This is a genomic window from Klebsiella sp. 141153 (assembly GCF_032601995.1).
Taxonomy (GTDB): Bacteria; Pseudomonadota; Gammaproteobacteria; order Enterobacterales; family Enterobacteriaceae; genus Klebsiella; species Klebsiella aerogenes.
Window position 1 is genome coordinate 113,700 of sequence record NZ_JAQIRJ010000009.1, and the last position, 57,671, is coordinate 171,370.

Sequence of the window (57,671 nt, forward strand, 5' to 3'; positions counted from 1 at the left end):
CGGCGAGCTCCGTCAGCTACTGGTTGACCGCATTGACGGTCAGCAGCCCTGTTTTGACAGCTTTCAGGCACTTTCCGGTCTGCCACGGACGCTTGAGCTGATGCAGGGTTGCGAAGCCGGGCGCGAGATAGAGCAACTGCGGCGCATCGCCTGTACCCGCCAGCCCTCGGCGGACGAAGGGGCCGCGGCGCACCGCTGGTTTAGTCTGCAAACTGAACGGATTGAGCAGATGCGCGGTCTGGAGGAGGCGTTGATTGCCGATCTGCTCAGCGCGACCCGGCAGTTGCTAGAACGTGGAGAAGACGATATGCCGCCGCTGCAATGGCCTGAAGAAGAGTGCGGCGATAGCCTGACTTTGCGCCTGGATAAGCAGCTTCTGCCGCTGGTCCGCCAGCAGGCGTGGGAACTTGAGCAACTTTCCGGCCAACTGGCTTCACTGAAAGCGACGCTTGAGGAGCGCAAGATTATTGATAAGGCGAAAGCGCTGCTGATAAGCCATCAAGGGATGCAAGAAGAACAAGCCTGGCAGGCGCTGCGTAAAATGGCGATGGATAAGAACCAGCGGATGGTTGAAATCGCTCGCGCGTTGCTGACGGTGAAAGCTCTGCTGCCGGACTCATCGTCAAATTGAATGCACAATCAGCGAGCAGGGTTGCCTGACGATGGTGCAATAGTTTACGCGGCGGAGCGGTAAAACGACGCCTGGCGGGCAATGATAAATTGGCATCTGCTTTGCATTACTGAACTTGAGTGAATCAACAATTTGAGATAACGGGCCAACGGCGGTCTGAAGATCTCTGGATAAAGGCGTCCTGCGGTGCGAAAGCACTGCCGGGCGCTTTTTTTTGCGCGTTCTGGAGCGGCTATGGGCGATAAAGTTTTCATTTCACGACGGCGTTTTTTGCAGGTCGGGGCAGCGCTGAGCGGCGCTATGCTGCTGCCCGGCGTGATGCAGGCGGCGTGGGCGGCGGGTTCCGATAAACCGGAGTTGGCCACCGTGCGGGTCGGATTCATCCCGCTAACCGACTGCGCGCCGCTGGCGATTGCGGCATTGAAAGGATTCGATAAAAAGTATGGCATCAGCCTGCAGCCAAGTAAGGAGGCCAGTTGGGCGGCGGTGCGCGATAAGCTGGTTGCCGGCGAACTCGATGCGGCGCATATCCTCTACGGCATGCTGTATGGCCTTGAGCTTGGTATTGCCGGCAAACCGCAGCAGATGGCCAACCTGATGACCCTGAACCGCAACGGTCAGGCGATCACCCTCTCAAGTGACCTGCAGGCGCAAGGCGTTAGCGATAGTCATGGGCTCAAGCGGCTGATCGGCCAAAAAGCGCCGGGCAGCTACACCTTCGCCCACACCTTTCCTACCGGCACCCATGCGATGTGGCTCTATTACTGGCTGGCCAATGCCGGTATCGATCCTTTCGCCGATGTGCGCATGGTGGTCGTGCCGCCGCCGCAAATGGTAATGAACATGCGCATCGGCAATATGGTTGGCTTCTGCGTTGGCGAACCGTGGAACGCGCGTGCGATCAACGATCGCATTGGTTTTACGGCGGCAACCAGCCAGCAAATCTGGCCAGATCATCCAGAAAAAATTCTCGGCGCGCGCAGCGATTGGGTGGCGCGCTACCCAAATACCGCAAGGGCGCTGGTGGCGGCGCTGCTGGAGGCACAGCGCTGGATTGAAGCGTCTGCCGACAACACCCGCGAAACCGCGCGGATCCTCGCCAGACGCGCGTGGCTCAACACGAAAGAACAGTACCTTAGCGGTCGAATGCTTGGCGAATACGACAACGGCATCGGCAAACGCTGGCGCGACGATCACCCCATGCGCTTCTTCCAGCAGGGCGAAGCCAGTTATCCGTGGCTTTCAGACGGCATGTGGTTCTTAACCCAATTCCGCCGCTGGGGCCTGCTGAAAAGCGCGCCTGATTATCAGGCGGTAGCGCAGCGTATCAACCGCATCGACCTGTGGAAAGAGGCGGCGCAGGCCGTGGGCGGTATCACTGCGCCAACGCAAACGCTACGCAGCAGCACGCTGCTGGACGGCAAAGTGTGGAACGGCATCGACCCGGAAGGGTACGCCGCCAGTTTCGCCATTCAACATAAGGGGACATGAGATGAAACCAGCCATTAACACGCAGCCGCGCGCGCAGACGTCAACCGCGCCGGGCGAAATCATTGTCCTGCCGCCGCTGCAGGTGCGCAAAGCTACACCGTTCGCCAGGCGCTGGCTTAATGCCGCGCTGCAGCGTCTGCTGCCACCGCTGCTGGGCCTGGGTCTGCTGCTGCTCGGCTGGCAGCTGGCGGCGATTGGTACGAAAGGCTTCCCGACGCCGCTGAGCACCCTGGATTCGGCGCTGACGCTGTTTTCCGACCCGTTCTACCGCGACGGACCGAACGATATGGGCATCGGCTGGAACGTGCTGGCTTCGCTGCAACGGGTTGCGGTGGGCTTTGGTTTGGCGGCGCTGGCCGGTATTCCGCTGGGCTTTCTTATCGGCCGCTCGCTGTTCTTTGCGCGAATGTTTAATCCGCTCATCGCGCTGCTGCGCCCGGTGAGTCCGCTGGCGTGGTTACCGATTGGCCTGCTGTTGTTCCAGAAGGCGGAACCGGCTTCCAGCTGGACCATTTTTATCTGCTCTATCTGGCCGATGGTCATTAACACCGCGGAAGGCGTCAGGCGTATCCCGCAGGACTATCTCAATGTGGCTCGCGTGCTGCAGCTGTCGGAATGGACGGTGATGCGCAAAATCCTCTTTCCGGCAGTGCTGCCTGCGGTATTAACCGGCGTGCGGCTATCGATAGGCATTGCCTGGCTGGTGATCGTCGCCGCCGAGATGCTGACCGGCGGGTTGGGTATCGGGTTTTGGATCTGGAATGAATGGAACAACCTCAATGTGGAAAACATCATCATCGCCATCGTCATTATCGGCGTTGTCGGCCTGCTGCTAGAACAGGGGCTCATATTGCTCGCCCGCCGCTTCAGCTGGCAGGAAAAATAAGGAGTCGCTATGAAACCATTAATTCAGGTACAGGCCGTCAGTCAACGCTTTAACACCGCCAGCGGCGAGTTCCTGGCGCTGCAAAACGTCTCTTTTGATATTCACGAAGGGGAAACCATTAGCCTGATTGGCCACTCCGGATGCGGAAAATCCACGCTATTGAACCTGATCGCCGGGATTACCCAGCCTACTGAGGGCGGACTGTTATGCGATAACCGTGAAATTTCCGGGCCGGGGCCTGAACGGGCTGTGGTGTTTCAGAACCATTCGCTGCTGCCATGGCTGAGCTGTTTTGACAACGTGGCGCTGGCGGTGGATCAGGTGTTTCGCCGCACCATGAGCAAGGCAGAGCGCCGGGAGTGGATCGAACACAATTTACAGCGAGTACAGATGGGGCACGCGCTGCACAAACGGCCGGGAGAGATCTCCGGCGGTATGAAGCAACGCGTTGGCATCGCGCGCGCGCTGGCGATGAAGCCAAAAGTGTTACTGCTTGATGAGCCTTTTGGCGCGCTGGACGCGCTCACCCGAGCCCATCTGCAGGACGCGGTAATGCACATCCAGCAGGAACTGAACACCACCATTGTCGTGATCACCCACGACGTCGATGAAGCGGTGCTGCTTTCCGACCGGGTGTTAATGATGACCAATGGCCCGGCCGCGACGATCGGCGAGATCCTTGACGTTAATCTGCCGCGTCCGCGTAGCCGGGTCCAACTGGCGGAAGATAACCGCTACCACCACCTGCGTCAGCAGATCCTCCATTTCCTCTACGAAAAGCAGCCGAAAGCGGCGTAAGGCGGAATGATGCGGCGACTGGTGATTATCGGCAACGGTATGGCGGCAACCCGGCTGGCTGAGAAGCTGGCGGCGCGCGCGCAGGGGCGTTTCATCATCACGCTAATCGGCGATGAACCACAGCCGGCCTACAACCGCATTCAGCTCTCGCCGGTACTCGGCGGGGAAAAAACGGCGGCGCAAATCCAACTGCTGCCGACGGAGTGGTACGCACAGCATGGTGTCCGCGTGCGGCTTGGCGAAGCGGTCAGCGAAGTGGATGTCGCGGGGCGGAGGCTGCGCGTCGGCGGCGACTGGCTGGGATGGGATGAACTGGTGTTCGCCACCGGATCGCAGCCATTTATCCCGTCGCTGCCGGGCATTGAGCGCCCGCAGGTATTCGCCTTTCGCACCCAGGCGGATGTCGAAGGCATCCTGGCAATCCCCGGCCCGGCGGTGGTAATCGGCGGTGGCGTACTGGGCGTGGAGGTCGCGGCGGCGCTGCGCCGTCACGGTGGGGAAGTGACGCTACTCCATCGCGGTAGCGGTTTGATGGAGCCGCTTACCGATGCTTTTGCCGCGGAACAGTTAAAACAACAGCTTGAGGCACGCGGCATCCACTGCGAGCTGGAGAGCCGAATTGCCGCTATTGACGAGCAGCATGTGCGGCTGGAGGACGGGCGCGCTTTTGCCGCCAGCCGGGTGGTGTTAGCCACCGGTGTACGGCCGGATATCCGTCTGGCGGCGCGCAGCGGCGTAGCCTGCCAGCGGGGGATTATCGTCGACCGCCGGATGGCGACCTCGCTGCCGGGGATCAGCGCTATCGGCGAGTGTTGTGAGATTGACGGCCAAACCTGGGGGCTGGTGGCTCCCTGCTTGCGCCAGGCCGATGTGTTAGTTGAACGCCTGTGCGGGGCTCCCGGCGAAGAATTAAGCTGGCAGGACGGCGGCACCCGGCTGAAGGTCTCCGGTATCGAGTTTTTTAGCGCCGGCGAACAGCGGGCCGGCGAGCAGGACCAGATCTACAGCAGTTGGGACCCCATCGATCGCCACTACCGTCGCCTGTTGGTCCGCGATGGCCGGCTGCACGGCGTGCTGCTGCTGGGCGACTGTCAGCATGCGGCGCCGCTTACCGCGCTGCTCGGCAGCGATAAGTCGCCTTCGGCGGAGTGGCTTTTTGACCCTTCTATAACGCAGCCGCGAGCTGCAGGAAAAATGACGATGACTAAACCTGTATTAGTGCTGGTCGGACACGGCATGGTCGGCCACCATTTTCTTGAGCAATGCGTGAGCCGGAACCTGCACCAGCAGTACCGTATCGTGGTTTTTGGCGAAGAGCGCTATGCCGCCTATGACCGGGTTCATCTCTCGGAATATTTCGCCGGGCGCAGCGCAGAGTCGCTATCGCTGGTAGAGGGAGACTTTTTTAGCCAGTACGGGATTGAGCTGCGGCTAGGAGAGACGATCGCGGAAATCGATCGTCCGGCGCGAATCGTGCGCGATGCCCACGGCCATGAAACCCATTGGGATAAGCTGGTGCTGGCGACCGGCTCCTATCCCTTTGTGCCGCCAATCCCCGGTAACGATGAAGAAGGCTGCTTCGTCTATCGTACGCTTGACGATCTTGACCGCATTGCCGACCGCGCCGCCACTGCGCAGAGCGGGGTGGTCATCGGAGGCGGGCTGTTGGGGCTGGAAGCCGCCAACGCGTTAAAACAGTTGGGGCTTAAGACCCATGTGGTGGAGTTCGCCGCCAACCTGATGGCGGTGCAGTTGGATAACGGCGGCGCGGCGATGCTACGGGAGAAAATTCTCGATCTGGAGGTTGGCGTGCATACCAGCAAAGCGACGACCTCGATAGTGCGCACCGCCGACGGGCTGCAGCTTAACTTTGCCGATGGCGGCACGCTGCAGACCGATATGGTGGTCTTTTCCGCCGGGATCCGCCCGCAGGATGCGCTGGCGCGCGGCGCAGGCCTGGCAATCGGCGAACGCGGCGGTATCGGTATCGATGACCACTGCCGGACCTCGGACGCAGATATATTGGCGATTGGCGAATGCGCGCTGTGGAACAACAAAATTTATGGCCTGGTGGCGCCGGGCTACCACATGGCGCGCACCGCAGCGGCGCAGTTGACTGGCGAAGCGGCCCGTTTTAGCGGCGCCGATATGAGCACCAAACTCAAACTGCTCGGCGTGGATGTGGCGTCGTTTGGCGATGCTCACGGACGTACAGCTGGTTGCCAGAGCTATCAATGGACCGATGGTCCGCGGCAGATCTACAAAAAGATCGTTGTCAGCGCTGATGGCAAAATGCTGCTGGGCGGCGTATTGGTGGGCGATGCCGGTGACTACGCGACGCTGTTGCAGATGATGCTGAACGGCATGGCGCTACCGTCTCGTCCGGAAAGTCTGATCCTCCCGGCCATGGATGGGGCCACGACGAAAGCGCTGGGGGTGTCGGCGCTGCCGGATAGCGCGCAGATTTGCTCTTGCCATAACGTCAGTAAGGGAGACATTTGCCAGGCGGTCAGCGCCGGAGCGGGCGATATGGCGGCAATCAAAAGCTGTACTAAAGCAGCGACCGGCTGCGGCGGCTGTAGCGCGCTGGTCAAACAGGTGATGGAACACCAGCTTGCCGGGCAGGGCGTCGAGGTTAAAAAAGATATCTGCGAGCATTTTCCGTGGTCGCGGCAGGAGATCTATCATCTGGTACGAGTTAACCACATCCATACCTTCGATCAGCTCATTAGCCGTTACGGGCAGGGCCACGGCTGTGAAGTGTGTAAACCGTTGGTGGCGTCGGTACTGGCCTCCTGCTGGAATGAGTATCTGCTGAAACCGGCGCATCTGCCGCTGCAGGACACCAACGATCGCTACTTCGCCAATATTCAGAAAGACGGCACTTACTCGGTGGTGCCGCGGATGGCCGCAGGCGAAGTGACACCGGATGGGCTTATCGCTATCGGCCATATCGCCAAACGTTACCAACTGTACAGTAAAGTGACAGGAGGGCAGCGTATCGACCTGTTTGGCGCGCGGTTGGAGCAACTGCCGGACATCTGGCGTGAACTGGCGGCGGCGGGATTTGAAACCGGACACGCCTACGGCAAATCATTACGCACGGTAAAATCCTGCGTCGGCTCGACCTGGTGCCGCTATGGGGTTCAGGATTCAACGGGGCTGGCGGTAAGGCTTGAACATCGTTACAAGGGGCTGCGCGCGCCGCACAAAATCAAAATGGCGGTCTCGGGCTGTACCCGCGAATGTGCCGAAGCGCAAGGTAAAGACATCGGGGTTATTGCGACTGAAAAGGGCTGGAATCTTTACGTCTGCGGCAACGGCGGGATGAAACCGCGCCATGCGGACCTCTTTGCGAGTGACCTTGATGACGCCACCCTAATTCGTACTGTCGATCGGTTGTTGATGTTTTATATTCGCACCGCCGACCGCCTGCAGCGCACCAGTAGCTGGATGGATAACCTTGAAGGCGGCGTGGCGTATCTACGCGAGGTGATCTTGCACGATAGTCTCGGTATCGGCGATGAGCTGGAGCAGGAGATGGCGCGGGTGGTGGATAGCTACCAGTGTGAATGGCAGACCACCCTGAACGACCCACAGAGGCTGGCGCTATTCCGTTCCTACGTTAACAGCGATGAGGCCGATGAGGCGGTGCAGCGGCAAATCCTGCGCGGTCAGCCGCAGCTGGTGGCGCCTCAAGGGCTTGGGCAACCGGCCCTGCCGTCGCGGCCGTGGCAGGCGATCTGCGACCTGGACACGATTCCGCCGCAGGCGGGGATCGGCGCGCGCCTCGGCGAACGGCAGATTGCGCTGTTCCGCTTCGGCGAGCAAGTTTATGCGCTGGATAACCAGGAACCCGGCAGCGAGGCCAACGTGTTATCGCGCGGCATTTTAGGCGACGCGGGCGGCGAGCCGATCGTCATTTCGCCACTCTATAAACAGCGGATTCGCTTGCGAGACGGTCGCTTGTACGACAGCGGCGAGCCGTCGGTGCGCGCGTGGCCGGTGAAGATCGAACAGGGCAAAGTGTGGGTCGGCAACCAGGTATTACTGCTGCGCGCGGAGGCTAGCTGATGAGCGAAACCCGAACCACCTGTCCATACTGCGGCGTCGGTTGCGGAGTTATCGCCCGCGTTGAACCAGGCGGAACCGTCACGGTTCGCGGCGATGAAAACCACCCCGCTAACTTTGGCCGCTTGTGCGTAAAAGGGGCTGCGCTTGGGGAAACGACCTCGCTTACCGGGCGGTTATTACACCCTGAAGTCGATGGCCGGGCGGTCGGCTGGCCGCAGGCGCTGGCGGAGGCGGGTTCACGTCTGCGCGACATTATTGAGCGCTACGGCCCGCAGGCGGTCGCGTTTTACGCTTCCGGTCAGCTGTTAACTGAGGATTATTACGCCGCCAACAAGTTGATGAAGGGCTTTATCGGCGCCGCCAATATTGATACGAATTCGCGGTTATGTATGTCATCGGCGGTCACCGGCTATAAACGGGCGCTCGGCGCGGACGTCGTGCCGTGCAGCTATGAAGATGTCGAGCAAAGCGATCTGGTGGTGCTGGTGGGCTCCAACGCCGCCTGGGCGCATCCGGTTCTCTATCAGCGGTTGGCGCAGGCGAAACGCGATAATCCGCGGTTGCGGATCGTGGTGGTGGATCCGCGACGCACCGCGACCTGCGATATTGCCGACGATCATCTGGCCTTGGCGCCCGGTAGCGATGGCGGGCTATTTGTCGGCCTGCTTAATGCCATTGCCGCCAGCGGCGAAATGGCGGCGGGTTTTCGCGACCAGCGGCAGGCGCTGACTATCGCCGCGGAATGGAGCGTGGAAAAAGCGGCCGCATTCTGCGGCCTGGCGCCGGAGCAGGTGGCCCGCTTTTATCGTGATTTTATCGCTGCACCGCGCGCCATCACGCTGTACACCATGGGAATTAATCAGTCCGCCAGCGGCAGCGATAAGTGCAACGCGATTATCAATGTCCATCTTGCCAGCGGGAAATTTGCCCGCCGCGGCTGCGGGCCGTTTTCGCTGACCGGTCAACCTAACGCCATGGGCGGGCGTGAAGTGGGGGGACTGGCGACGATGCTGGCGGCGCATATGAATTTTGAGCCGCAGGACCTGCAGCGATTAGCGCGTTTTTGGGGCAGCGAGCGACTGGCGCAGACGCCGGGACTAACCGCCGTCGAACTATTCGCCGCGATTGGACGCGGTGAGGTCAAAGCGGTGTGGATTATGGGGACCAATCCGGTGGTCTCACTGCCCGATAGCCACGCGGTGAGTCAGGCGCTGTCCAGGTGTCCGCTGGTGATGGTCTCCGATGTCGCCGCCAATACTGATACGGGTCGCTTTGCCCATATCCGCTTTCCGGCGCTGGCATGGGGCGAAAAAAACGGTACCGTGACCAACTCGGAGCGGCGAATTTCGCGTCAACGGGCTTTTTTGCCGCCGCCGGGGGAGGCGAAAGCCGACTGGTGGATCATTTCCCGTCTCGCCGCCGAATTAGGTTATGCCCGGGCTTTTTCATGGCAACATCCGCATGAGGTGTTTTGTGAACACGCGGCGCTCTCAGGATTTGAAAATGACGGTCAGCGGGCGTTTGATATCGGGGGGCTGGCGGACCTCAGCCGGGAGTCGTGGGATGCCCTGGCGCCGGTGCGCTGGCCGGTGAGCCGCAGCGCCGCGCCCTGGCGGTTAACGGAGGGCTGGCACGTCGACGGCAGGTTGCGGATGGTGCCGGTGTCGCCGCAGCCGACCCGGGCGCAGACCGAGGCATTTTATCCATTGATCCTCAATAGCGGACGTATTCGCGATCAGTGGCATACCATGACCCGCACCGGCGACATACCGCGGTTGATGCAGCATATTGCCGAACCGGTCGTCGAGGTGGCACCTGCTGACGCTCGTCGTTTTGAATTACGAGAGGGAGAACTGGCTCGCGTCTGGTCGCGCCACGGCGTGATGATTGCGAAGGTGATAGTCAGCGAAGGGCAGCGCGGCGGTTCACTCTTTGTGCCGATGCACTGGAATAATCAGTTTGCCCGCCAGGGGCGGGTCAATAACTTACTGGCGGCGGTCACCGATCCGCATTCGGGGCAGCCGGAGAGCAAGCAGTCGGCGGTAGCGATAGCGCCGTGGCGGCCAGCGTGGCAAGGGGAGCTATTATCTCGCGAGCCCTTGCCGTTGCCTTCCTCGCTGCACTGGCGGCGGCGGGCGGCGGTAGAGCTCAGCCATTTGTCGCTAGCCGCGGACACCGGCCCGCAAAGCTGGCTGACCGAGTGGTGTCGCAAGCAGGGATGGCAGTTGCAAATTGCCGAGGGCGGTGGGCTGTGGAACCTACTGGCCTGGCACGACGGACAATTGATGCTCGGCTGCTGGAGCGATATTAAGCCGCCGCAAATCGATGCTGAATGGCTGTATACGGCGTTCCGGACGCCGCCGCAGACCGCCGGGCTACGCCATGCGCTGCTCAGCGGCCGTAAGGGCGGCGACAGCATGCCGCGTGGGCAGACTATTTGCAGTTGCTTTAGTATCGGTGAGCGGCAGATCGGCGAGGCTATTGCCGGCGGTTGCGTCAGCGTAGAGGCGCTTGGCGCGAAGCTCAAGTGCGGCACCAACTGTGGTTCCTGTATTCCGGAACTCAAAGCGCTGCTGGCGGCAAATCAAACCCGAACGCTGGTTTGATGATAGGGGAAAACAAACGCCAACCGGTTTCAGTTTATTCCTGGAATGGCCCGCAGGGCTGCGGGGAAGGGCAAAAAACGATAAACTAACAAGATGTTGTTTTTCTGCGTGAGCTTACGTTAATCCGTTTGATGCCTTTGCCGTACCGCTTAACCCCATCACTGACGCTTCTCCTGCTGCTGACAGGCGCTCCCGCCTGGGCGCTGATTACCAACGATACCAGTATGCCGCCGCAAACTACGCTGCCCGATTTAGGAATAGCGCCGCAGGTTGACGACGATGCCAAACATTTCGCCGAGATGGCAAAAAAATTCGGCGAAGCCAGCATGAGCGATAACGGACTGACCACCGGCGAGCAGGCGCGGATGTTCGCCATCAGCAAAATCGGCAATGAGTTCAGCCATCAGCTGGAAAACTGGCTGTCGCCGTGGGGTAATGCCAATATCGACCTGTTGGTGGATAAAGAGGGTAACTTCACCGGCAGCAAGGGTAGCTGGTTTGTGCCGCTGCAGGACAATGAGCGTTACCTCACCTGGAATCAATATTCGGTTACCCGGCGCGAGAACGATCTGGTGGGCAATATTGGGCTCGGTCAGCGCTGGCGTGTCGGTAGCTGGCTGTTGGGTTATAACTCGTTTTACGACAAAGTGCTCAGCGAGAGCCTGGCGCGCGGCAGCATCGGCGCGGAAGCCTGGGGCGAGTACTTGCGCTTATCGGCCAACTATTACCACCCACTCGGCGATTGGCAGTTGCGGGAAAATCAGACCCAGGAGCAGCGGATGGCCGTTGGCTATGACGTGACTGCCCAGGCGCGATTGCCGTTTTATCAGCACATTAATACCAGCGTCAGCGTTGAACAGTACTTCGGCGATAGCGTCGATCTGTTTCATTCCGGTACCGGATACCACAATCCGGTAGCGGTTTCGGTGGGACTGAATTACACCCCGGTACCGTTGGTGACGGTCACCGCAAAACACAAACAGGGTGAAAATGGCGTCAGCCAGAATAATGTCGGCCTGAAGCTGAATTATCGTTTTGGGGTACCGCTGAAACAGCAACTGGCGGCGGATGAAGTGGCTATCAGCAACTCGCTACGCGGCAGCCGATACGATAGCCCGGAACGCGATAATCTGCCGGTAGTGGAGTATCGCCAGCGTAAGAATCTGACGGTCTATCTGGCGACGCCGCCGTGGGATCTGCACTCCGGCGAAACGGTACAGCTGAAGCTGCAAATTAATAGCCTGCACGGTATTAAATCGCTGCACTGGCAGGGGGATACTCAGGCGCTAAGCCTGACGCCGCCGGTTAATGCCAACAGTGCGGATGGCTGGAGCATCATTATGCCGGTATGGAACAGCGAGCCGGGCGCGGTGAATCGCTGGCGTCTGTCGGTGGTGGTTGAAGACAAATCGGGTCAGCGCGTCTCGTCCAATGAGATCGCACTGGCGCTGACCGAGCCGCTGGTGACGTTTACGGCTCCCGACGTTTCCTGGATGGAATCGCCTTAGAAGATCCGTTCCTGGTGAACCCAGACGGCGGCTTCAACGCGTGATTTCAGCTTCATTTTCTTCAGCATATGCTTCACATGCACTTTAACCGTACTTTCGGTGATATCCAGGCGGCGGGCGATCATTTTGTTCGGCAGGCCCTGGGCAATCAGCTTCAGGATATCGCGCTCGCGCGGGGTCAGCTGGCTGATGTCGCGGTCGGACGTGGCGCGATTAGCGCGCAGGCTGGCGGCCAGTACCGGGGTTAACGCTTCGCTTAATACCATTTCGCCCGCAGCGGCCTGCTGCAGCGCTTTCAGCAAATCTTCCGGTTCCATATCTTTCAGCAGGTAGCCGTCGGCGCCGCGTTTCAGGGCGGTCACCACGTCCTCTTCATGATTGGAGACGCTGAATACGACCACGCGGCCGGAGAGCGATTTTTCCCGCAGCTTGTCAAGGGTTTCGAGGCCGTTCATCCCCGGCATATTAAGGTCCAGCAGAATAAGATCCGGATCCAGCGATTCCGCCAGTTCAATACCTTGTTCGCCATTGCTGGCTTCGCCGATAACCTGAATGTCCGGCGCCATGCTAATCAGTTGCTTAACGCCAGTGCGCAGCATGGGATGATCATCAATGAGAAGGATGGTTGCCCGTTCCTGTTGACTCATAGGGGTCTCCTTATTGGATTGAGAAGGCTTTTTCCGGGATAAATGTCACCACGACTTCGGTACCGCCGGTCTCCCGGCGGCGGACCTGACAGTCGCCGCGCAAGCTTTGCGCGCGATCCCGCATAATAATTAAACCGTAATGGTTACTTCGCTCCGCGTTTTCCGGTACGCCGCGGCCGTTATCGGCAACGACTAAACGTACCTGATTATCGCGTTGTGACACGGTCACGGTGACTTCCGTCGCGTTGGCGTGCTTCAACGCATTGCTTAACGCCTCGCGGGCGATCTGCAACAGGTGAATCGCCTGATGCGACGGGACAAATCGCGGCGGCAACTGGTAATCGAGTTGCACCGTGAAACCAAAATGGGCGCTGTACTCCTGACAGCTGGCCTCCAGCGCCGGACGCAGTCCTGCTTCGGTAAGCTGCAGACGGAAGGTGGTTAATAACTCCCTCAACTGCGCCCACGAAGTATTCAGTTCGTTGCGTATTTGCCCCAGCAGCAGGCGGCTTTCATCCGGCAGGCTGTCGCCCTGCATCTGCAGACAGCTGACCTGCATCTTCATGCACGAAAGCGACTGGGCGATTGAGTCATGCAGCTCGCGGGCAATGGTGGCGCGCTCTTCCATCACAATAAGCTGCTGCTGCTTCTCCTGATGGCGGTCCAGCGCGAGCGTGCTGGTCAGCTGTTCCACCAGCGTATCCACCAGTTGCTGTTGATCGTGGCTCAGATGGCGGCCAACCGGCAGCGTGGCCAGCAGGATGCCATACTGGTTATGCGCGTCCGATAGCCGCCATTTCAGCGTCGTACCGCCATCCGGCAGCGGGGGAAGATCGCGCGGACACAGATAACAGCCTTTATCATCGCATTCGATATCGGAGTGGCAGGCAAATTCCTGATGATTGTCTTCATCCTCGAGATCATATACCCGCACTTCAATATCACGCAGCAGCGTCAGCCCCTGCAGGCCATTCAACACCGGTGAAATGCGCTCGCACAGCGGGGCGCTGGAGTGTAGCCGACGGTTGGCCTGCCATAAAAAGGCCAGAATCTCGTTTTTCTGCTCGAGGCCGGCGGTCTTTTCCTGTACTCGCCGTTCAAGCACGGCGTAGCTTTCCGCCAGCTCTTCCGACATATTATTCAACGCCATACCGAGCGTCGCCATTTCGTTACGCCCGCTAATGTGCGCGCGCTGGGTAAAATCGCGCTGGCTGACCGCCCGCGCCATACCCAGTAACTGTTTCCATGGCCGTAGCAGACGCGCACGCAGCCAGATGATGGTAAAGATCAGCAGCACCGCCATGCCGATGGCGAGAATGCGATGGATCCAGACCACGCGCTCGATACGCTGTTCTGTCGTGTGGTCGAAAGCGGTAACCAACCGGTCAATACGGTCGACAAAATCGGCGACATCTTGCGCCACGTCGCTTTGCCTGACCGCCTGTTTCATGCCCGGTCCCAGCGACAACTGCCAATATTGCTGCAGCGCTTTCAGCTGTACTTCCTGGCCGTCACGACGCGCGGAGTATTGCAACTCCGGGCTAAATACGGTTGCAGTCATATCGTTAAACAACTTTTGATCGTTGTCCGTCAGCGGAATAGCCGCCAGCAGGCGATAGCTCTGCATACGCAGCGAGCCGGCCTTGTTAATGGCGTGGGCGCTGCCCTGCACCCCATGCACCAGGCGGGCGGATATCGCCATGCCGGCCACGCCGATGATGGTGGCGAGCAGTACGATTAACGCAAGCTGATTAACCAACGTCAGCGGCGTAAAAAGACGTTTTAACATGGAATGGGTGGCTCCTGATGGGTCATCTCTCCGGGAGTGGCGCTTATTCTCGGCTATCCCCTGGAGTATACCCATACCCCTAAGGTATTACTCCTTAATTGTCGGTGGTAGGCGCCGTGGTGGGAGGGATAACCAGAAACCCGGCAGTCGCGTGAAAAACCACACTTTTTCTCTCACAATTATCTACTCACTTCGGAGTATGATTTATTTTTGTACAAAATGGCCCGCGCTTTTCCTTTGATTTATATCAACTTACAGCCTTGAGCAACCCCTAAGGTAGCATCAGGAAATATGAATAATCAGAGGTATCTATGAGTCACTCTTCAATCCCGGAGAAGGCTAACAGCTCAGTCATCACCGACTGGCGTCCTGAAGATCCTGAGTTTTGGCAACAGCGCGGCCATCGTGTGGCGAGCCGTAATTTGTGGATCTCCGTTCCCTGCCTTTTACTGGCGTTCTGCGTCTGGATGTTGTTCAGCGCCGTCGCCGTGAACCTTAATAAAGTTGGCTTTCAGTTTACTACCGATCAGCTGTTTATGCTGACCGCCCTCCCGGCGCTTTCCGGCGCATTATTACGCGTACCTTATGCCTTTATGGTTCCGCTGTTCGGCGGCCGCCGCTGGACGGCGTTCAGTACCGGTATCATGATTATTCCGTGCGTATGGCTGGGCTTCGCGGTACAGGATACCTCCACGCCGTTTAGCGTGTTCGTGATTATCTCTCTGCTGTGCGGCTTTGCCGGCGCTAACTTTGCATCCAGCATGGCGAACATCAGCTTCTTCTTCCCGAAAGAGAAACAGGGCGGGGCGCTAGGGGTTAACGGCGGTCTGGGTAACATGGGCGTTAGCGTAATGCAGCTGGTTGCGCCGCTGGTGGTCTCGCTCTCTATCTTTGCCGTGTTCGGCGGTAGCGGTAGCGAGCAGCCGGATGGCTCGATGCTGTATCTGGAAAACGCCGCGTGGATCTGGGTGCCTTTCCTGATTATCTTTACCCTGGCCGCGTGGTTCTTTATGAACGACCTGTCGGCCTCAAAAGCGTCGCTGAGCGAACAGTTACCGGTACTTAAACGCCTGCATCTGTGGATCATGGCGCTGCTGTATCTCGCGACCTTCGGCTCTTTCATCGGTTTCTCCGCCGGGTTTGCGATGCTGTCAAAAACCCAGTTCCCGGACGTGCAGATCCTGCACTATGCCTTCTTCGGTCCGTTTATTGGCGCGCTGGCGCGCTCAATGGGCGGCGCGATTTCCGACCGACTCGGCGGGACCCGCGTGACGCTGGTCAACTTCGTGGTGATGGCTATTTTCTGCGCGTTACTGTTCCTGACTCTGCCGACCAATGGTCAGGGCGGCAACTTCATTGCCTTCTTCGCGGTATTTATGGTGCTGTTCCTGACCGCGGGATTGGGCAGCGCCTCCACCTTCCAGATGATTTCCGTTATCTTCCGTAAGCTTACGATGGATCGCGTCAAAGCGCAGGGCGGCAGTGAAGCGCAGGCGATGCGTGAAGCGGCGACGGATACCGCCGCGGCGCTGGGCTTTATTTCGGCGATTGGCGCGATCGGTGGTTTCTTTATTCCGAAAGCGTTCGGTATTTCGCTGGATCTGACCGGATCGCCGGCCGGAGCAATGAAAGTCTTCCTCGTGTTCTATATTGCCTGCGTGGTGATCACCTGGGCGGTATACGGCCGTAAACAGAAATAAGTCTTTTCTTAACGGTAAGTGACAGGGCGCGCCACAGGGTGCGCCTTTTTTATGAGTGGCTATTAGTTACAACATACTTTTGATCTGCGCAAGGTGGTTAAATTCAGGGAGATAACGCTGGTAAGCCATCTACCACTTAATACCTAAGCGTGGCATAAATCCCGGTTAACATTCTGTCATATTTAAAATAATCCTTATAAAACAAAGTGATAATCAATGAATATTGTTACTACTTTGGTGGTAATTGTGGTTTGAGGGCGGATTTATAAGGTATTTCGCATTGATCGTCATCAATTCTCCTCCTTCGGCATGGCGCTATTTTCGCTGCAAATCCAGCAATGTCGATTTATCAGAGAGCCGTCAGGCTCCATATCAGGAGAAACCCGATGAGTAAATTTCTGGACCGGTTTCGCTACTTCAAACAGAAGGGTGAAACCTTTGCCGATGGGCACGGCCAGCTTCTTAAAACCAACCGGGATTGGGAGGATGGATACCGCCAGCGTTGGCAGCATGACAAAATCGTGCGTTCCACTCACGGTGTGAACTGCACCGGCTCATGCAGCTGGAAAATTTATGTCAAAAATGGTCTGGTCACCTGGGAAACCCAGCAGACCGATTACCCGCGCACCCGCCCCGATCTGCCGAACCATGAGCCACGCGGCTGTCCGCGCGGCGCCAGCTACTCCTGGTATCTGTACAGCGCTAACCGCCTGAAATATCCGCTGATGCGTAAACGTCTGATGAAAATGTGGCGTGAAGCGAAAGTTCAGCATAGCGATCCGGTTGAGGCATGGGCTTCAATTATTGAAGATGCCGATAAAGCGAAAAGCTTTAAACAGGCCCGCGGCCGCGGCGGTTTTGTTCGTTCTTCATGGAAAGAAGTGAACGAACTGATTGCCGCCTCAAACGTTTACACCGTCAAAACTTATGGTCCAGACCGCGTGGCAGGCTTCTCGCCAATCCCGGCGATGTCGATGGTTTCCTACGCGTCCGGCGCCCGTTACCTGTCGCTGATTGGCGGTACCTGCCTGAGCTTCTACGACTGGTACTGTGACCTGCCGCCGGCCTCGCCGATGACCTGGGGCGAACAGACCGACGTGCCGGAATCTGCCGACTGGTATAACTCCAGCTATATCATCGCCTGGGGCTCCAACGTCCCGCAGACCCGTACCCCGGACGCGCACTTCTTTACCGAAGTTCGCTATAAAGGGACCAAAACCGTGGCAATTACTCCGGACTATGCCGAAATCGCCAAGCTCTGCGATCTGTGGCTGGCGCCGAAGCAGGGTACCGATGCCGCGATGGCGCTGGCGATGGGCCACGTCATGCTGCGTGAGTTCCACCTCGATAAACCGAGCCAGTACTTCACCGATTACGTACGTCGCTACACCGACATGCCGATGCTGGTTATGCTCGAAGAGCGCGATGGCTACTATGCCGCTGGCCGTATGTTGCGCGCTGCCGACCTGGTTGACTCCCTGGGCCAGGAGCAGAATCCGGAATGGAAAACCGTCGCCTTTGACGAGAAGGGCGAAATGACCGTACCTAACGGTTCTCTGGGCTTCCGCTGGGGCGACAAAGGCAAGTGGAACCTCGAGCAGCGCGATGGTAAAACCGGCGAAGAGATTGAACTGCGTCTGAGCCTGCTTGGCAGCCACGACGATATCGCCAACGTCGGCTTCCCATACTTTGGCGGTGAAGGTTCCGAGCATTTCAACAAAGTCGACCTCGAAAACATTCTGTTGCACAAACTGCCGGTGAAACGCCTGCAGATGGCCGACGGCTCCACCGCGCTGGTGACCACCGTTTATGACCTGACCATGGCTAACTATGGCCTGGAACGTGGGCTGAACGATGAAAACTGCGCGACCAGCTACGATAACGTCAAAGCGTACACTCCGGCCTGGGCTGAAAAAATTACCGGCGTATCCCGCGCGCACATCATCCGTACCGCCCGCGAATTTGCCGATAACGCCGATAAGACCCACGGCCGTTCGATGATTATCGTCGGCGCGGGCCTGAACCACTGGTTCCATCTGGACATGAACTACCGCGGACTGATCAACATGCTGATCTTCTGCGGCTGCGTTGGCCAGAGCGGCGGCGGTTGGGCGCACTACGTTGGTCAGGAAAAACTGCGTCCGCAGACTGGCTGGCAGCCGCTGGCGTTCGCCCTTGACTGGCAGCGTCCGGCACGCCACATGAACAGTACATCGTACTTCTATAACCACTCCAGCCAGTGGCGCTATGAAACGGTCACCGCGCAGGAACTGCTGTCGCCGATGGCGGATAAATCCCGCTACAGCGGACATCTGATCGACTTCAACGTGCGCGCTGAGCGTATGGGCTGGCTGCCGTCGGCGCCACAGCTGGGCGTGAACCCGCTGCGTATTGCTGACGAAGCGAAGAAAGCCGGCATGACGCCGGTCGATTACACCGTGAAATCGCTGAAAGAGGGGGCTATTCGCTTTGCGGCCGAACAGCCGGAGAACGGTAAAAACCATCCGCGTAACCTGTTTATCTGGCGTTCCAACCTGCTGGGTTCCTCCGGTAAAGGTCATGAATACATGCTCAAGTACCTGCTGGGTACCGAGAATGGCATTCAGGGCAAAGACCTTGGCAAGCAGGGCGGCGTGAAGCCGGAAGAAGTCGAGTGGCGGGATAACGGCCTCGACGGCAAACTGGATCTGGTCGTCACGCTCGACTTCCGTCTGTCGAGCACCTGTCTCTATTCCGACATCGTACTGCCGACCGCAACCTGGTACGAAAAAGACGACATGAATACTTCGGATATGCATCCGTTTATTCACCCGCTGTCGGCCGCCGTTGACCCGGCCTGGGAATCGAAGAGCGACTGGGATATCTATAAAGGTATCGCTAAGAAATTCTCTGAAGTGTGCGTGGGTCACCTCGGAAAAGAAACTGACGTAGTGACGCTGCCGATTCAGCACGATTCCGCCGCGGAAATGGCGCAGCCGTTTGACGTTAAAGACTGGAAAAAAGGCGAATGTGACCTGATTCCAGGGAAAACCGCGCCGCATATTATTCCGGTCGAGCGCGATTATCCGGCGACCTACGAGCGCTTCACCTCTATCGGCCCGCTGCTGGAAACCATCGGCAACGGCGGTAAAGGGATCGCCTGGAATACCCAGAGCGAGATGGATCTGCTGCGTAAGCTCAACTACACCAAGGCGGAAGGCCCGGCGAAAGGCCAGCCGAAGCTGGAGACCGCTATCGACGCCGCTGAAATGATCCTCACTCTGGCGCCGGAAACCAACGGTCAGGTGGCCGTGAAGGCGTGGAAAGCGCTGAGCGAATTTACCGGCCGCGAGCATGCGCACCTGGCGCTGAATAAAGAAGACGAGAAGATCCGCTTCCGCGATATTCAGGCGCAGCCGCGTAAGATCATCTCCAGCCCGACCTGGTCTGGCCTGGAAGACGAACATGTCTCCTATAACGCTGGCTATACCAACGTTCACGAGCTCATCCCTTGGCGTACGCTGTCCGGCCGTCAGTCGCTGTATCAGGATCACCAGTGGATGCGCGACTTTGGCGAAAGCCTGCTGGTCTATCGTCCGCCGATCGACACCCGTTCGGTGAAAGCGGTGATGGGCGAGAAGTCCAACGGCAATCCAGAGAAGGCCCTTAACTTCCTGACGCCGCACCAGAAGTGGGGGATTCACTCCACTTACAGCGATAACCTGCTGATGCTGACCCTGTCGCGCGGCGGGCCGATCGTCTGGATGAGCGAAGCGGATGCGAAAGATCTCGGTATCGAAGATAACGACTGGATCGAAGTATTTAACGCCAACGGAGCCCTGACGGCGCGTGCGGTAGTGAGCCAGCGCGTACCGGCCGGAATGACCATGATGTATCACGCGCAGGAACGTATCGTGAACCTGCCAGGCTCTGAAGTTACCGGTCAGCGCGGCGGGATCCACAACTCGGTCACCCGTATTACGCCAAAACCGACCCATATGATCGGCGGCTACGGCCACCTGGCATACGGCTTTAACTACTATGGCACCGTCGGTTCCAACCGCGATGAGTTTGTTGTGGTACGTAAGATGAAGAACATTAACTGGTTAGACGGCGAAGGTAATGACCAGGTACAGGAGAGCGTAAAATGAAAATTCGTTCACAAGTCGGCATGGTGCTGAATCTCGATAAATGCATCGGCTGCCACACCTGCTCCGTAACCTGCAAAAATGTCTGGACCAGTCGTGAAGGGATGGAGTACGCCTGGTTCAACAACGTAGAAAGTAAGCCAGGCGTCGGTTTCCCCAACGACTGGGAAAACCAGGAAAAATGGAAAGGCGGCTGGATCCGCAAAATCAACGGTAAGCTGCAGCCGCGCATGGGCAACCGCGCGATGCTGCTGGGTAAAATCTTCGCCAACCCGCATCTGCCGGGGATCGATGATTACTACGAGCCGTTTGATTATGACTACCAGAATCTGCATAACGCGCCGGAAAGTAAACATCAGCCGATCGCCCGTCCGCGCTCGCTGATTACCGGCCAGCGGATGGACAAAATTACCAGCGGCCCGAACTGGGAAGAGATCCTCGGCGGCGAGTTTGAAAAACGCGCCAAAGACCAGAACTTCGAAAACATGCAGAAGGCGATGTACGGCCAGTTCGAAAACACCTTCATGATGTATCTGCCGCGCTTGTGCGAGCACTGCCTGAACCCGGCGTGCGTCGCGACCTGCCCGAGCGGCGCCATCTATAAGCGTGAAGAGGACGGTATCGTCCTGATCGACCAGGATAAGTGCCGCGGCTGGCGGATGTGTATCACCGGCTGCCCGTACAAGAAGATCTACTTCAACTGGAAGAGCGGGAAATCCGAGAAATGCATCTTCTGCTACCCGCGTATTGAATCCGGGATGCCGACGGTGTGTTCCGAAACCTGTGTGGGCCGTATCCGCTACCTTGGCGTACTGCTGTATGACGCGGACGCAATTGAAAACGCCGCCAGCACCGAGAACGAGAAAGATCTGTATCAGCGCCAGCTGGACGTCTTCCTCGATCCAAACGATCCAAAAGTGATTGAGCAGGCGCTAAAAGATGGCGTACCGCAGGGCGTAATTGAAGCCGCGCAGCAGTCTCCGGTATACAAAATGGCGATGGACTGGAAGCTGGCGCTGCCGCTGCACCCGGAATATCGTACCCTGCCAATGGTCTGGTACGTGCCGCCTCTGTCGCCGATTCAGTCCGCCGCCGATGCGGGTGAACTGGGTAGTAACGGGATCCTGCCTGACGTAGAAAGCCTGCGAATTCCGGTCCAGTATCTGGCGAATCTGCTAACCGCGGGCGATACCCAGCCGGTACTGCTGGCGCTGAAACGTATGCTGGCGATGCGCCACTTCAAACGAGCGGAAACCGTCGACGGCGTCGTCGATACCCGCGCGCTGGAAGAGGTGGGGCTGAGCGAAGCGCAGGCGCAGGAAATGTATCGCTATCTGGCCATCGCCAACTACGAAGATCGTTTCGTGGTACCGAGCAGCCATCGCGAACAGGCCCGCGATGCCTTCCCGGAGAAGAGCGGTTGCGGCTTTACCTTCGGCGATGGTTGTCACGGTTCTGACAGCGAATTCAACCTGTTCAACAGCCGTCGCATCGACGCCATTGACGTTACCAGCAAAACGGAGCCGCACTCATGATTGAACTCGTGATTGTGTCGCGTCTGCTCGAATACCCTGACGCTGCCTTGTGGCAGCATCAGCAGGAGATGTTCGAGGCTCTCGCGTCATCGGAAAAACTCGCCAAAGAAGATGCCCATGCGCTGGGCGTTTTCCTGCGCGATTTGGTGGCTCAGGATCCGCTGGACGCCCAGTCGGCGTACAGCGAGCTGTTCGACCGCGGCCGCGCCACCTCGCTGCTGCTATTTGAACATGTTCACGGCGAATCCCGCGATCGCGGGCAGGCGATGGTCGACCTGATGGCGCAGTACGAGCGCCATGGTCTACTGCTTGATAGCCATGAGCTGCCGGATCACCTACCGCTGTATCTGGAGTATCTGGCGCAGTTGCCGGAAGAGGAAGCGCTTGGCGGCCTGCGGGACGTTGCGCCGATCCTCGGCCTGCTCAGCGCGCGTCTGCAACAGCGCGAAAGCCGCTATGCGGTGCTGTTCGAGCTACTGTTGAAGCTGGCCAATACTCAGGTCGATAGCCAGAAAGTGGCGGAGAAGATCGCCGACGAGGCCCGCGACGATACGCCGCAGGCGCTGGATGCCGTCTGGGAAGAAGAGCAGGTCAAATTCTTTGCCGACCAGGGCTGCGGCGAGTCGGAGATTTCCGCTCACCAGCGTCGTTTTGCCGGAGCCGTGGCCCCGCAATATTTGAATATCTCTAACGGAGGACAGCACTAATGCACTTCCTGAATATGTTCTTCTTTGACATTTATCCGTACATTGCGGGTTCGGTGTTCCTTATTGGCAGCTGGCTGCGCTACGACTACGGTCAGTACACCTGGCGCGCCGCCTCCAGTCAGATGCTGGATCGTAAAGGGATGAACCTGGCGTCAAACCTGTTCCATATCGGGATCCTGGGTATTTTCGCCGGCCATTTCCTCGGCATGCTGACTCCGCACTGGATGTATGAATCCTTCCTGCCGATCGACGTGAAGCAGAAAATGGCGATGTTCGCCGGCGGCGCGTGCGGCGTGATGACGTTGGTGGGCGGTTTACTGCTGCTTAAGCGCCGTCTGCTGAGCCCACGCGTTCGCGCTACCACCACGACAGCGGATATTCTGATCCTCTCGTTACTGATGGTGCAATGCGCGCTGGGACTGCTGACCATTCCATTCTCCGCCCAGCATATGGACGGTAGCGAAATGATGAAACTGGTCGGCTGGGCGCAGTCGGTGGTGACCTTCCACGGCGGCGCTTCGCAGCATCTTGATGGCGTGGCGTTTGTCTTCCGCGTGCACCTGGTGCTGGGGATGACGCTGTTCCTGTTGTTCCCGTTCTCACGTCTGGTTCATATCTGGAGCGCGCCGGTCGAATACCTGACGCGCAAATACCAGATTGTACGCGCACGTCGCTAGTTCATCCGCGACGGCTGACTCACCCCGCCATGGCGGGGTTTTTTTTCGCCCCAACCAAGGTTGTTGCCCGCAGCGGCAAGCAAAATCAGCACCCCTCCTGCCAACTGCAGCGGCGCAAGCGCATGATGGAAAACCAGATAGTCCACCAGAATAGCCACCAGCGGATAGATAAACGACAGCGAACCGGTGACCGGCGTCGGTAGCTTTTGAATCGCACTATATAAAAGCTGGTACATAATCCCGGTATGGACAACGCCGAGGATTAACAAATAGTGCCAGGGAAAATGGCTGTTAAACTCAGGAGCATGAACCAGCGGCAAAAGCATTACCGTACCGACGATAACCTGAATAAAAGCGATATGCTGCGCCGGGAGCGGCTGCAGTTTGCGGGCAATAATGGCGGTCAGGGCATAAAAAAATGCCGCGCCTAATGCCAGGATAATACCGGTGACGAGATTATCGCTGTGGGCGGGAGTCAGCTCGCTCGACAGCAGAATCACCACGCCGCTAAAGGCCAGGAGTAACCATGCCCATTTTACCGCGCTTACCTTTTCACCCAGCATCATGCTCAGTAATACCAGCATAAAAGGCTGGGTATTGTAGACCACGGTGGCCATCCCAATAGAAACGCGTGAGTAGGCGGCAAAAAGCAGCAGCCAGTTAATGACCAGCGCGACGCCGCCAAGGATTGCCAGCGCCAGGGTGAGACGCGTCAGGCGGCTGAAGGGCTGTCGGCTTAACAAAATAAACAGCAATAATGTGACTGCGCCGATAAGACAGCGCCAGAAAACCACGTCGATTACCGGCAACCCTGAGAGCAGCACGAACGCGCCAATCGAGCCGGAAATTATCATCGCCAGACTCATTTGCCAGACTCCACGAGAAAGCTGCATATTTCACCTCCAGAAGTTTTCCATTATTGTCGTGAAAAGCCTGACAGCTTGATATATCTGAATTAAGGTAAAACAGATAAATACCTTTATTAATTAGGTGAAATAAATGGAATACATTATTGATGAAATAGACCGGGCGATTCTGGCCTGCCTGACGCAAGATGCCAGAGTTTCGCTTAAGGTATTGAGTGCGCAGGTGGGATTGACCTCCCCGAGTACCGCCGAGCGGGTAAAACGCCTTGAGGAAAAAGGAGTGATTCAGGGTTATAGCGCACGGGTTAATCTGGCGGCATTGGGATATAGCCTGCAGGCATTAGTACGGGTGAGGCCGCTACCGGGATTGCTGCAAAAAGTGGATAAATATATTCAGGCTATACCGGAGTGTATTGAAAGCGACAAGGTCACCGGAGAGGATTGTTTTGTTATGCGTCTCGTGGTGCGCGATATTGCGCAGCTGGATACGATATTGGATGGTCTGGCAGAATATGCGCAATGCAATACGTCGGTGGTGAAAAGCTCGCCGGTAAAAAGGCGCTTGCCCCCGCTGTGAGTTTTCCCGGAGGCGGTGCTGCGCACCTGTCCGGGCTACCAGACGTCACCACCTGTAGCCTCGCTAAGCGAAGCGCGAGCGAGGGGATAGCAGAACAGGTGGCTGAGAGAGTGTAAGAGTATGTAGCCTCGCTAAGCGAAGCGCGAGCGAGGAGATAGCAGAACCGGTGGCTGAAGGGAGATGGTGGTGGGGGAAGGATTACTCGGCGCTAAAGCGCCTCGCCCTTCGGGCCGTTGCCTGCGGCAACGTGCTCTCGCTGACGCTCGAGTCGAACCTTAGTCGAAGCTTCTCATCCTTCCCCATTGGGCAGAATATAGAATATCGCAGGTAGATTAAGCTGGGTATGACTTGGGGAGATGGTGGTGGGGGAAGGATTCGAACCTTCGAAGTCGATGACGGCAGATTTACAGTCTGCTCCCTTTGGCCGCTCGGGAACCCCACCAGGGGTAAAATCAAATTGTAGGCTATTCAGCAAAATGAATGGTGGTGGGGAAAGGATAACTTGTCGCTATCGCTCCTCGCCCTTCGGGCCGTTGCCTATGGCAACGTTCTCTCGCTGGCGCTCGAGTCGAACCTTAGTCGAAGGTTCTTACCCTTCCCGCTAAGTGCAAACATCGTTTACGCTTGTCGGGGAAACCATATCACTGTAGTGAATAATGGTGGTGGGGGAAGGATTCGAACCTTCGAAGTCGATGACGGCAGATTTACAGTCTGCTCCCTTTGGCCGCTCGGGAACCCCACCACGGGGTAATGCTTTGTACTGGCCTGCTCCCTTCTCGGGAAGCGGGGCGCATCATACCAAATGACGCGCCCCTGTAAAGCATTCCTTTGACAAAATTAAACTGGTTGCCTGATTTTTACGCGTAACGCCGTAAAGCTAACCAATTCATTTCGCTGTCGATTAAAGAATAATCGTCCGGTTACCGTAAACAAAGACGCGCTGCGCCAGCACCTGATAAAGCGCTCGGCTTAAGACGTTTTTTTCAACGTCGCGCCCCGCGCGCATCATATCTTCGGCGGTATAGGTATGATCGACGTGAATCACGTCCTGCATGATGATTGGGCCTTCATCCAGATTATCATTCACGTAGTGGGCGGTGGCGCCGATGATCTTCACCCCGCGCTCATAGGCCTGATGATACGGACGCGCACCGATAAACGCCGGCAGGAACGAGTGGTGAATATTAATGATTTTGTTCGGGAAACGAGCAACAAACGCCGGAGTTAGCACGCGCATGTACTTTGCCAGTACCACGTAGTCCGGATCGTGGGCGGCTATCGCATCGCCCATTCGCTGGTCGTGCTCTTCACGGCTCAGTCCTTCATGGCTCACCAGCTCAAAAGGAATACCGAAACGTTCCACCAGCGTGCGCAGCGTTTCATGGTTGCCGATTACCGCGGCGATGTCGACATCCAGTCCGCCGTAGTTGGCTTTCATCAGTAGATCGCCGAGACAGTGCGCTTCTTTGGTGACCAGAATCACCACCCGGCGACGGCCGGCCGGGTTGAGTTCGCGAATTGAACCTTCCGGCAGCGCGCTATCGAGGTCGGCCAGCAGTGTGGCGTCGTTAAAAATACCTTCGAGCTCGGTACGCATGAAGAAGCGACCGGTACGGTGGTCGACAAACTCATTGTTCTGCACGATGTTTAACTCGTGCTTGTAGCAGATATTCGTGATACGCGCGATGAGGCCTTTCTGATCAGGGCAAATGGTGCGTAGTACTTTACGTTGTAATGAATGCATCGCGGGGGAAATCCTGTTGTGTTTGCAATTGCTGATGCCGGGCCTTACTGGCCGCAGCATTTTTTAAATTTTTTACCTGAACCGCAAGGGCAGGGGTCATTACGACCAATTAATGGCCGGGTGCCGTCAATATAGTACCACTGTCCGTTTTCTTTTAAGAATCTGGAACGTTCAATAATCGCGCCGGGGCGGTTATCTTCAGTAAAACGTGCGATAAAACTGACGAAGCCTTCGTCGGGATTACGTCCGTTATCGGTGGCGAAAACGGTTAAGCCGAGCCATTGCGTATTGGCAAAGCCTTTTTCAATATCGGTGCGAAAACGTGACGCTTCACAGGTCGGATGCCAGGTTTTGATTAAATAATCGACATCTTTCATCACGAATGCGCTATAGCGGGAACGCATCAGCTGTGACGGGCTCGGCGCTAGCTGACCGCCGTCCAGATATCGCTGGCAACATGAGCTATACTCGAGAGCGCTGCCACAGGGGCATAATTGCGACAAAATCGCCTCCATGGAAAAGAATGACGGCGCCTGAGCGCCAACCTGCATTATGTTAACTGAGCGATGGCGCTGATGTCATGCTCGGAGTGGAAGGATATGTATCAGTACTAATGAGAAAGTTGAAGATTGGTTTAGCGCTAGGGGCTGGCGCCGCGCGCGGTTGGTCGCATATCGGCGTGATAAAAGCGCTGCATCGGGCGGGAATTGATGTCGATGTAGTGGCGGGATGTTCTATTGGTGCCTTAGTCGGTGCGGCTTACGCCTGCAATCGTCTCCCTGCGTTGGAAAAGTGGGTTAGCTCCTTTAGCAACTGGGATGTGCTGCGCTTGATGGATCTCTCCTGGCGGCGCGGCGGTTTGTTACGCGGCGAGCGGGTGTTCAATCAATACCGGCAAATTATGCCTGTTGCGCAAATCGAAGAGTGCGAACGTCGTTTTGCCGCCGTGGCGACTAACCTGAGTACCGGGCGTGAATTATGGTTTACGGAAGGTGACCTGCACATGGCGGTCCGCGCTTCTTGTAGTATGCCGGGCCTGATGTCGCCGGTGATGCATAACGGCTACTGGCTGGTAGATGGTGCGGTGGTCAATCCGGTGCCGGTCTCGCTAACGCGAGCCTTGGGGGCGGATATTGTGATTGCCGTTGACCTCCAGCATGACGCCCATCTTATGCAGCAGGACCTATTATCAATCGAATCGCCGCGTCCGGAGCCGATAGAAGAGCTAAGTTGGCATTCCCGCCTGCGATCCCGGTTGGGGAGAATGAGCTCTCGTCGTGCGACAATAACCCCCACGGCGATGGAGATTATGTCCACCTCGATTCAGGTGCTGGAAAACCGCCTGAAACGTAATCGTATGGCAGGCGATCCGCCAGATATCCTGCTACAGCCGTTTTGTCCGCAAATCTCCACTCTCGATTTTCATCGTGCTGGCGAAGCGATGGCCGCAGGACAGCTGGCCGTTGAGAAAAAAATGGATGAATTATTACCCTTGGTGCGCACTTCCGCGTAGCGCACTTGTCCAACACTTAAGTAAATTCTGACAGGCGATAGCGTGAATAGCGTGCCACTATTTAATTATCGTCAGCCAGGGGAGAGAACATGACGCAGCCATTGGCGGGAAAACAGATTCTGATAGTTGAAGACGAACCCGTTTTCCGCTCTCTTCTGGATAGCTGGCTCACTTCACTGGGGGCGACCATCCGCCAGGCGGAAGACGGCATTGAGGCGCTGCAGCAAATCGCGATTTCGAAACCGGATCTGATGATTTGTGATATCTCGATGCCGAGAATGAACGGCCTGGAGCTGGTTGAACAGGTTCGCAACCAGGGTGAACAACTTCCTATTTTGATGATTTCCGCGACCGAAAACATGGCGGACATTGCCAAAGCGCTGCGTCTTGGCGTGCAGGATGTCTTACTGAAGCCGGTAAAAGATTTTAATCGCCTGCGTGAAACGGTGTATGCATGTCTCTACCCGACAATGTTTAGTTCTCGAGTAGAAGAGGAAGAGCGATTATTTGAAGACTGGGATGCGTTAGTTAGCGATCCTCTGGCCGCGTCAAGGTTATTGCAGGAGCTTCAGCCGCCAGTACAGCAGGAGATATCTCATTGTCGCATTCATTACCGTCAGCTTATCTCTGCGGATAAACCGGGGCTGGTGCTGGATATTGCGCCGTTATCAGAAAACGATCTGGCGTTTTATTGCCTGGATGTTACCCGTGCCGGTGATAATGGCGTTCTGGCCGCATTATTATTACGCGCTTTGTTTAATGGTTTGTTGCAAGAACAGCTTGCTCATCAGGGGCAGCGACTGCCGGAAATGGGCGCATTGTTAAAACAAGTTAACCAATTACTCCGCCAGGCCAATTTACCAGGCCAATTCCCATTGTTGGTTGGTTATTATCACAGCGGATTAAAAAATTTGATTCTGGTTTCTGCTGGCCTTAACGGCACGCTGAATACCGGAGAGCATAAAATTCAAATTAGTAACGGCGTTCCGTTAGGAACGTTGGGCAACGCATACCTCAACCAAATTAGCCAGCGCTGCACATCATGGCAGTGTCAAATTTGGGGAGCAGGGGGACGTTTACGCCTGATGTTGTCTGCAGATTGAACAATTCTATCTATTTTTAGTAGGTGGGATTACCGGGCCTACATTTCCGGTGGTACTATCACTGCGTTTTATGCGTAAAAGTCCTAATTCGAGGGTATCCAAACCTTTTCAGACCAGGTTTATCTGATCAGACTGATATACTCGATGCGTTATTTATTGACGATTAAGTTCAAAAAACGAACAGTCCAGGAGATTTCAATGGCTGCCCTTAATTCTAAAGTAAGAAAAGCTGTTATCCCGGTAGCGGGATTAGGCACCAGGATGCTACCCGCCACCAAGGCTATTCCGAAAGAAATGCTGCCACTGGTAGATAAACCATTAATCCAATATGTTGTTAACGAATGTATCGCCGCTGGGATTACTGAAATTGTTCTGGTGACACACTCTTCGAAAAACTCTATTGAAAACCATTTCGATACCAGCTTCGAACTCGAAGCGATGCTGGAAAAACGTGTAAAACGTCAGCTTCTGGAAGAAGTTCAGTCTATTTGTCCGCCGCACGTCACCATCATGCAGGTACGTCAGGGGCTGGCTAAAGGTCTGGGCCACGCGGTGCTGTGCGCGCATCCGGTTGTCGGCGACGAACCGGTTGCGGTTATTCTGCCGGACGTGATTCTGGACGAATATGAATCCGATCTGACCCGCGATAACCTGGCGGAAATGATTGCTCGCTTTGACGAAACGGGCGCCAGCCAGATCATGGTTGAGCCGGTTGATGACGTTACGGCCTATGGTGTTGTTGACTGCAAAGGCGAAAGCCTGCAGCCTGGCGAAAGCGTGCCGATGGTTGGCGTTGTTGAGAAACCGAAGGCAGACGTCGCGCCGTCTAATCTGGCGGTAGTCGGTCGTTATGTGCTGAGCGCCGATATTTGGCCGCTGCTGGCGAAAACCCCTCCGGGAGCTGGCGATGAAATTCAGCTGACTGATGCTATTGATATGCTGATCGAGAAAGAAACCGTTGAAGCCTACCACATGAAAGGCAAAAGCCATGACTGCGGTAATAAGCTCGGTTATATGCAGGCCTTCGTAGAATATGGCGTTCGCCATAAAACTCTGGGCGAAGACTTTAAAGCCTGGCTTGAGCAGGCTGTCGCGAAGTAATATTCGCCAGCAGAACAACCGGATCGTCTGATGATGATCCGGTTTTTTTATGCCTGTTACTTTAAGCGTGTAGCGATAAAAAAAATCCCGCCGAAGCGGGATTTTTATATCAAGCATAAAGCTAATTAGAGCAGGAAATCGTCCAGTGTTTTACCTTGCTCGTCCATTGCTTTCTTGATGACTGCCGGAGTACGACCCTGGCCAGTCCAGGTTTTAGTTTCGCCGTTTTCATCAACGTAGCTGTATTTAGCCGGACGTGCAGCACGTTTAGTTTTGGTGCCAGCTTTAACTGCCGCCATGGTGCTCAGCAGTTCATTCGGATCAATACCGTCAGCGATCAGCATTTCGCGGTACTGTTGCAGTTTACGAGTGCGCTCTTCAATTTCTGCAGCAGCGGCGCTTTCTTCTTCGCGACGTTCGTTAACGACAACTTCTAATTTTTCCAGCATCTCTTCAAGCGTTTCAAGGGTGCATTCTCTTGCCTGCGCACGAAGAGTACGGATGTTGTTCAAAATTTTAAGTGCTTCGCTCATTGTAGTAATCTCAAACTTATATTGTGGGGTGGTTTGTTGAAGTAATAATAGAGCGATAAAATCAGATGTGCAATAGGGGAGAATGTAAGGAATTCAAAATTACTTGTTATTTGTCTGGTTGATTAAATAATTTAAGTTAAATTTTCGCGCGACTTCACATCTTCTCGCTTATAGCTTAAGCATACGCACAGGCGCTAAAACCATGAGTCAGGATGGTTTTCCTGCGTTTCGAGAGTAAATTTATACTTTACGTGGATAAATATCACTCTTCAGTTTTAGCGCATTAGTTACGGTGATGCTTAATATAAATTGGCGGCCAAAACCCATTATAGTTGTCCGGAGAATGGAGGTTTAAGCACAAAACGACAATGATTTGTATCTGCTGGCGCGGCAACGGTCTTGCCTGAAGCTATTCATTCACCGTCCGTTTCATTTTTTGTAAAGCATTATCGTTAAGTCGGCAATACCCCCTGTGAAAGCACGGTCGGCTCGGTAATATATGATACAATTGCGCAGTAAAACACATTGATTGGGGTTACGCAGCCGATGGCACAACTTTATTTTTACTATTCTGCAATGAATGCCGGTAAGTCTACCGCACTGTTGCAGTCTTCGTACAATTACCAGGAACGAGGGATGCGTACCGTCGTTTATACCGCTGAAATTGACGACCGCTTTGGTTCTGGCAAAGTGAGCTCGCGAATCGGGCTGTCTTCTCCGGCGCGGCTGTATAATCCTCAGACGTCGTTATATGCCGATATAGCGTCAGAGCATGCCCGCCAGCCTATTCATTGCGTGCTGGTGGACGAAAGCCAGTTCCTGACCCGTGAACAGGTCCACGAGCTCTCAGAAGTGGTGGATGAGCTCGATATCCCTGTATTGTGCTACGGCTTGCGTACGGACTTTCGCGGTGAGTTATTTAGCGGTAGCCAGTATTTGTTGGCATGGTCGGATAAGCTGGTTGAATTAAAAACTATTTGCTTCTGTGGGCGAAAGGCAAGCATGGTTTTGCGTCTTGACCAGGAGGGGCGACCGTACAATGAGGGCGAGCAGGTGGTGATTGGCGGTAATGAGCGCTACGTTTCCGTATGCCGTAAGCATTATAAAGAGGCGTTGAATATCGGTTCGTTAACCCAGGTGCAAAGTAAGCTGCGCCACTGCGAATAATTCTTTAATTTCATTATCTTCAGGCGCCTGTATGGCGCCTGTTGTCTTTTATGGAATCGGTTCCTGTATTCAGATATTACCCAGTGTATTGCTTCTTGTACTTCTGTATGTGAACACTAATAAAGTACGAATATAAAAAAAGCCCCATCAATAGATGGGGCTTCGTTCATATCAATGCCGTGAATTAAGCGGATTTTTTCGCTTTTTTCTCAGCTTTGACTGGAGCCGCTTCTTTTTTCACAGCCGCTGCTTCGCCTTCGACAAAGTCACGACCGTAGTAGGTGTCCAGCAGAATCTGTTTCAGCTCGGCGATCAGCGGGTAGCGCGGGTTAGCGCCGGTGCACTGGTCATCGAAGGCGTCTTCAGACAGCTTATCAACGTGAGCCAGGAAATCAGCTTCCTGAACACCGGCTTCACGGATAGATTTCGGAATACCCAGCTCCGCTTTGAGGCTTTCCAGCCATGCCAGCAGTTTCTCGATTTTCGCAGCAGTGCGGTCGCCCGGAGCGCTCAGACCCAGGTGGTCTGCGATCTCGGCGTAACGACGGCGTGCCTGCGGACGGTCATACTGACTGAATGCGGTCTGCTTGGTCGGGTTGTCATTCGCGTTATAGCGGATAACGTTGCAGATCAGCAGGGCGTTCGCCAGACCGTGAGGAATGTGGAACTGTGAGCCCAGTTTGTGCGCCATAGAGTGGCACACGCCCAGGAAGGCGTTAGCAAACGCGATACCGGCGATAGTGGCGGCACTGTGCACACGTTCGCGGGCTACCGGGTTCTTAGAACCTTCGTGGTAAGAGGCCGGCAGATACTCTTTCAGCAGTTTCAGCGCCTGCAGAGCCTGACCATCGGAGAACTCGGAAGCCAGTACGGAGACGTAAGCTTCCAGGGCATGAGTCACAGCGTCCAGACCACCGAAGGCGCACAGGGACTTCGGCATATCCATGACCAGGTTGGCATCGACAATCGCCATATCCGGAGTCAGCGCGTAATCGGCCAGCGGATATTTCTGTCCAGTTGCATCGTCGGTTACCACGGCGAACGGAGTCACTTCAGAGCCGGTACCGGAAGTCGTGGTGATGGCAACCATCTTCGCTTTAACGCCCATTTTCGGGAACTTGTAGATACGTTTACGGATATCCATAAAGCGCAGCGCCAGTTCTTCGAAGTGGGTTTCCGGATGCTCATACATAACCCACATGATTTTGGCTGCATCCATCGGGGAACCGCCGCCCAGCGCAATGATTACGTCTGGTTTGAAGGAGTTGGCCAGATCCGCGCCTTTACGCACGATGGTCAGAGTTGGGTCAGCTTCAACTTCAAAGAACACTTCGGTTTCTACGCCAGCCGCTTTCAGTACGGAAGTGATCTGGTCTGCATAACCGTTGTTGAACAGGAAGCGGTCAGTCACAATCAGCGCGCGTTTGTGACCATCAGTAATCACTTCATCCAGTGCGATTGGCAGAGAGCCACGACGGAAGTAGATAGATTTCGGAAGTTTATGCCACAACATGTTTTCAGCTCGCTTAGCAACGGTTTTCTTGTTGATCAGGTGTTTCGGACCAACGTTTTCAGAGATGGAGTTACCACCCCAGGAACCACAACCCAGAGTCAGGGAAGGTGCGAGTTTGAAGTTATACAGGTCGCCGATACCACCCTGAGAAGCCGGGGTGTTGATCAGGATACGCGCGGTTTTCATCATCTGGCCGAAGTAGGCCACGCGAGCCGGCTGGTTGTCCTGGTCGGTGTACAGGCAAGAGGTGTGACCGATACCGCCCATGGCGACCAGTTTTTCTGCTTTATCGACCGCGTCTTCGAAATCTTTCGCCCGGTACATTGCCAGCGTCGGGGACAGTTTTTCGTGAGCGAACGGTTCGCTTTCGTCAACGTCGGTAACTTCGCCGATCAGAATCTTAGTGGTGGCCGGCACGGTGAAGCCTGCCAGTTCAGCGATTTTTGCCGCCGGTTGACCAACGATCGCCGCATTCAGCGCGCCATTTTTCAGGATGATGTCCTGAACGGCTTTCAATTCTTTGCCCTGCAGCAGGTAGCCGCCGTGGCTGGCAAAACGTTCGCGAACGGCATCGTAGACCGAGTCGACAACAACAACAGACTGTTCAGAAGCACAGATAACGCCGTTATCGAAGGTTTTTGACATCAGTACGGACGCTACTGCGCGTTTAATATCGGCAGTTTCATCGATAACAACCGGCGTGTTACCTGCACCAACGCCGATAGCTGGTTTACCAGAACTGTAAGCAGCTTTAACCATACCTGGGCCACCGGTGGCGAGGATCAGGTTGATGTCAGGGTGGTGCATCAGCGCATTAGACAGTTCTACTGAAGGTTGGTCGATCCAACCAATCAGATCTTTCGGCGCACCGGCAGCAATCGCCGCCTGCAATACGATGTCAGCCGCTTTGTTGGTAGCGTCTTTAGCACGCGGGTGCGGGGAGAAGATAATGGCGTTACGCGTCTTCAGGCTGATCAGCGATTTGAAGATAGCCGTTGAGGTCGGGTTGGTAGTCGGAACGATACCGCAAATAATACCGATTGGTTCAGCAATGGTGATGGTACCGAAAGTGTCGTCTTCAGACAGGACGCCACAGGTTTTTTCATCTTTATAGGCGTTGTAGATATATTCGGAGGCGAAGTGGTTTTTGATCACTTTATCTTCAATAATACCCATGCCGGATTCGGCAACGGCCATTTTTGCGAGAGGGATTCGAGCATCTGCAGCGGCCAGAGCGGCGGCACGGAAGATCTTATCAACTTGTTCTTGAGTGAAACTGGCATATTCACGCTGGGCTTTTTTTACGCGCTCTACAAGTGCGTTAAGTTCAGCGACATTAGTAACAGCCATAATGCTCTCCTGATAATGTTAAACTTTTTTAGTAAAACAGTAGCTCGATTCGACATTATAGACAGGCTGTTAACAGCTTGCATGTAAATGTTAACGTAAAGATTTCTAACGCTTTGAACACACTGATTTACTAAAAAAGCTTTGTCTCACTACGCACTCAGGTACTTCGGCCTTTCACTCTCTTGATGTAGCCAAGATTACTCACTTCTGAGTATGAATTACGTGATTTAGATCAATATTTGGCGATGCTGATACCTTTCAGCAGGGCAATAATTGACCAGTTAGATGATGGGGAGTGATAATGTATGCATATTTAATGAATAAAGCCCATCCGCTAAACAAATATATAACAAATAAAAGCAAACAGCCGCGGCTGCATATTTGAGATGAATTGTGGCTATGAAAAGGGTATCTTCTGCCAAATTAATTTGTACTGACACTGTCAACAGCCTTTTTTAATGGTGCTGCGGAGTTCACTGTGACCCTACCGTTGTTTGATTTCGCTGTTTATTTTAAATTTTTTATCGGCCTTTTCGCGCTGGTCAACCCGGTCGGCATCATCCCGGTTTTCATTAGCATGACCAGCTACCAGACGGCGCTGGTGCGGAATAAGACGAATCTGACGGCTAATCTGTCGGTGGCTATCATTCTCCTTACCTCGCTCTTCCTTGGCGATGGCATCTTGCAAATTTTCGGCATCTCTATTGATTCTTTCCGTATTGCGGGTGGGATCCTGGTGGTGACTATCGCCATGTCGATGATTAGCGGCAAACTCGGTGAAGATAAACAAAACAAACAGGAGAAGTCGGAGACGGCTATTCGTGAAAGTATCGGTGTCGTACCGTTAGCGTTACCTTTAATGGCGGGGCCAGGGGCGATAAGCTCCACGATCGTTTGGGGGACTCGCTATCACTCCATTGCCCACCTGATCGGTTTTTCAATCGCCATTGCGCTGTTTGCCGCCTGTTGTTGGGGAATTTTCCGCATGGCGCCATGGTTGGTCAGATTGTTAGGGCAGACCGGGATTAACGTCATTACTCGTATCATGGGTCTGTTGCTGATGGCTTTAGGGATTGAGTTTATCGTCACCGGGATTAAAGCGCTGTTTCCTGGATTGACAGGGTAACTTACTTGGCAGGCGCGGGGCGCGTGGCCTCGCGTTTGAAAGATTATTAGCAAAACTTATTTCTGCAACTGATATAAAAGACAAACTATAACTTTTACTAATAATGATTTAATTTTATATTTATCATATGGTTAGTTGTTTTTATTCTATCTCGCCGTACTGTCTTTCTCCCCCCATCACTGTTATTTTCGTCACATCATTCTCTGGCGCTTGCTGTCGGATCATTGAAATGATATTAGTAATTTCTGCGAGACAGCAGATTAATGTGCTAAAAATTAGACAATTGTTAAATTATTGTGCAAAAAAGCAACTTTGCGCGCAGAGCGGGAACGCAAAATGACAGGGTGTTCCTATCTTGCTGATTAAAAGCAATATTTTTGCTTTTTTAACATGATAAGTCTTACGTTAAGTGCGGCTAAAAAAACAATAAAAGAGAATCCGGTAACATATTTGCAAATTGCATTGGCGGACATGAAACCGTTTTGGTACTTTCCGGCCTGATCGCTAACTAAATAATGTGCACAAATGAGAATTATTATTACATAACTCATTGTGCCGGAATTCCCCTCTGGACAGGGGGATAAAGAATCGACGTCAAGGCTGCCGTTTGAGCGGTCGTAATAAATAAGTCGGTGATAGCAAGCAGTAGAATCTGACAGCGGCAAAGACTCCTGCACTGTACAGAATCCCTTTAAGGGAAAAATAACAGGCTGGTTAAATAACCAGTAATTATAATGAGTGGAGTAACAACACATGACCATCATCACTAAAAAAAGTCTGGTAGCGGCGGGAATTTTATCTGCGCTAATCACCGCAAATGTTGCTATGGCAGCAGATGTTCCTGCCGGGGTGCAACTGGCGGATAAACAAACGCTGGTGCGTAATAACGGGGCAGAGGTGCAATCTCTGGATCCGCATAAAATTGAAGGTGTCCCGGAGTCCAACGTTAACCGCGATCTGTTTGAAGGGTTAGTGATTGGCGATCTTAACGGCCATCCTGTGCCGGGCGTTGCCGAATCGTGGGATAACAAGGATTTTAAAGTCTGGACCTTCCATATCCGCAAGGATGCCAAATGGTCCGACGGTTCACCGGTTACCGCGCAAGATTTCGTTTATAGCTGGCAGCGTCTGGCCGATCCGAAAACGGCATCTCCTTACGCCAGCTATCTCCAGTACGGCCATGTCGCTAACGTCGATGAGATTATCGCTGGCAAAAAACCTGCAACAGACCTTGGCGTCAAAGCGATTGACGACAAAACGTTTGAAGTCACGCTGAGCGAACCGGTTCCTTATTTCTATAAACTCCTCGTCCATCCATCCGTTTCTCCAGTACCAAAAGCCGCCATTGAAAAATATGGTGAGAAATGGACTCAGCCGGCGAATATTGTCACCAACGGCGCTTATAAATTAAAAGACTGGGTGGTCAACGAGCGTATTGTGCTCGAGCGTAATACGAATTACTGGGACAACGCCAAAACCGTTATTAACCAGGTAACTTACCTGCCAATTTCTTCTGAAGTTACCGATGTGAACCGCTACCGCAGCGGCGAAATCGACATGACCTATAACAACATGCCGATTGAACTGTTCCAGAAGCTGAAAAAAGAGATCCCGAAAGAAGTTCACGTCGATCCTTATCTGTGTACTTATTATTACGAAATCAATAACCAGAAAGCGCCATTTACCGACGTACGCGTCCGTACCGCGCTCAAGCTGGCGCTGGATCGCGATATTATCGTCAATAAAGTGAAAAACCAGGGCGATCTGCCGGCTTACAGTTATACCCCGCCATACACCGACGGCATGAAACTCGTTGAACCGGAGTGGTTCAAATGGTCTCAGGACAAGCGTAATGAAGAAGCGAAAAAATTACTGGCGGAAGCCGGCTATACCGCTGATAAGCCGCTGACCTTTAATCTGCTCTACAACACTTCCGATTTACATAAAAAACTGGCTATCGCCGTGGCGTCCATCTGGAAGAAAAACCTTGGCGCTAACGTTAAGCTGGAAAATCAGGAGTGGAAAACCTTCCTCGATAGCCGTCATCAGGGCACCTTCGATGTCGCTCGCGCCGGCTGGTGCGCTGATTACAACGAGCCGACATCGTTCCTGAACACCATGCTCAGCGACAGCTCTAACAACACGGCGCATTATAAGAGCCCGGCATTCGATAAGATCATCGGCGATACCCTGCAGGTCACCGATGAAGCGAAACGCGCCGAGCTGTACGCGCAGTCGGAACAACAGCTGGATAAAGATTCCGCGATTGTGCCTGTTTACTACTATGTGAACGCGCGCCTGGTTAAACCGTGGGTTGGCGGTTATACCGGTAAAGACCCGTTGGATAATATTTACGTGAAGAACCTTTATATTATCAAACATTAATGGCAAGACGTGGGGCAGGCTGAGCTTGCCCCACCGTGTCTGAATTCATCGCACTCGATAGGCACAGGCCAGAAGGTACGGGCAATGTTAAAATTCATATTACGTCGCTGTCTGGAAGCGATTCCGACGCTATTCATTCTTATTACTATCTCTTTCTTCATGATGCGCCTCGCGCCGGGCAGTCCTTTTACCGGTGAACGCACGCTGCCGCCGGAAGTCATGGCGAATATTGAAGCGAAATATCATTTAAACGACCCCATCATGACCCAGTACTTCAATTATCTGAAGCAACTGGCGCACGGTGATTTCGGTCCTTCCTTCAAATATAAAGATTATTCGGTCAACGATCTGGTCGCATCAAGCTTCCCGGTTTCCGCCAAATTGGGCCTTGCAGCCTTCTTGTTAGCCGTGATTCTTGGCGTCAGCGCCGGGGTTATTGCCGCGTTAAAACAGAATACCAAATGGGACTACGCGGTGATGGGGGTGGCAATGACCGGCGTCGTCATACCGAGTTTCGTAGTGGCGCCGCTGCTGGTGATGATTTTCGCCATCACGCTGCACTGGCTGCCTGGCGGTGGCTGGAACGGCGGGGCGCTGAAATTTATGATCCTGCCGATGGTGGCGTTATCGCTGGCCTATATTGCCAGTATCGCCCGTATCACCCGCGGTTCGATGATTGAAGTTTTGCACTCTAACTTCATTCGCACCGCAAGGGCGAAAGGTCTGCCGATGCGCAGAATTATCTTCCGCCACGCGCTGAAGCCTGCGCTGCTGCCGGTGCTTTCCTATATGGGGCCGGCGTTCGTCGGCATTATCACCGGCTCAATGGTTATCGAAACGATTTACGGCCTGCCAGGTATTGGCCAGTTATTCGTCAACGGCGCGCTTAACCGCGACTACTCGCTGGTGCTTAGCCTGACGATTCTCGTCGGCGCGCTGACCATTCTGTTTAACGCGATCGTCGACGTGCTGTACGCCGTTATCGATCCGAAAATTCGCTACTGAAGCCGGAGTTCGCCATGATGTTAAGTAAGAAAAACAGCGAGGCGCTGGAGCACTTCAGTGAGAAGCTGGAGGTTGAGGGCCGTAGCCTGTGGCAGGATGCGCGTCGCCGCTTTATGCATAACCGCGCGGCGGTAGCCAGCCTGATTGTGCTGGTGATTATTGCGCTGTTTGTGACTATCGCTCCAATGTTGTCGCAGTTCTCCTATTTCGATACCGACTGGGGGATGATGTCCAACGCTCCGGATATGGAGTCTGGTCACTATTTTGGTACCGATTCATCCGGTCGCGACCTGCTGGTGCGCGTAGCGATTGGCGGACGTATTTCGCTGATGGTTGGCGTGGCCGCAGCGCTGGTGGCGGTGATCCTCGGCACCCTCTATGGTTCACTTTCCGGTTATCTCGGCGGCAAAGTGGACTCGGTGATGATGCGTTTGCTGGAAATCCTCAACTCCTTCCCGTTCATGTTCTTCGTGATCCTGCTGGTTACCTTCTTTGGTCAGAACATCCTGCTGATCTTTGTGGCGATCGGGATGGTATCTTGGCTGGATATGGCGCGTATCGTACGCGGTCAGACCCTGAGTCTGAAACGTAAAGAGTTCATCGAAGCCGCGCAGGTCGGCGGGGTCTCCACCGCGAATATCGTTATTCGTCATATCGTGCCGAACGTCCTGGGCGTGGTGGTGGTTTACGCTTCACTGCTGGTACCCAGCATGATTCTGTTCGAATCCTTCCTGAGCTTCCTCGGCCTTGGTACCCAGGAGCCGCTGAGCAGTTGGGGCGCGTTACTCAGTGATGGCGCCAACTCAATGGAAGTCTCGCCGTGGCTGTTATTGTTCCCTGCCGGGTTCCTGGTGGTAACGCTGTTCTGTTTCAACTTTATCGGCGATGGCCTGCGTGATGCCCTCGACCCGAAAGACCGCTAAGGAGCGCCGTCATGAGCACAATTGAAATGACTAAAGCGCCGCAGGCCGCGCAGCAAAGCGGTCTGCTGCTGGATGTGAAGGATCTTCGGGTGACGTTTAAAACGCCGGATGGCGATGTCACCGCGGTTAACGATCTGAATTTTAACCTGCGGGCTGGTGAAACCTTAGGTATCGTCGGTGAGTCAGGTTCCGGTAAATCGCAAACGGCATTCGCTTTAATGGGGCTGCTGGCGGCGAATGGCCATATCGGTGGTTCCGCCACTTTTAACGGTCGTGAAATCCTCAATTTGCCGGAGCGCGATCTGAATAAGCTGCGTGCCGAACAGATTTCGATGATTTTCCAGGATCCGATGACGTCGTTGAACCCTTATATGCGGGTCGGCGAGCAGCTGATGGAAGTGCTGATGCTGCATAAAGGGCTGAGCAAAGCCGCGGCTTTTGAAGAGTCGGTACGGATGCTCGATGCGGTGAAGATGCCGGAAGCGCGTAAGCGCATGAAGATGTTCCCGCACGAGTTCTCCGGCGGAATGCGCCAGCGCGTGATGATCGCCATGGCGCTGTTATGTCGGCCAAAACTGCTGATTGCCGATGAACCGACCACCGCGTTGGACGTCACCGTGCAGGCGCAGATCATGACCCTGCTTAACGAGCTGAAGCGCGAGTTTAACACCGCGATTATTATGATTACCCACGACCTCGGCGTGGTGGCGGGGATCTGCGATAAGGTACTGGTGATGTATGCCGGGCGTACCATGGAATACGGTCAGGCGCGCGATGTGTTCTACCAACCGTCGCACCCGTACTCGATCGGTTTGCTCAATGCGGTACCGCGTCTCGATGGCGAAGGCGATTCCTTGCTGACGATTCCCGGCAACCCGCCGAACCTGCTGCGTCTGCCGAAAGGATGTCCGTTCCAGCCGCGCTGTCCGCATGCTATGGAAATCTGTAATAGCGCTCCGCCTCTGGAGTCGTTTGCGCCAGGTCGCCTGCGCGCCTGCTTTAAACCGGTAGGGGATCTGCTATGAACGCCGTGATCGAACAAAGAAAAGTGTTGCTCGAAATTGCTGACCTGAAAGTACATTTTGATATTAAAGATGGTAAGCAATGGTTCTGGCAGCCGTCAAAAACGCTCAAAGCGGTGGATGGCGTTACGCTGCGCCTGTATGAAGGCGAAACGCTCGGGGTGGTTGGTGAATCCGGCTGCGGTAAATCGACCTTCGCCCGCGCCATCATCGGCCTGGTGAAAGCTACCGACGGTAAAGTGGCCTGGCTTGGAAAAGATCTGTTAGGCATGAAGCCGGAAGAGTGGCGCGACGTGCGCAGCGATATCCAGATGATCTTCCAGGATCCTTTAGCATCGCTGAATCCGCGTATGACCATTGGCGAAATCATCGCTGAACCGCTGCGGACCTATCACCCGAAGATGCCACGTCAGGAAGTGCGCGATCGCGTGAAGGCGATGATGATGAAGGTCGGACTGCTGCCGAACCTGATTAACCGCTATCCGCACGAATTCTCCGGCGGCCAGTGTCAGCGCATTGGTATCGCTCGCGCGCTGATCCTTGAGCCTAAGTTGATTATTTGCGATGAGCCGGTATCGGCGCTGGATGTTTCCATTCAGGCGCAGGTGGTGAACTTACTACAACAACTGCAGCGGGAGATGGGGCTGTCGTTGATTTTTATTGCCCATGACCTGGCGGTAGTAAAACATATTTCCGACCGCGTGCTGGTCATGTATTTGGGTCATGCGGTGGAGTTAGGTACCTATGATGAGGTGTACCATAATCCGCTGCATCCTTATACCAAAGCGCTGATGTCGGCCGTACCGGTGCCGGATCCTGATCTTGAGAAGAATAAAACCATCCAACTGCTGGAAGGGGAGTTGCCTTCGCCGATTAATCCGCCTTCGGGTTGCGTGTTCCGCACCCGATGTCCATTGGCCGGGCCCGAATGCGCCAAAACGCGTCCGGTGCTGGAAGGCAGTTTCCGCCATGCGGTTTCCTGCCTGAAGGTAGACCCGTTATAATCACTTGGGCTGACTGATGTCAGCCCTTTTTTATTGTGAGGTTAACGTGGCAGTTTCGCTTTCCGCCGCCCGTTTGCGGCTTTACCATTTACTTTTCGATCAAACTCGTCGCTCCGGCCGCCGTTTTGAAGGGCTTTGCGGTTTATTCGCCCTGTTGAGCGTGGTCATTATTTTTGTTGAGTCCGGACTCGGTTCGCAGTATCACCTGTCGCTAGATGAATGGCATATTTTTGTCTGGCTGGAGTTGGGGGTCACCGCGGTCTTCACCGCGGAATATATTTTACGTGTTATCAGCTGGCCGAATCCGCTGCGCTATATCTTCAGCTTCTGGGGATTTATCGATCTGGCGACCGTTTTGCCGTTGTATGTGATGTGGTTATGGCCGGAAATGAGCCTCGAGTATGTTTTTGCCTGGCGGGCCATGCGGGTTATCCGCGCGCTGCGTATTCTTAAACTGCTGCGCTTTATGCCGTCGCTGAATATTTTTTGGCGGGCTATCGTCAGCGCCCGTCATCAGCTCATTCTGTTCTACTCGTTTATTGCTATTGTGATGGTGATTTTCGGCTCGCTGATGTATTTAATTGAAGGGCCGCAATACGGGTTTACCACCTTAAATGCTTCGGTCTATTGGGCAATCGTCACCATTACTACCGTGGGATACGGCGACATTACGCCGCATACTCCATTAGGGCGGATACTCGCCTCTGTACTTATTCTCATCGGTTATTCTATCATCGCCATTCCAACCGGGCTGATAACGACCCATATGACTACGGCGCTGCAAAACCGACGCGCCCGCCGCGTTTGCCCAAACTGCAATAACGCCGAGCATGATAAAAACGCCCGTTTCTGCCACGCCTGCGGAACAGAATTACCGCAATAACGTATAAAACAAAAAGCCTGCCGATGTTACCGTCGGCAGGCTTTTTTACAGGCGCATTAGCTTAATGCTTATTCACGCCACAGAATGTGGCACAGCTTGTGATCTTTTTCGCGGCACAGCAGAACGCGAGCGAAGATATCGTTGATCTCGCCGCCATCGGTATCGGCCAGGCCAATGACAACTTCGGCGAAGAAATCTGGATTGAGGTCGTAATCGACATGCTCCTGCCAGTCTTCCGCCGGGTCAAACAGCTCGGCGCCGCCGCGCTCTTCAAACTGCAGATTGAAAAGAATGATATCCGCTGGGTCTAGGTTATCTGCCGCCAGCTCAAGAAAGATATCGTAGGCCTGTTCGAGCGTTTCGTCTTCGGTCAGGCGATTGTTTAAATCCATATCCATGATTGCTACCCGCTAAGCATCTGATGGGCACGTTTTACAGCAACGGGCTGAAGAAGTAAAACAGTCGCTCTGCGATCCGCTGCCATAGCGGACGTTTGGCCCACAGTTTTGCATCCAGCAGGCGCGATCGGGAGATGTAATCGTCCTGTACCGCCGCCAGGTCTCCGCCGAAGCCCACGTCGTCGATCGCCAGCGTGATCTCGAAATTAAGCCACAGGCTGCGCATATCGAGATTAACGGTACCGACCAGGCTCAATTCGCCATCCACCAGCACGCTTTTGGTATGTAGCAGACCGCCTTCGAATTGGTAAATTTTCACGCCAGCGGCAAGCAGTTCGGTGAAGAAGGCGCGACTGGCCCAGCCTACCAGCAAGGAGTCGTTTTTACGCGGCATGATAATACTCACCTCGACACCGCGTTGGGCGGCGGTACAGATGGCGTGCAGCAGGTCATCGCTGGGGACGAAGTAGGGGGTGGTCATGATCAGATGTTCTTTCGCCGCATAGGCTGCGGTTAACAACGCCTGATGAATCAAATCTTCCGGGAAGCCGGGACCAGAAGCAATGGTATGGATGGTATGGCCATTGGCTTCCTCAAACGGCATGATGTTGACGTCCGGCGGCGGCGGCAAAATTCGCTTGCCGGTCTCAATTTCCCAGTCGCAGGAGTAGACGATACCCATCGCCGTCGCTACCGGACCTTCCATTCGCGCCATCAGATCGACCCATTGGCCGACGCCGGAATCCTGTTTGAAGTAGCGCGGGTCAACCATATTCATGCTACCGGTGTAGGCAATATAGTTGTCAATCATCACCATTTTACGGTGCTGACGCAGATCCATACGGCGTAAAAATACACGCATTAGATTCACTTTTAGCGCTTCGACCACCTCGATACCGGCGTTACGCATCATTGCCGCCCACGGGCTGCGGAAAAAGGCGACGCTACCGGCCGAATCGAGCATCAGCCGGCAATGCACGCCGCGTCGTGCGGCTGCCATCAGCGATTCCGCCACCTGGTCGGCCATCCCGCCGGGCTGCCAGATGTAGAACACCATTTCGATGTTATGCCGCGCCAGCTGGATGTCTCGAATCAGCGCCTGCATGACATCATCAGATTCGGTCAGCAGCTGTAGCTGGTTACCTTTTACGCCAGCGATCCCCTGGCGACGTTCGCACAGTTTGAACAGTGATTCGGCAACCGGGCTATTTTCTTCAGCAAAAATATGTTTGCAGCTTTTCAGGTCCGTTAGCCATTTGGCGGTGGAGGGCCACATGGCGCGAGCGCGCTCGGCTCGACGCTTACCAAGATGCAGTTCGCCGAAAGAGAGGTAAGCGATAATTCCCACCAGCGGCAGGATGTAAATAATCAGTAACCATGCCATGGCGGAAGGCACTGCGCGACGTTTCATTAGAATGCGTAATGTAACGCCGGCAATCAGTAGCCAGTAACCAAGAATGACCAGCCAGTTTACGACCGTGTAAAAGGTTGTCATAGATGAAAAATCCTTTTGAATAGCCCGATGCCATGAGTTTACGCATCATCATCCATCTGGCAAATAAAAACGCAGCGAAAGCGATGGTCAGACAGATTCATCGGTTTATAATGAGGGCTGTTTTTCACTCGTAGAGTAGTAGCAATGAAGCGTAGTAGAACGGAAGTAGGGCGCTGGCGCATGCTTAGACAAGTAAGTCGCCGTAAATCGCGCTGGCTGGAAGCCCAATCTCGCCGCAACATGCGGATTCTTTCAATCAGGAAGTGCCTGGTCAAACGGCAGCGTCATGCTTTGCTGTTCACCTTCTCTGAATTCTGAGAGTTAAAACGAAAGGCACCGCTTGCGGTGCCTCTGTGTTTTAAGTGGGTGATTAAAATACTTTTTTGTAAGGTTTCACCGAGACGTGCTGATAGACGCCTGCGGCGATATAGGGGTCATCGTTGGCCCAGGACTGCGCCGCTTCCAGCGATTCAAATTCTGCGATAACCGTTGAGCCGCTAAATCCTGCCGCGCCAGGTTCATTGCTATCTACCGCGGGCATCGGGCCTGCGGTCAGTAAACGGCCTTCATCATGTAATAGTTGTAGGCGCGCCAGATGGGCAGGGCGCACCGCCTGGCGTTTTTCCAGAGAATCGGCGATATCTTCTGCGTAGATGACGTAAAGCACGGCAAGGCTCCTTAATCAAAAAATAGGCAAATCACGTGACGTGAAAGCGTTATGAGCAGCAATGTAAGATGCGCACGCCTTTAGCATGCCACGGCACGCCGGTTTTTTTCCACAAAACGAGGCAAAATTTGATGCAGGATAACACGTCTTATTGAATATGATTGCTATTTGCATTTAAAATCAGGGCATCATTTTTCAACAGAAACGACTATGAGCGCAATGACCCTTGATTTACCTCGCCGCTTTCCGTGGCCAACGCTGCTGTCCGTGGCTATCCACGGTGCCGTTGTGGCGGGGTTGCTTTATACCTCGGTACATCAGGTTATTGAAAAGCCTTCGCCTTCACAGCCAATCGAAATAACGATGGTAGCGCCGGCGGATTTAGAGCCTCCACAGGCGGCGCAGCCGGTCGTTGAACCCGTTGTTGAACCGGAGCCGGAGCCGGAACCTGAAGTGGTGCCTGAGCCGCCAAAAGAGGCGCCAGTGGTAATCCACAAACCGGAGCCGAAGCCCAAACCTAAGCCGAAACCAAAGCCTAAGCCAGAGAAAAAGGTCGAGCCGAAACGTGAGGTGAAACCCGCTGAGTCGCGTCCGGTCTCGCCGTTTGAGAATAACAATACGGCGCCTGCGCGTACCGCCCCGAGTACGACGGCGGCAACGGCAAAACCGATGACCACCGCGCCAAGCGGTCCTAAAGCGTTGAAACGCGGCGACCCTTCTTACCCGCAACGTGCGCAGGCGCTACGTATTGAAGGTGACGTGAGCGTGAAATTTGATGTTACTGCCGATGGTCGCGTGGAGAACATCCAGATAGTCTCTGCTAAGCCGGCCAATATGTTTGAGCGTGATGTCAAAACAGCGATGCGTAAATGGCGCTACGAGCCTGGCAGACCGGGTACTGGCCTGACGATGAACATCCAATTCCGCTTAAATGGCGTGAAAATGGATTAATCCTGCTGATGAAAAAGGCCCCTTTGAGGGCCTTTTGTTACGCTTCTTGCAGGGCTTCATCGAGCGCTTTTTGCGCGGTAACCAGGTGTTGGCCGCCGAACAGAATCGCCCGATTAAGTAAGGTATATAGCTGGTAAATCGGTTGTCGTTCAAGGAAGCCAGCAGGCAGCGGCGAGACCGACTGGTAACCGTCATAAATCTGCGGCGGCTGTTCCGGATGAAGTGGCAGCATAGCCAAATCGCATTCGCGATCGCCCCAATAACACGCCGGATCGAAAATATACGGGCCATTGGGCCCCAGCGCGCAGTTCCCTGACCACAAGTCGCCATGTAATAAAGAAGGCTGCGGCTGATGGTTGCTGAGCCGCCGCTGTACGGTGTCGACAATGCTGTCGATATCGCCGAAGTGCAGCCCTTTTTCCGCCGCTAGCTCCAGCTGCCAGCCAATGCGTTGTTCAGCGAAAAACGTTGACCAGCGGCGCTGCCAGGCATTCGGCTGCGGGGTCGTCGACAGATCGTTGTCAAAATCAAGGCCAAACTGCGGCTGATCGCTCCACTGATGTAAATGGGCTATTTGCTGACCGAGAAGAAACGCGTTATGCGCATCCAGCGGGCGCGGCGGTAAATATTCCATCACCAGAAAGCTGTAATCCCGATCGCTGCCGACGGCGAAGACCTGCGGAACGCTAACGGTTTTACAGCGCGAGAGCAGCTCCAGCTGATCGGCCTCCGCGGTAAAAATGGGGAGCAGCTCGCGTTCATCGCATTTGACGAAATAATCTTTCCCGCCAAAACGTAAATGCCAGGCGGCATGGATTTCTCCGCCGGGTAGCTCGTTGCGCAGTTCGATTTCAGCGCCGTCAGTGTGCTGCTCGCTTAACAAATTGCTAATAGCTTGCCACATGCTGTCTCTCCCCATGTTTTCCACCATATCATAAGGTTAGCGTATAAACTGGCCGTAAAGTTCGAGCTAACGCACAACTGGCGCCTTCCGCGATGGTAATCGCACTTATTGAGCTTTTAACCATTCGCTAAATGTGGTGATGGCGATATCTGCCGGTCTGCCTAAGGCAGTTTCCGCAAGACCTGCGCTTAAAGCCCGGACGTCGTCGGCGCTCTGCGCGCTCAGCAGGCCAAATGTGTTGGTGCCTAATTCATGAGTTTTGCCATCATCATCGTTGAGCGTCAGGACAAAACCTGCGCGGATGAAATGATTGCTGAGCTCATTTATCTCGGTCAGCGCCTGTTCCTGAAATTTAACGGTGATCACGTGCGCGGTAATATCGTTGCTCATTTTTCACTCTGTTGTTATGCATGGAATTTCTAGCATAGACCATGATGGCGAATTGACCCCCTTCACCGGAGCGAAGGGGGGCGAGGCTAGCGGCCGCACAGGTAATCGTAGATTTTCTGCGTATTGGCTAAGGAACAGAGACGGGTGCCGTGGTTAATCGTGGCGGCGCTACCGGCGGCGACGCCAAAGCGGACCATATCTTCCAGCGAGGCGTGCTCGGCGAGACGCAATGTCATCGCGCCGACCATACTGTCGCCGGCGCCGACGGTGCTTTGGCTTTTCATCGGCGGCGGCACCACCTGTACGCTACCGTTGGAATCAACCCCCAGCGCCCCCTGCGGGCCCAGCGAAACCACTACCCGGCGTACTTTTCCGGAGCGGATGAGCTCCAGCGCGGCATTGCGCACATCGTCCGGCTGGCTGAGGTCGCGCTGTACCAGCGCGCTGAGTTCTTTCTGGTTAGGTTTGACCAGTTCGATATTGCCAACGTCCAGCGCGGCGGCCAGCGCATCGCCAGAGCTGTCGATGATGCAACGCAGCCCGTGTTGCTGGGCATTTTTTACCAGTTGAGTCAGATGCCCGACGCTGATACCGGGCGGCAGACTGCCGCTGATAACCAGCAGAGAACCGGGCTCAATCGCCAGCACTTTCTCTTCCAGGCGGCGGAATTCATCTTCGGTTAGCGCCGCGCCGGGCATGACAAAGCGATATTGTTCGCCGCTGGCATCGACATGCACATGTAAGTTTTGCCGCGTCCAGTCGCGGGTTTCTACTGTTTCGACCGGGACCTGCTCGTCAGCCATCAGGGCTGAAAGATGCTCGCCGGTGGCGCCCCCAACCGGAAAAATCGCCGTCGCTTTACCGCCCAGAAAAGTAATCGCCCGGGCGACGTTGATGCCGCCGCCGCCGGGTTCGAAAACCGGAGCGCTACAGCGTAATTTGCCTTCGGGGTAAATTTGCGGCGTCAGCGTTGCGCTGTCGAGTGATGGGGCTAGCGTGAGCGTATAAATTTTGGTCATCCTGTTCCTCCTTAATACGAATAAAGCTGCTTTTTTAAGCATGGCACCGAAATGGAGTGAGGGGAAGCGGGGCGGGCGGCGGATTTACAAAGATGTCTGTGTTTTTATCTTTATGAAATAAAGATTGTTTTGGGAACCGTCTTATTCAAAAAACGAAATAGCAACTGATTGCTAAGTTATTCGTGCTTTTTTATAATCAAGCGCCTTTCTTAAGACTCGCATTCAGCGCGCCTCGCGAAAGTTTCCGGGACCTGTCGGGTCTCCTTAAATGTTGTACGGACTCTAAATTCAATGAAGGGATCTCTGGTCCATTCATCATTTGTACTGTCCTGAAGATATGTATTTTAGAGAGTTATAATGAAGCTTTTGAAGACAGTACCCGCAGCGGCATTGCTGGCGGGGGGGCTTTTTGCGTCTGTAAACGCACTGGCCGATGATTCCGTTTTTACCGTCATGGATGACCCTTCCACTGCTAAGAAACCTTTCGAAGGTGCTGTGAATGCGGGTTATCTCGCTCAGTCCGGCAACACGAAAAGCTCCTCAATGACCGCTGACTCAACGCTGACCTGGTACGGCGATACCACGGCCTGGTCACTGTGGGGCAACGCGAGCAACACGTCCTCTAACGATCAACGCTCTTCGGAAAAATATGCCGTTGGCGGTCGTAGTCGTTATAACCTGACCGATATGAACTACGTATTTGGTCAGGCCAGTTGGCTGACCGACCGCTACAACGGTTATCAACAGCGCGACGTCCTGACCGCCGGTTATGGTCGCCAGATCCTCAACGGCCCGGTTCACAGCCTGCGTTTTGAATTTGGTCCGGGCGTGCGTTATGACGAATATACCGATGGCGATAACGAAACTCAGCCGCTGGGTTACGCGTCCGGAACCTGGGCGTGGCAGATGACCGACAACGCTAAATTTACGCAAGGTGTTTCGGTATTCGGGGCTGAAGACACGACGCTGAATTCGGAAAGTGCATTAAACGTGGCCATCAACGCCCACTTTGCGCTACGCGTCGCCTATAACCTGACGTGGAACTCGCAGCCGCCGGCCTCGGCGCCTGAGCATACCGACCGCCGCACCACCTTGTCGCTCGGTTATAAAATGTAATTTTTCAGGCCGGGCAGCCGGCCTGATTCCTGTTGTTTCCTGCCGGGTATGAATACTCACTATAACGGATGATTTTTTCATTCGTTTTTTAGCGGTGGGGGGATTTATTTATGTATGCAGGTAATTTATCGATTAATTAACCGCGTGGTATGAGCGGGAATTGCTGCGATTAATTGTCAGCGCCCCTTGCTATTTAAAAGAAGAATAACCATTTAGTTATTGCGACTTTAATCGCGCACTAATGATGTGTACACTAACACCCGGTGTTATCAACGAGCGGCTGCAGGTGAGGGCGGTTCAATAGATAGACGGGCGTACTCATATTTTCGCAGAGTGAAGCGGGAGCTGAGCCACAACTCGTTGATAATTATGATTATATTGTTTTGTATGTGCTCTTTCGTGTGGGGCACCACTGCAAATAAGGACATAAAATGCCTGTAATTACGCTTCCTGATGGCAGCCAACGCCATTTCGACCACGCAGTTAGCCCGATGGATGTTGCTCTGGATATTGGTCCAGGCCTGGCGAAAGCCACCATCGCCGGACGTGTTAACGGTGAGCTGGTTGATGCCTGCGACCCGATCGAAAATGATTCCACGCTTTCTATTATCACCGCAAAAGATGAAGACGGTCTGGAGATCATTCGTCACTCCTGCGCGCACCTGTTAGGTCATGCGATCAAGCAGCTGTGGCCGAACACTAAAATGGCCATTGGCCCGGTTGTCGACAACGGTTTTTACTATGATGTCGATCTGGACCACACCCTGACTCAGGAAGACATCGACGCGCTCGAAAAACGTATGCACGAGCTCGCCGAGAAAAACTACGATGTCATCAAGAAGAAAGTCAGCTGGCACGAAGCGCGTGAAACCTTCGTGAAGCGCGGCGAAACCTATAAAGTTTCCATTCTTGACGAAAACATCGGCCATGATGACAAGCCAGGCTTGTATCATCACGAAGAATATATCGATATGTGCCGTGGCCCGCACGTACCGAATATGCGTTTCTGCCATCACTTCAAACTGATGAAAACCGCTGGCGCGTACTGGCGTGGCGACAGCAACAATAAAATGTTGCAGCGTATCTACGGTACCGCGTGGGCAGATAAAAAAGCGCTGAACGCCTACCTGCAGCGTCTGGAAGAGGCCGCTAAGCGTGACCACCGTAAAATCGGGAAACAGCTAGACCTGTATCATATGCAGGAAGAAGCGCCGGGTATGGTGTTCTGGCACAATGACGGCTGGACCATCTTCCGTGAACTGGAAACTTTCGTTCGCTCGAAGCTGAAAGAGTATCAGTATCAGGAAGTCAAAGGCCCGTTCATGATGGACCGTGTGCTGTGGGAAAAAACCGGCCACTGGGACAACTACAAAGATGCGATGTTCACCACCTCTTCCGAGAACCGTGAATACTGCATTAAGCCGATGAACTGCCCGGGTCACGTGCAGATCTTCAACCAGGGGTTGAAATCTTACCGCGATCTGCCGCTGCGTATGGCTGAATTCGGTAGCTGCCACCGTAATGAGCCGTCGGGCGCGCTGCATGGTCTGATGCGCGTTCGCGGCTTTACTCAGGATGATGCGCATATCTTCTGTACTGAAGATCAGGTTCGCGATGAAGTGAACGCCTGTATTCGTATGGTTTATGATATGTACAGCACCTTTGGCTTCGAGAAAATCGTCGTCAAGCTGTCTACTCGCCCGGAAAAACGTATCGGTAGCGACGAGACCTGGGATCGCGCGGAAGCGGATCTGGCGGTGGCGCTGGAAGAAAACAACATCCCATTTGAATATCAACTGGGCGAAGGGGCGTTCTACGGCCCGAAAATTGAATTTACCCTGTATGACTGCCTCGATCGTGCATGGCAGTGCGGTACTGTACAGCTGGACTTCTCCCTGCCGCAGCGTTTAAGCGCCTCTTATGTTGGCGAAAACAACGAGCGTCAGGTACCGGTAATGATTCACCGCGCGATTCTCGGCTCGCTGGAGCGCTTCATCGGCATCCTGACCGAAGAGTTCGCTGGCTTCTTCCCAACCTGGCTTGCGCCAGTGCAGGTAGTGGTCATGAATATTACTGATTCTCAGTCTGAATACGTTAACGAATTGACGCGTAAACTACAAAATGCGGGCATTCGCGTAAAAGCGGACTTGAGAAATGAGAAGATTGGCTTTAAAATCCGCGAGCACACTTTACGTCGTGTCCCGTATATGTTGGTCTGTGGCGACAAAGAAGTCGAAGCCGGCAAAGTGGCCGTGCGTACCCGTCGCGGTAAAGACCTCGGCAGCATGGACGTAAATGAAGTGATCGAGAAGCTGCAACAAGAGATTCGCAGCCGCAGTCTTCAACAACTGGAGGAATAAGGTATTAAAGGCGGAAAACGAGTTCAAACGGCACGTCCGAATCGTATTAATGGCGAGATTCGCGCCCAGGAAGTTCGCTTAACTGGTCTGGAAGGTGAGCAGCTGGGTATTGTGAGTCTGAGAGAAGCTATCGAAAAGGCTGAAGAGGCTGGAGTAGATTTAGTTGAAATCAGCCCTAACGCCGAACCGCCAGTTTGTCGTATCATGGACTACGGCAAGTTCCTTTATGAAAAGAGTAAGTCTTCTAAGGAACAGAAGAAGAAGCAGAAAGTTATCCAGGTTAAGGAAATTAAATTCCGCCCTGGTACTGATGAAGGTGACTATCAGGTAAAACTCCGCAGCCTGATTCGCTTTCTCGAAGATGGCGATAAGGCCAAGATCACGCTGCGTTTCCGCGGTCGTGAGATGGCCCACCAGCAGATCGGTATGGAAGTGCTTAATCGCGTGAAAGACGATCTGGTTGAACTGGCAGTAGTCGAATCCTTCCCAACGAAGATCGAAGGCCGCCAGATGATCATGGTGCTCGCTCCGAAGAAGAAACAGTAAGGCCATCAAGTAACATTCCGGTGGGCTTCGGCTCACTGGCTTGTTCGCCTTTGTTTCGTTTATTAACAATGCGAAGTGGAAGTTATTAAAATGCCAAAAATTAAGACCGTACGCGGTGCTGCAAAGCGCTTCAAAAAAACCGGTAAAGGTGGTTTTAAGCACAAGCACGCTAACCTGCGTCACATTCTGACCAAAAAAGCTACCAAGCGTAAACGTCACCTGCGTCCGAAAGCCATGGTTTCCAAAGGCGATCTGGGCCTGGTAATCGCGTGCCTGCCGTACGCATAAGTCGTTAACCCTTTTAACTTTTTAATTAGAATAGATACAGGAGAGCACATATGGCTCGCGTAAAACGTGGTGTAGTTGCCCGTGCACGTCACAAGAAAATTTTGAAACAAGCTAAAGGTTACTACGGTGCGCGTTCTCGCGTATACCGCGTTGCCTTCCAGGCTGTTATCAAAGCTGGTCAGTACGCTTATCGTGACCGTCGTCAGAAAAAGCGTCAGTTCCGCCAACTGTGGATTGCGCGTATCAACGCAGCAGCACGTCAGAACGGTATTTCTTACAGCAAATTCATCAACGGCCTGAAAAAAGCCTCTGTTGAAATCGACCGTAAGATCCTGGCTGACATCGCCGTATTCGACAAATTAGCGTTCACCGCTCTGGTCGAAAAAGCGAAAGCAGCTCTGGCATAAGCCAGTTGAAAGAGGGAGCTTGTCTCCCTCTTTTCGTTTCAACACTATCAATACATTGACTTTTATCCGTGCAGGCTTTTCAATACAGGTCTGACATTTCTTACCAGACAAGGTAATGCAAGCATGAATGCTGCTATTTTCCGCTTCTTTTTTTACTTTAGCACCTGAACTCAGGAGGCTAGCGCGTGAAAGAAGAAACGGAAAACAGCGCCAGAAAGCCTCCCCTGTGGAGGCTTTTTTCGTATATAGATTCGGGATATTTATTTCACTAAAACCGGTGTCTGCACCGACATAATGAGGAAAACCATGTCACATCTCGCAGAGCTGGTTGCCAGTGCCAAGGCAGCCATTAACGAGGCATCAGATGTTGCCGCGCTGGACAACGTCCGCGTTGAATATCTGGGTAAAAAAGGGCATCTGACCCTGCAAATGACCACCCTGCGTGAGTTGCCGCCGGAAGAGCGTCCGGCAGCGGGTGCGGTCATTAACGAAGCGAAAGAGCAGGTGCAGCAGGCGCTGAACGCGCGTAAGGCTGAACTGGAAGGCGCCGCGCTCAATGCCCGTCTGGCCGCAGAGACCATCGACGTCTCGCTGCCGGGTCGCCGCATCGAAAATGGTGGTTTACATCCGGTTACCCGCACCATCGATCGTATCGAAAACTTCTTCGGCGAACTCGGCTTCACCGTGGCGACTGGCCCGGAAATCGAAGATGATTATCATAACTTCGATGCGCTGAACATTCCGGGTCACCATCCGGCGCGCGCTGACCACGATACCTTCTGGTTCGATGCGACCCGTCTGCTGCGTACTCAGACTTCTGGCGTACAGATCCGCACCATGGAAAACCAGCAGCCGCCAATTCGTATTATCGCGCCGGGCCGCGTCTATCGTAACGATTACGATCAGACCCACACCCCGATGTTCCATCAGATGGAAGGTCTGATTGTCGATAAGAACATCAGCTTCACCAATCTGAAGGGTACCCTGCACGATTTCCTGAATAACTTCTTCGAAGAAGATCTGCAGGTACGATTCCGTCCGTCCTACTTCCCGTTCACCGAACCGTCTGCAGAAGTTGACGTTATGGGTAAAAACGGTAAATGGCTGGAAGTACTGGGCTGCGGCATGGTGCACCCGAACGTTCTGCGTAACGTCGGCATCGATCCGGAAGTTTACTCCGGCTTCGCCTTCGGCATGGGCATGGAGCGTCTGACCATGCTGCGTTATGGCGTGACCGATTTGCGCGCATTCTTCGAAAACGATCTGCGTTTCCTCAAACAGTTTAAATAAGGGCAGGACAGAACAATGAAATTCAGTGAACTGTGGTTACGCGAATGGGTTAACCCGGCGATCGACAGCGAAGCGCTGTCCGATCAGATTACCATGGCGGGCCTGGAAGTTGACGGCGTTGAGCCGGTTGCCGGTAGCTTCAACGGCGTGGTCGTCGGTGAAGTGGTCGAGTGCGGCCAGCATCCGAATGCTGACAAACTGCGCGTTACTAAAGTCAATGTCGGCGGCGAGCGTCTGCTGGATATCGTCTGCGGCGCGCCAAACTGCCGTCAGGGGCTGAAGGTGGCCGTCGCGACCATTGGCGCCGTACTGCCGGGCGATTTTAAAATTAAAGCGGCGAAACTGCGCGGCGAACCGTCGGAAGGGATGCTGTGCTCTTTCTCCGAGCTGGGTATTTCCGACGACCATAGCGGTATCATCGAACTGCCGGCCGATGCGCCGATCGGTACCGATATTCGCGAATACCTCAAGCTTGACGATAACACCATTGAAATCAGCGTTACGCCAAACCGCGCCGACTGCCTGGGTATCATCGGCGTGGCGCGCGATGTCGCTGTGCTGAACAAAGCGCCGTTGAACGCGCCGGAAATCACTCCGGTTGCCGCCACCATCGATGACGTGCTGCCGATTCAGGTTGACGCGCCGCAGGCGTGCCCGCGCTATCTGGGACGCGTGGTGAAAGGCATCAACGTCAAAGCGCCAACCCCGCTGTGGATGAAAGAGAAACTGCGTCGCTGCGGTATCCGCTCCATCGATGCGGTGGTTGATGTGACCAACTACGTGCTGCTTGAGCTGGGCCAGCCGATGCACGCCTTTGACCGCGACCGCATTGACGGCGGTATCGTGGTGCGGATGGCGAAAGAGGGCGAAACGCTGGTGCTGCTGGACGGCTCTGAAGCTAAGCTCGACAGCGATACGCTGGTCATTGCTGACCATAATAAAGCGCTGGCGATGGGCGGTATCTTCGGCGGCGAACATTCCGGCGTTAACGACGAAACCCAGAACGTGCTGCTGGAATGCGCGTTCTTCAGCCCGCTGTCTATCACCGGCCGCGCGCGCCGTCATGGCCTGCACACCGATGCATCCCACCGCTACGAGCGCGGCGTCGATCCGGCCCTGCAGTATAAAGCGCTGGAGCGTGCGACCCGTCTGCTGATCGACCTGTGCGGCGGTGAAGCCGGTCCGATTATCGATGTGACCAACGAAGAGACGCTGCCAAAACGCGCCACCATCACCCTGCGCCGCAGCAAGCTGGATCGCCTGATTGGCCATCATATTGATGACGCGCAGGTGAGCGATATTCTGCAGCGCCTGGGTTGCGAAGTGACCGTTGGTCAGGACGAGTGGCAGGCCGTTGCGCCAAGCTGGCGTTTCGATATGGAGATCGAAGAAGACCTGGTTGAAGAAGTGGCCCGTGTCTACGGCTACAACAACATTCCTGACGAGCCGGTACAGGCGGGTCTGATCATGGGTACTCACCGTGAAGCGGACCTGTCGCTGAAGCGCGTGAAAACGCTGCTGAACGACAAAGGTTATCAGGAAGTCATTACCTACAGCTTTGTTGACCCGAAAGTACAGCAGCTAATCCATGCCGGTGAAGAAGCGCTGATTCTGCCAAGCCCGATCTCCAGTGAAATGTCGGCGATGCGCCTGTCGCTGTGGACCGGTCTGTTGGGCACCGTCGTCTACAACCAGAACCGCCAACAGAGCCGCGTACGCATCTTTGAGAGCGGTCTGCGCTTCGTGCCGGATACGCAGGCGCCGCTGGGCATTCGTCAGGATGTGATGCTGGCCGGGGTGATTAGCGGTAACCGCTACGAAGAGCACTGGAACCTGGCAAAAGAAACCGTCGATTTCTATGATTTGAAAGGCGATCTGGAATCCGTTCTTGACCTGACCGGTAAATTAGCCGATATCGAATTCCGCGCAGAAGCGGCTACCGCACTGCATCCGGGACAATCCGCGGCGATTTATCTGAAAGGTGAACGCATTGGTTTCATTGGGGTTGTTCATCCGGAACTGGAACGTAAACTGGATCTCAACGGCCGCACTCTGGTGTTTGAAATTGAGTGGAACAAGCTTGCAGACCGCGTGGTGCCTCAGGCGCGCGAAATTTCCCGCTTCCCGGCGAACCGTCGCGATATCGCGGTACTGGTCGCGGAAAACGTCCCTGCAGCCGATGTTTTGGCCGAATGTAAGAAAGTTGGCGTAAATCAGGTAGTTGGCGTAAACTTATTTGACGTGTACCGTGGTAAGGGTGTGGCGGAAGGCTTTAAGAGCCTTGCGATTAGCCTGATCCTTCAGGATACCAGCCGTACACTCGAAGAAGAGGAGATTGCCGCTACCGTTGCCAAATGTGTAGAGGCATTAAGAGAGCGATTCCAGGCATCATTGAGGGATTGAACCTATGGCGCTTACAAAAGCTGAAATGTCAGAATATCTGTTTGATAAGCTTGGGCTTAGCAAGCGGGATGCCAAAGAACTGGTAGAGTTGTTTTTCGAAGAGATCCGTCGTGCTCTGGAAAACGGAGAACAGGTAAAACTCTCCGGGTTTGGCAACTTCGATTTGCGTGATAAGAACCAACGCCCGGGACGTAACCCGAAAACGGGGGAAGATATTCCCATTACAGCCCGGCGTGTGGTGACCTTCAGACCCGGACAGAAGTTAAAAAGCCGTGTCGAAAACGCTTCACCCAGAGAGAAATAATCTGGACTGACTAATTAAAAAGGCCGCTATGCGGCCTTTTTTCTTACCTAATTTATCTTACGCTTTTACGGCGGTGACCATGATCTCCACCAGAATATCTGGCCGCGCCATCTCGGCCTGAACGGCTGCCCGCGCCGGGCTA

At 54.5% G+C, this 57,671-nt stretch carries 49 protein-coding genes, 2 tRNA genes, 2 other RNA genes and 1 other annotated feature (2 of these 54 cut by a window edge); of the genes, 35 read left to right on the forward strand and 18 right to left on the reverse strand.

Features of this window, described 5'->3' with window-relative positions:
- The 7 genes from nasR to PGS10_RS17795 all read left to right on the forward strand — a co-directional run.
- Positions 1 to 631: the 3' portion of a nitrate regulatory protein NasR gene (gene nasR / locus PGS10_RS17765; protein ID WP_047046757.1), read on the forward strand. The gene continues 566 nt to the left of window position 1, outside the view; 631 of the gene's 1,197 nt are visible here — the last part of the coding sequence; the start codon falls outside the window, past its left edge; it ends in the stop codon at positions 629 to 631.
- A 234-nt stretch (positions 632 to 865) separates the two neighbouring features.
- On the forward strand, positions 866 to 2,122 hold the full coding sequence (locus PGS10_RS17770; RefSeq protein WP_047078764.1) for a CmpA/NrtA family ABC transporter substrate-binding protein: 1,257 nt from the start codon (positions 866 to 868) through the stop codon (positions 2,120 to 2,122).
- 1 nt (position 2,123) lies between these two features.
- Positions 2,124 to 3,008 carry a nitrate ABC transporter permease gene (gene ntrB, locus PGS10_RS17775; RefSeq protein ID WP_045361320.1) on the forward strand — a complete coding sequence of 295 codons (885 nt, stop codon included), beginning with the start codon at positions 2,124 to 2,126 and terminating at the stop codon, positions 3,006 to 3,008.
- A gap of 9 nt (positions 3,009 to 3,017) precedes the next feature.
- Complete coding sequence (locus PGS10_RS17780) at positions 3,018 to 3,806, forward strand: ABC transporter ATP-binding protein (RefSeq protein WP_047078765.1); 789 nt, start codon at positions 3,018 to 3,020, stop codon at positions 3,804 to 3,806.
- A gap of 6 nt (positions 3,807 to 3,812) precedes the next feature.
- Positions 3,813 to 7,880 carry a nitrite reductase large subunit NirB gene (gene nirB / locus PGS10_RS17785; protein ID WP_316423310.1) on the forward strand — a complete coding sequence of 1,356 codons (4,068 nt, stop codon included), beginning with the start codon at positions 3,813 to 3,815 and terminating at the stop codon, positions 7,878 to 7,880.
- On the forward strand, positions 7,880 to 10,486 hold the full coding sequence (locus PGS10_RS17790; RefSeq protein WP_289576668.1) for a nitrate reductase: 2,607 nt from the start codon (positions 7,880 to 7,882) through the stop codon (positions 10,484 to 10,486). The genes nirB and PGS10_RS17790 overlap by 1 nt, the downstream gene beginning before the upstream one ends.
- Positions 10,487 to 10,617: 131 nt before the next feature.
- A complete protein-coding gene (locus tag PGS10_RS17795; RefSeq protein WP_316423311.1) occupies positions 10,618 to 11,994 on the forward strand; it encodes a YchO/YchP family invasin in 1,377 nt (458 codons plus the stop codon).
- On the opposite strand, the gene narL is transcribed toward PGS10_RS17795, so the two are convergent.
- Both narL and narX read right to left on the reverse strand, forming a co-directional pair.
- A complete protein-coding gene (gene narL / locus PGS10_RS17800) occupies positions 11,991 to 12,641 on the reverse strand; it encodes a two-component system response regulator NarL (protein ID WP_045375156.1) in 651 nt (216 codons plus the stop codon). The two genes, PGS10_RS17795 and narL, sit on opposite strands and share 4 nt — an antisense overlap.
- Before the next feature lie 10 nt (positions 12,642 to 12,651).
- Positions 12,652 to 14,430: a nitrate/nitrite two-component system sensor histidine kinase NarX gene (narX, locus tag PGS10_RS17805; protein WP_045393808.1), complete on the reverse strand. Its 1,779-nt coding sequence runs from the start codon at positions 14,428 to 14,430 to the stop codon at positions 12,652 to 12,654.
- Positions 14,431 to 14,741: 311 nt separating this feature from the next.
- On the opposite strand from narX, the gene PGS10_RS17810 reads away from it, so the two are divergent.
- The 5 genes from PGS10_RS17810 (at position 14,742) to narI (ending at position 23,176) form a co-directional block, all read left to right on the forward strand.
- Positions 14,742 to 16,130: a NarK family nitrate/nitrite MFS transporter gene (locus tag PGS10_RS17810; protein WP_045393811.1), complete on the forward strand. Its 1,389-nt coding sequence runs from the start codon at positions 14,742 to 14,744 to the stop codon at positions 16,128 to 16,130.
- Positions 16,131 to 16,516: 386 nt separating this feature from the next.
- A complete protein-coding gene (locus PGS10_RS17815; protein WP_047078768.1) occupies positions 16,517 to 20,260 on the forward strand; it encodes a nitrate reductase subunit alpha in 3,744 nt (1,247 codons plus the stop codon).
- Positions 20,257 to 21,792, forward strand: coding sequence for a nitrate reductase subunit beta (gene narH, locus PGS10_RS17820; protein ID WP_045393813.1), 1,536 nt, complete (start codon positions 20,257 to 20,259; stop codon positions 21,790 to 21,792). The genes PGS10_RS17815 and narH overlap by 4 nt, the downstream gene beginning before the upstream one ends.
- Complete coding sequence (gene narJ, locus PGS10_RS17825) at positions 21,789 to 22,499, forward strand: nitrate reductase molybdenum cofactor assembly chaperone (RefSeq protein WP_045393815.1); 711 nt, start codon at positions 21,789 to 21,791, stop codon at positions 22,497 to 22,499. The genes narH and narJ overlap by 4 nt, the downstream gene beginning before the upstream one ends.
- Complete coding sequence (gene narI, locus PGS10_RS17830) at positions 22,499 to 23,176, forward strand: respiratory nitrate reductase subunit gamma (protein WP_015367083.1); 678 nt, start codon at positions 22,499 to 22,501, stop codon at positions 23,174 to 23,176. Before narJ ends, narI begins: the two co-directional genes overlap by 1 nt.
- Here narI and PGS10_RS17835 read toward each other — a convergent pair.
- On the reverse strand, positions 23,173 to 24,069 hold the full coding sequence (locus tag PGS10_RS17835; protein WP_047078769.1) for a DMT family transporter: 897 nt from the start codon (positions 24,067 to 24,069) through the stop codon (positions 23,173 to 23,175). The two genes, narI and PGS10_RS17835, sit on opposite strands and share 4 nt — an antisense overlap.
- A 106-nt stretch (positions 24,070 to 24,175) precedes the next feature.
- Between PGS10_RS17835 and PGS10_RS17840 the strand changes: the two genes are divergently transcribed.
- Positions 24,176 to 24,619 carry an Lrp/AsnC family transcriptional regulator gene (locus PGS10_RS17840; protein ID WP_045393819.1) on the forward strand — a complete coding sequence of 148 codons (444 nt, stop codon included), beginning with the start codon at positions 24,176 to 24,178 and terminating at the stop codon, positions 24,617 to 24,619.
- A gap of 181 nt (positions 24,620 to 24,800) precedes the next feature.
- Here the strand turns inward: PGS10_RS17840 and PGS10_RS17845 are convergent.
- The 6 genes from PGS10_RS17845 to PGS10_RS17870 all read right to left on the reverse strand — a co-directional run bounded on the left by PGS10_RS17845 (position 24,801) and on the right by PGS10_RS17870 (position 26,866).
- A non-coding RNA gene (locus PGS10_RS17845) (RtT sRNA) lies at positions 24,801 to 24,933 on the reverse strand.
- Between the two features lie 43 nt (positions 24,934 to 24,976).
- A tRNA-Tyr gene (locus PGS10_RS17850) sits at positions 24,977 to 25,061 on the reverse strand.
- A 39-nt stretch (positions 25,062 to 25,100) separates the two neighbouring features.
- Positions 25,101 to 25,233, reverse strand: a non-coding RNA gene (locus PGS10_RS17855) — RtT sRNA.
- 43 nt (positions 25,234 to 25,276) lie between these two features.
- Positions 25,277 to 25,361, reverse strand: a tRNA-Tyr gene (locus PGS10_RS17860).
- 159 nt (positions 25,362 to 25,520) lie between these two features.
- The gene (purU, locus tag PGS10_RS17865) at positions 25,521 to 26,363 is read right to left on the reverse strand and encodes a formyltetrahydrofolate deformylase (protein ID WP_045397565.1); all 843 of its coding nucleotides are present in this window, start codon (positions 26,361 to 26,363) and stop codon (positions 25,521 to 25,523) included.
- A gap of 44 nt (positions 26,364 to 26,407) precedes the next feature.
- Positions 26,408 to 26,866, reverse strand: coding sequence for a YchJ family protein (locus PGS10_RS17870; protein ID WP_045397568.1), 459 nt, complete (start codon positions 26,864 to 26,866; stop codon positions 26,408 to 26,410).
- A 110-nt stretch (positions 26,867 to 26,976) separates the two neighbouring features.
- Between PGS10_RS17870 and rssA the strand changes: the two genes are divergently transcribed.
- From rssA to galU, 3 genes are all read left to right on the forward strand, one after another.
- On the forward strand, positions 26,977 to 27,876 hold the full coding sequence (rssA, locus tag PGS10_RS17875; protein ID WP_045397562.1) for a patatin-like phospholipase RssA: 900 nt from the start codon (positions 26,977 to 26,979) through the stop codon (positions 27,874 to 27,876).
- 89 nt (positions 27,877 to 27,965) lie between these two features.
- Positions 27,966 to 28,979, forward strand: coding sequence for a two-component system response regulator RssB (gene rssB, locus PGS10_RS17880; protein WP_045397559.1), 1,014 nt, complete (start codon positions 27,966 to 27,968; stop codon positions 28,977 to 28,979).
- A 198-nt stretch (positions 28,980 to 29,177) separates the two neighbouring features.
- On the forward strand, positions 29,178 to 30,080 hold the full coding sequence (galU, locus tag PGS10_RS17885) for a UTP--glucose-1-phosphate uridylyltransferase GalU (RefSeq protein WP_045397556.1): 903 nt from the start codon (positions 29,178 to 29,180) through the stop codon (positions 30,078 to 30,080).
- A gap of 125 nt (positions 30,081 to 30,205) precedes the next feature.
- On the opposite strand, the gene hns is transcribed toward galU, so the two are convergent.
- Complete coding sequence (hns, locus tag PGS10_RS17890; RefSeq protein ID WP_004103116.1) at positions 30,206 to 30,613, reverse strand: histone-like nucleoid-structuring protein H-NS; 408 nt, start codon at positions 30,611 to 30,613, stop codon at positions 30,206 to 30,208.
- Positions 30,614 to 31,159: 546 nt separating this feature from the next.
- Here hns and tdk point away from each other — a divergent pair.
- Positions 31,160 to 31,780, forward strand: coding sequence for a thymidine kinase (tdk, locus tag PGS10_RS17895; RefSeq protein ID WP_045397553.1), 621 nt, complete (start codon positions 31,160 to 31,162; stop codon positions 31,778 to 31,780).
- 184 nt (positions 31,781 to 31,964) lie between these two features.
- Here tdk and adhE read toward each other — a convergent pair whose 3' ends face one another.
- Positions 31,965 to 34,643: a bifunctional acetaldehyde-CoA/alcohol dehydrogenase gene (adhE, locus tag PGS10_RS17900; protein WP_045397551.1), complete on the reverse strand. Its 2,679-nt coding sequence runs from the start codon at positions 34,641 to 34,643 to the stop codon at positions 31,965 to 31,967.
- Between the two features lie 478 nt (positions 34,644 to 35,121).
- On the opposite strand from adhE, the gene PGS10_RS17905 reads away from it, so the two are divergent.
- From PGS10_RS17905 to PGS10_RS17935, 7 genes are all read left to right on the forward strand, one after another.
- Positions 35,122 to 35,769 carry a YchE family NAAT transporter gene (locus PGS10_RS17905; RefSeq protein ID WP_045397549.1) on the forward strand — a complete coding sequence of 216 codons (648 nt, stop codon included), beginning with the start codon at positions 35,122 to 35,124 and terminating at the stop codon, positions 35,767 to 35,769.
- A 753-nt stretch (positions 35,770 to 36,522) separates the two neighbouring features.
- Positions 36,523 to 38,154, forward strand: a complete 1,632-nt coding sequence (gene oppA / locus PGS10_RS17910; RefSeq protein ID WP_045397547.1) for an oligopeptide ABC transporter substrate-binding protein OppA — start codon at positions 36,523 to 36,525, stop codon at positions 38,152 to 38,154.
- 84 nt (positions 38,155 to 38,238) lie between these two features.
- Positions 38,239 to 39,159 (forward strand): oligopeptide ABC transporter permease OppB, encoded by a 921-nt coding sequence (gene oppB, locus PGS10_RS17915; protein WP_015367069.1) that lies wholly within the window; start codon positions 38,239 to 38,241, stop codon positions 39,157 to 39,159.
- A 14-nt stretch (positions 39,160 to 39,173) separates the two neighbouring features.
- Complete coding sequence (gene oppC / locus PGS10_RS17920; RefSeq protein WP_015367068.1) at positions 39,174 to 40,082, forward strand: oligopeptide ABC transporter permease OppC; 909 nt, start codon at positions 39,174 to 39,176, stop codon at positions 40,080 to 40,082.
- An 11-nt stretch (positions 40,083 to 40,093) separates the two neighbouring features.
- The gene (locus tag PGS10_RS17925; RefSeq protein ID WP_047046733.1) at positions 40,094 to 41,107 is read left to right on the forward strand and encodes an ABC transporter ATP-binding protein; all 1,014 of its coding nucleotides are present in this window, start codon (positions 40,094 to 40,096) and stop codon (positions 41,105 to 41,107) included.
- On the forward strand, positions 41,104 to 42,108 hold the full coding sequence (oppF, locus tag PGS10_RS17930; protein ID WP_015367066.1) for a murein tripeptide/oligopeptide ABC transporter ATP-binding protein OppF: 1,005 nt from the start codon (positions 41,104 to 41,106) through the stop codon (positions 42,106 to 42,108). Before PGS10_RS17925 ends, oppF begins: the two co-directional genes overlap by 4 nt.
- A gap of 16 nt (positions 42,109 to 42,124) precedes the next feature.
- Entirely contained in the window at positions 42,125 to 42,991 is an 867-nt protein-coding gene (locus PGS10_RS17935; protein WP_045368707.1) for an ion transporter, read from the forward strand.
- A 68-nt stretch (positions 42,992 to 43,059) separates the two neighbouring features.
- Here PGS10_RS17935 and PGS10_RS17940 read toward each other — a convergent pair whose 3' ends face one another.
- Both PGS10_RS17940 and cls read right to left on the reverse strand, forming a co-directional pair.
- A complete protein-coding gene (locus PGS10_RS17940) occupies positions 43,060 to 43,389 on the reverse strand; it encodes an HI1450 family dsDNA-mimic protein (RefSeq protein ID WP_015367064.1) in 330 nt (109 codons plus the stop codon).
- Positions 43,390 to 43,423: 34 nt separating this feature from the next.
- A complete protein-coding gene (gene cls, locus PGS10_RS17945) occupies positions 43,424 to 44,884 on the reverse strand; it encodes a cardiolipin synthase (protein WP_045397543.1) in 1,461 nt (486 codons plus the stop codon).
- Between the two features lie 144 nt (positions 44,885 to 45,028).
- Between cls and PGS10_RS17950 the strand changes: the two genes are divergently transcribed.
- Positions 45,029 to 45,202 (forward strand): YciY family protein, encoded by a 174-nt coding sequence (locus PGS10_RS17950; protein ID WP_086538044.1) that lies wholly within the window; start codon positions 45,029 to 45,031, stop codon positions 45,200 to 45,202.
- A gap of 52 nt (positions 45,203 to 45,254) precedes the next feature.
- Here PGS10_RS17950 and PGS10_RS17955 read toward each other — a convergent pair whose 3' ends face one another.
- Positions 45,255 to 45,551, reverse strand: coding sequence for a YciI family protein (locus PGS10_RS17955; RefSeq protein WP_015367051.1), 297 nt, complete (start codon positions 45,549 to 45,551; stop codon positions 45,255 to 45,257).
- Positions 45,552 to 45,761: 210 nt separating this feature from the next.
- Here PGS10_RS17955 and tonB point away from each other — a divergent pair, with 210 nt between their 5' ends.
- Positions 45,762 to 46,502 carry a TonB system transport protein TonB gene (gene tonB, locus PGS10_RS17960; protein WP_047078770.1) on the forward strand — a complete coding sequence of 247 codons (741 nt, stop codon included), beginning with the start codon at positions 45,762 to 45,764 and terminating at the stop codon, positions 46,500 to 46,502.
- A 37-nt stretch (positions 46,503 to 46,539) separates the two neighbouring features.
- Here tonB and PGS10_RS17965 read toward each other — a convergent pair whose 3' ends face one another.
- The 3 genes from PGS10_RS17965 to pfkB form a co-directional block, all read right to left on the reverse strand.
- Positions 46,540 to 47,406, reverse strand: coding sequence for a fructosamine kinase family protein (locus PGS10_RS17965; RefSeq protein WP_047046724.1), 867 nt, complete (start codon positions 47,404 to 47,406; stop codon positions 46,540 to 46,542).
- 105 nt (positions 47,407 to 47,511) lie between these two features.
- Positions 47,512 to 47,796 carry a type V toxin-antitoxin system endoribonuclease antitoxin GhoS gene (ghoS, locus tag PGS10_RS17970; protein ID WP_047050213.1) on the reverse strand — a complete coding sequence of 95 codons (285 nt, stop codon included), beginning with the start codon at positions 47,794 to 47,796 and terminating at the stop codon, positions 47,512 to 47,514.
- An 86-nt stretch (positions 47,797 to 47,882) separates the two neighbouring features.
- Positions 47,883 to 48,815: a 6-phosphofructokinase II gene (gene pfkB / locus PGS10_RS17975; RefSeq protein ID WP_045397531.1), complete on the reverse strand. Its 933-nt coding sequence runs from the start codon at positions 48,813 to 48,815 to the stop codon at positions 47,883 to 47,885.
- A gap of 357 nt (positions 48,816 to 49,172) precedes the next feature.
- Between pfkB and PGS10_RS17980 the strand changes: the two genes are divergently transcribed.
- From PGS10_RS17980 to ihfA, 9 genes are all read left to right on the forward strand, one after another.
- Positions 49,173 to 49,931, forward strand: coding sequence for a DUF481 domain-containing protein (locus PGS10_RS17980; RefSeq protein ID WP_015705111.1), 759 nt, complete (start codon positions 49,173 to 49,175; stop codon positions 49,929 to 49,931).
- 431 nt (positions 49,932 to 50,362) lie between these two features.
- The gene (thrS, locus tag PGS10_RS17985; RefSeq protein ID WP_045397528.1) at positions 50,363 to 52,291 is read left to right on the forward strand and encodes a threonine--tRNA ligase; all 1,929 of its coding nucleotides are present in this window, start codon (positions 50,363 to 50,365) and stop codon (positions 52,289 to 52,291) included.
- 3 nt (positions 52,292 to 52,294) lie between these two features.
- A complete protein-coding gene (gene infC / locus PGS10_RS17990; RefSeq protein WP_004189469.1) occupies positions 52,295 to 52,837 on the forward strand; it encodes a translation initiation factor IF-3 in 543 nt (180 codons plus the stop codon).
- A 90-nt stretch (positions 52,838 to 52,927) separates the two neighbouring features.
- Complete coding sequence (rpmI, locus tag PGS10_RS17995; protein ID WP_001124225.1) at positions 52,928 to 53,125, forward strand: 50S ribosomal protein L35; 198 nt, start codon at positions 52,928 to 52,930, stop codon at positions 53,123 to 53,125.
- Positions 53,126 to 53,175: 50 nt separating this feature from the next.
- Entirely contained in the window at positions 53,176 to 53,532 is a 357-nt protein-coding gene (gene rplT, locus PGS10_RS18000; protein ID WP_004102963.1) for a 50S ribosomal protein L20, read from the forward strand.
- 118 nt (positions 53,533 to 53,650) lie between these two features.
- Positions 53,651 to 53,775, forward strand: a sequence feature (Phe leader region).
- Positions 53,656 to 53,700 carry a pheST operon leader peptide PheM gene (pheM, locus tag PGS10_RS18005; RefSeq protein ID WP_001386830.1) on the forward strand — a complete coding sequence of 15 codons (45 nt, stop codon included), beginning with the start codon at positions 53,656 to 53,658 and terminating at the stop codon, positions 53,698 to 53,700. It overlaps the preceding feature by 45 nt.
- Before the next feature lie 63 nt (positions 53,776 to 53,838).
- Complete coding sequence (gene pheS, locus PGS10_RS18010) at positions 53,839 to 54,822, forward strand: phenylalanine--tRNA ligase subunit alpha (RefSeq protein WP_015367044.1); 984 nt, start codon at positions 53,839 to 53,841, stop codon at positions 54,820 to 54,822.
- 15 nt (positions 54,823 to 54,837) lie between these two features.
- Positions 54,838 to 57,225: a phenylalanine--tRNA ligase subunit beta gene (pheT, locus tag PGS10_RS18015; protein WP_045422920.1), complete on the forward strand. Its 2,388-nt coding sequence runs from the start codon at positions 54,838 to 54,840 to the stop codon at positions 57,223 to 57,225.
- Positions 57,226 to 57,229: 4 nt separating this feature from the next.
- Positions 57,230 to 57,529, forward strand: a complete 300-nt coding sequence (gene ihfA, locus PGS10_RS18020; protein WP_015367042.1) for an integration host factor subunit alpha — start codon at positions 57,230 to 57,232, stop codon at positions 57,527 to 57,529.
- A gap of 57 nt (positions 57,530 to 57,586) precedes the next feature.
- On the opposite strand, the gene PGS10_RS18025 is transcribed toward ihfA, so the two are convergent.
- On the reverse strand, positions 57,587 to 57,671 hold the 3' portion of the coding sequence (locus PGS10_RS18025; protein WP_072251454.1) for a RidA family protein. It continues 269 nt past the right edge of the window; the window shows 85 of its 354 coding nt (coding positions 270-354); its start codon lies off the right edge, out of view; its stop codon occupies positions 57,587 to 57,589.

Excerpts from the sequence above, each read along its gene's own strand:
- narX (WP_045393808.1), bottom strand. The coding sequence starts at position 14,430 with ATGTTAAAACGTCTTTTTACGCCGCTGACGTTGGTTAATCAGCTTGCG.
- oppA (WP_045397547.1), top strand. The coding sequence starts at position 36,523 with ATGACCATCATCACTAAAAAAAGTCTGGTAGCGGCGGGAATTTTATCT.
- adhE (WP_045397551.1), bottom strand. The coding sequence starts at position 34,643 with ATGGCTGTTACTAATGTCGCTGAACTTAACGCACTTGTAGAGCGCGTA.
- nirB (WP_316423310.1), top strand. The coding sequence starts at position 3,813 with ATGATGCGGCGACTGGTGATTATCGGCAACGGTATGGCGGCAACCCGG.
- galU (WP_045397556.1), top strand. The coding sequence starts at position 29,178 with ATGGCTGCCCTTAATTCTAAAGTAAGAAAAGCTGTTATCCCGGTAGCG.
- thrS (WP_045397528.1), top strand. The coding sequence starts at position 50,363 with ATGCCTGTAATTACGCTTCCTGATGGCAGCCAACGCCATTTCGACCAC.
- rssB (WP_045397559.1), top strand. The coding sequence starts at position 27,966 with ATGACGCAGCCATTGGCGGGAAAACAGATTCTGATAGTTGAAGACGAA.
- PGS10_RS17770 (WP_047078764.1), top strand. The coding sequence starts at position 866 with ATGGGCGATAAAGTTTTCATTTCACGACGGCGTTTTTTGCAGGTCGGG.
- rplT (WP_004102963.1), top strand. The coding sequence starts at position 53,176 with ATGGCTCGCGTAAAACGTGGTGTAGTTGCCCGTGCACGTCACAAGAAA.
- purU (WP_045397565.1), bottom strand. The coding sequence starts at position 26,363 with ATGCATTCATTACAACGTAAAGTACTACGCACCATTTGCCCTGATCAG.
- oppB (WP_015367069.1), top strand. The coding sequence starts at position 38,239 with ATGTTAAAATTCATATTACGTCGCTGTCTGGAAGCGATTCCGACGCTA.
- pfkB (WP_045397531.1), bottom strand. The coding sequence starts at position 48,815 with ATGACCAAAATTTATACGCTCACGCTAGCCCCATCACTCGACAGCGCA.
- PGS10_RS17980 (WP_015705111.1), top strand. The coding sequence starts at position 49,173 with ATGAAGCTTTTGAAGACAGTACCCGCAGCGGCATTGCTGGCGGGGGGG.
- oppF (WP_015367066.1), top strand. The coding sequence starts at position 41,104 with ATGAACGCCGTGATCGAACAAAGAAAAGTGTTGCTCGAAATTGCTGAC.
- hns (WP_004103116.1), bottom strand. The coding sequence starts at position 30,613 with ATGAGCGAAGCACTTAAAATTTTGAACAACATCCGTACTCTTCGTGCG.
- PGS10_RS17795 (WP_316423311.1), top strand. The coding sequence starts at position 10,618 with ATGCCTTTGCCGTACCGCTTAACCCCATCACTGACGCTTCTCCTGCTG.
- narJ (WP_045393815.1), top strand. The coding sequence starts at position 21,789 with ATGATTGAACTCGTGATTGTGTCGCGTCTGCTCGAATACCCTGACGCT.
- rssA (WP_045397562.1), top strand. The coding sequence starts at position 26,977 with ATGAGAAAGTTGAAGATTGGTTTAGCGCTAGGGGCTGGCGCCGCGCGC.
- PGS10_RS17810 (WP_045393811.1), top strand. The coding sequence starts at position 14,742 with ATGAGTCACTCTTCAATCCCGGAGAAGGCTAACAGCTCAGTCATCACC.
- ntrB (WP_045361320.1), top strand. The coding sequence starts at position 2,124 with ATGAAACCAGCCATTAACACGCAGCCGCGCGCGCAGACGTCAACCGCG.
- PGS10_RS17940 (WP_015367064.1), bottom strand. The coding sequence starts at position 43,389 with ATGGATATGGATTTAAACAATCGCCTGACCGAAGACGAAACGCTCGAA.
- narH (WP_045393813.1), top strand. The coding sequence starts at position 20,257 with ATGAAAATTCGTTCACAAGTCGGCATGGTGCTGAATCTCGATAAATGC.
- PGS10_RS17950 (WP_086538044.1), top strand. The coding sequence starts at position 45,029 with ATGAAGCGTAGTAGAACGGAAGTAGGGCGCTGGCGCATGCTTAGACAA.
- rpmI (WP_001124225.1), top strand. The coding sequence starts at position 52,928 with ATGCCAAAAATTAAGACCGTACGCGGTGCTGCAAAGCGCTTCAAAAAA.
- PGS10_RS17790 (WP_289576668.1), top strand. The coding sequence starts at position 7,880 with ATGAGCGAAACCCGAACCACCTGTCCATACTGCGGCGTCGGTTGCGGA.
- oppC (WP_015367068.1), top strand. The coding sequence starts at position 39,174 with ATGATGTTAAGTAAGAAAAACAGCGAGGCGCTGGAGCACTTCAGTGAG.
- PGS10_RS17925 (WP_047046733.1), top strand. The coding sequence starts at position 40,094 with ATGAGCACAATTGAAATGACTAAAGCGCCGCAGGCCGCGCAGCAAAGC.
- tonB (WP_047078770.1), top strand. The coding sequence starts at position 45,762 with ATGAGCGCAATGACCCTTGATTTACCTCGCCGCTTTCCGTGGCCAACG.
- tdk (WP_045397553.1), top strand. The coding sequence starts at position 31,160 with ATGGCACAACTTTATTTTTACTATTCTGCAATGAATGCCGGTAAGTCT.
- pheS (WP_015367044.1), top strand. The coding sequence starts at position 53,839 with ATGTCACATCTCGCAGAGCTGGTTGCCAGTGCCAAGGCAGCCATTAAC.
- cls (WP_045397543.1), bottom strand. The coding sequence starts at position 44,884 with ATGACAACCTTTTACACGGTCGTAAACTGGCTGGTCATTCTTGGTTAC.
- PGS10_RS17965 (WP_047046724.1), bottom strand. The coding sequence starts at position 47,406 with ATGTGGCAAGCTATTAGCAATTTGTTAAGCGAGCAGCACACTGACGGC.
- PGS10_RS17935 (WP_045368707.1), top strand. The coding sequence starts at position 42,125 with ATGTCAGCCCTTTTTTATTGTGAGGTTAACGTGGCAGTTTCGCTTTCC.
- narL (WP_045375156.1), bottom strand. The coding sequence starts at position 12,641 with ATGAGTCAACAGGAACGGGCAACCATCCTTCTCATTGATGATCATCCC.
- PGS10_RS17780 (WP_047078765.1), top strand. The coding sequence starts at position 3,018 with ATGAAACCATTAATTCAGGTACAGGCCGTCAGTCAACGCTTTAACACC.
- ghoS (WP_047050213.1), bottom strand. The coding sequence starts at position 47,796 with ATGAGCAACGATATTACCGCGCACGTGATCACCGTTAAATTTCAGGAA.
- pheT (WP_045422920.1), top strand. The coding sequence starts at position 54,838 with ATGAAATTCAGTGAACTGTGGTTACGCGAATGGGTTAACCCGGCGATC.
- narI (WP_015367083.1), top strand. The coding sequence starts at position 22,499 with ATGCACTTCCTGAATATGTTCTTCTTTGACATTTATCCGTACATTGCG.
- PGS10_RS17815 (WP_047078768.1), top strand. The coding sequence starts at position 16,517 with ATGAGTAAATTTCTGGACCGGTTTCGCTACTTCAAACAGAAGGGTGAA.
- PGS10_RS17840 (WP_045393819.1), top strand. The coding sequence starts at position 24,176 with ATGGAATACATTATTGATGAAATAGACCGGGCGATTCTGGCCTGCCTG.
- PGS10_RS17835 (WP_047078769.1), bottom strand. The coding sequence starts at position 24,069 with ATGCAGCTTTCTCGTGGAGTCTGGCAAATGAGTCTGGCGATGATAATT.
- ihfA (WP_015367042.1), top strand. The coding sequence starts at position 57,230 with ATGGCGCTTACAAAAGCTGAAATGTCAGAATATCTGTTTGATAAGCTT.